Raw genomic sequence first — 56,236 nt, forward strand, 5'->3', positions numbered from 1 at the left:
AATGGGCCTACCTGCGGCCCTACACCAGCAACGACGAACGCACGGCCGCCCTGGACGACTTCCTCCACGGCTACAACTACCATCGCTGCCACACCACCCTCGGAGGCCAGCCACCCATCAGCCGTGTGAACAACGCTGCGGGTCAATACAGCTAGTACTGGATCCTCTTGATGGGTATACGTCCTGGTGGCGGGGTAGCTGATGGTGCTCGGGGGCGGGTGCTGGGCGATGGTTTTATGGGCACGACCGGCGCGTGATGAGGACGAGCGGGCCGTCGTTTGCCGGCTGTCGCGGACCCGGAGGGCTCCGCGGGAGTGGTGATGCGGGCCCGGATGATCGAGCTGAGCCGGTCGGGGCTGCGGTGCCTGCGATCGTGGTGGAACTGGGGTGCAGTCAGAAGACGGTCCGCTGCCGGCTGCACCGCTTCAACCGTCTGGGCCTGCACTGCAGGGCTTGGATGATCTGGGTGGGCGGGGCCGTAAGCAGCGGATCACCGAGCAGGAACGGTCTTGGGCCATTTCCCTGGTCAAGTCGGTGCCGCCGAGGCGACTCCGGTGGGAACCCGTCGGGAAACTGTGGGTCTTCGACGAGTTGGGACCGCCCGAGTGGACGCTGGATTCCCTGGCCGCGGCAGCACGGACCGAAGGAATCGAGGTGGGCCGCTCGCAGGTCAGACGCATCCTGCTCGCCGAGGGGGTCCGCTGGCGGCGCACCCGGTCCTGGATGCGGTCGAAGCACCCGGACTTCGCCCCAGAGCGGTGTGGACCCGGTTCTGTGTCTTCGCCCGTTTGCCCGAGCTGGAGGTTCCCGGGGCTCGCCGCCAGCTCTTGGCGTACGTGTCGGCGGTGTTCTCCGGGGTGATCTCCTTCCCGGGCGGCGTGGGCAACACGCGCAAGGACCCGGAGGCCTTCGCCCGTCTCCTCCACGACGTCGAGACGAGGATCTTCGACGTACTGCCGGACGAGACATGGGTCTACCCCAGCCACGGCGACGACACGACGCTGGGCACCGAGCGCCCGCATCTGCCGGAGTGGCGAGCACGGGGCTGGTGATCCGCCGACGGGGAGGCGGGGCCGTCCTCTTCAGGACGGCTCCGCTTCTGGGCGGCTCCGCTTCTGGGCGGCTCCTCTTCTGGGCGGCTCCTCTTCTGGGCGGCTCCTCTTCATGACGGCTCCGCCTCCCTGTCGGTGTGCTCTCAGCCAGTGGTCACGGCGTCCGCGCGAGGCGGCTGAACGGCAGGAGTTCACACGACTGCAACACCCGTTCCCACCATGCGGACAAATAGCGCTGTGACCTGGACAAACAGCTGCTTCGCTGCCACTCTCCCGCCATGTACCGACCTCAACGCGCCCTGCGCCCCGCCGTGTCCGCCTGCACCGTGGCCCTGCTCGCCCTCGCCGTGGGCTGTGCCCCGCAGCCGGAGAGCAAGGCGTCGGGCAAGGCTTCCGGGAGCACCGCCGAGACCTGCGCCAAGGGCTCGTTGAGCACCCGGACCTCCGGCAAGCTCACCGTCGCCACCGACGAACCCGCGTATGACCCGTGGTTCAAGGACGACAAGCCCGCCAACGGAAAGGGCTTCGAGTCGGCGGTGACGTACGCCGTGGCGCGACAGCTCGGCTACGCCGACGCCGATGTCGTCTGGCAGAGCGTGCCCTTCAACAAGGCCTTCGCCCCCGGCGCCAAGACCTTCGACTTCGACATCAACCAGGTGTCGATCAGCGCCGAACGCAAGAAGGCCGTGGACTTCTCGTCCGGCTACTACGACGTGCGCCAGGCCGTCATCGCGCTGAAGAACTCCAAGGCGGCGAAGGCGACGAGTCTCGCGGACCTCAAGAAACTGAAGCTCGGCGCGCAGGTCGGCACCACCAGCCTGGACTACATCGACGACGTGGTGAAGCCGACCGGGCAACCGGCCGCGTTCGCGAAGAACGACCAGGCCAAGTCCGCCCTGAAGAACGGCCAGGTCGACGCCATCGTCACCGATCTGCCGACCGCCTTCTACATCACGGCCGCCGAGGTGACCGAGGCGCGGATCGTCGGGCAGTTCGAGAACAGGGGCGGCACTCCGGAGCAGTTCGGGCTCGTCCTCGACAAGGGCAGCGCGCTGACCTCCTGCGTGACCAAGGCCGTGGACGCCCTGCGGGCGGACGGCACGCTCGCGAAGATCGAGAAGCAGTGGCTGTCCGAGGCGGTCGACGCCCCGGTGCTCAAGTGACCGCGATGAAGGGCCAGTCGGGAGAGGACGCCGCCGAGGGAGAGATGCCCTCGGAGGGCGCGCACGGCGGGGGCGTGCTCGAAGCGGAGGCGTCCGAAGGCGGCACGCCCGGACCGGACCTGCCCCGCAGCAGGGCGGCCGAACGGGACCTGCCCGGCACAGCGGCGCCCGGACGGAGCGAGACGTACGTCCCGTCGCGGCGGAGGATCGAGCGCGAGCGCCACCGGCGCGGCCGGGCCCGCCGTTCGGCCGCCGTGGCCGCGCTCTCCACGCTCGTCACGGCCGTCGTGCTCTACCTCGTGGTGGTGAACGCGCCGGGCTGGCCGCGCACGAAGGAGACGTTCTTCGACGCCTCGTTCGCGCGTGAGGCCCTCCCCAAGGTTCTCGACGGACTCTGGCTCAATCTCCGGCTGTTCGTGGTGTGCGGCCTCGTGGTGCTCGTGCTGGGCACCCTGACGGCCGTGGCCCGCACGCTGAAAGGACCGGTGTACTGGCCCGTCCGCGCCCTCGCCACCGCGTACACCGACTTCTTCCGCGGCCTGCCGCTGATCATCTGCCTCTCGATCGTCGTGTTCGGCGTACCCGCGCTCCAGTTGCAGGGCGTCACCACCGACCCCGTCGTTCTCGGCGGCGTGGGCCTGGTGCTCACGTACTCGGCGTACGTCGCCGAGGTCGTCCGCGCCGGCATCGAGTCCGTGCACCCCTCGCAACGGGCCGCGGCGCGCTCGCTGGGCCTCACCGCCAGGCAGACCCTTCGCCATGTGGTGCTGCCCCAGGCCGTCCGCCGTCAGGTCCCGCCGCTCCTGAACGACATGGTGTCCCTCCAGAAGGACACCAGCCTCGTCTCGATCGGCGGCGCTGTGGAGGCGATGCGGTCCGCGGACATCATCGTCGGCCGCAGCCTCAACTACACGGCCTACATCGTCGCGGCGCTGCTCTTCGTGGCCCTGACCATTCCGATGACCCGCTTCACGGACTGGGTCACCGCCCGCATGGACCGGCGTCGCGGCCAGGGAGGGATCGTATGAGCACGGCACCCGCACCCGGCGGTCCGCTGTTGCGGATGGAGTCCGTCCGCAAGACCTTCGGCGACGCGGTCGTCCTGCGGGACGTCGATCTGGAGGTCGCCCCGCACACGGTGACCACGCTGATCGGCGCGTCCGGCTCGGGGAAGTCCACACTGCTGCGCTGCGCCAACCTCCTGGAGGAGGTGGACGACGGAGCGATCTGGCTGGACGGCGAGGAGATCACCGACCCGCGGACCGACCAGGACGCGGTGCGCCGGCGCATCGGCGTCGTCTTCCAGGCCTACAACCTGTTCCCGCACATGACCGTCCTGGAGAACGTCACCCTCGCCCCGCGCCGTGTGCACGGGGTGAGCCGTGCCGACGCCGAGGCACACGCGCGTGAACTGCTCGAACGGCTCGGGCTCGGCGCCAAGGCGGGCGAGTACCCGGACCGGTTGAGCGGTGGCCAGCAGCAACGGGCCGCGATCGTCCGGGCCCTGGCGGTGCGTCCGAGGCTGCTCCTCCTCGACGAGATCACCGCCGCCCTGGACCCCGAGCTCGTGGGCGAGGTCCTGGACGTCGTGCGCGATCTGAAGGAGGACGGCTTGACGATGATGCTGGCCACCCATGAGATGGGCTTCGCGCGCGAGGTCTCGGACCAGGTCTGCTTCCTGGAGGACGGGGTGATCCTGGAGCGCGGCACGCCCGAGCAGGTCCTCGGCGACCCGCGAGAGGAGCGCACGCGGCGCTTCCTCAGGCGGATCGTGGAGGCGGGACGGCTGTGACGGCGGGCGGACGCGCGCGGCCGGATGTCCACGGCTTCCCGGCTCCGCCCGCTCCACCCCGGTCGAGTTCCTGGCCGGGTTCCTGGCCGGGCTCCAGACCGGGTTCCTGGCCGGGTTCCTGGCCGGGTTCCTGGCCGGGTTCCTGGCCGGAAGTCCGTGCTCAGGTGTCCGCACGCCCCGTTCCCGCGAGGGCCGCCACGCGCTCCACCGCGAACGCGTAACCCTGCACGCCGCAGCCGGCGATCACTCCGTCGGCCCGCAGCGAGACGTACGAGTGGTGCCGGAACTCCTCGCGCTGGTGGATGTTGGAGATGTGGACCTCCACCACAGGAAGCCCGTCGCAGGTGTTGAGCGCATCCAGGATGGCGACGGAGGTGTGTGAGTAGGCGGCCGGGTTGATGACGATCCCGGCGTGGTGCAGACGGGCCTCGTGGATCCAGTCCACCAACTCGCCCTCGTGGTTGGACTGCCGGAAGTCCACCGTGCCGCCGTGCGCGGCCGCCGCCTTGACGCACAGCGCCTCGACGTCCGCGAGCGTGTCGGAGCCGTAGATCTCCGGCTGCCGCTGCCCGAGGAGGTTCAGGTTGGGCCCGTTGAGAATCATGATCGGGGCGCTGGCGAGGGTGCGGGGCACGTTTCCTCCGGTCCGTCGGGTCTGCCGGCCCGTCAAGGACCGCTGCTCGGAACCGGTTTATCACGATGCACCGACAGGGCGACGGCTCGTAGTCTCCGGCCATGACGACGCCCGCGTACCCTCCCAAGCCCGTACCCGGCGACCGGATCGCCGTGATCTCGCCGTCCAGCGGTCTGCCCGGGCTCTTCCCGCTTCCGTACGAACTGGGCCTGGAGCGGCTGCGCGAGGAGTTGGGCCTGGAACCGGTCGAGTACCCGGCCACCCGGAGGATGGGGTCGACCCCCCGGGAACGGGCCGACGACATCCACGCGGCCTTCGCCGATCCGACGGTCAGGGCGATCATCGCGTCCATCGGGGGCGACGACCAGATCACCGTGCTGCCGCTGCTGGACCGGGCGTTGATCCGGGCGAACCCGAAGCCGTTCTTCGGATACAGCGACAACACCAATCTCCTCGTCCACCTGTGGAACGCCGGAATCGTCGGCTATCACGGCGGGACGGTGATGTGCGAGCTCGGCCGGCCCGGTGCCATGCACCCGCTGACCGCGGAGTCGCTGCGGGCCGCCCTGTTCACGTCCGGGCCCTACGCGTTGCGTCCCGCCGACCGGTTCCGCGAGGTCGACCTGCCCTGGGAGGCACCGGAGAGCTTCCTCCGCGAGCCGCCGACCGAGCCGGGCACGGGCTGGACCTGGATCCGCCCGGACCGGGTGGTCGAGGGCCGTTCCTGGGGAGGCAACCTCGAGATCCTGTCGTGGTTGCTGATGGCCGACCGCGAGATCGCCCGTGACCCGTCCGTGTACGACGGTCATGTGCTGTTCCTGGAGACCTCGGAGGAGATGCCCGCGGCCGACGACGTCTTCCGGATCCTGCGCGGCATGGGCGAGCGCGGGCTGCTGGGACGCTTTCCGGCGCTTCTCATGGGGCGCCCGAAGGCATGGTCGTTCGCCCGGCCCCTCGCCCCGGAGGCCCGGGCTCGCTACACCCACGACCAGCGCGAAGCGGTCCTGCGGGCCGTCGACGCCTACGCCCCGGACATGACGGTCGTCTTCGACGTGGATCTCGGCCACACCGATCCGCAGATCGTCATCCCCTACGGAGGAACGGTCCGGGTCGACGGCCCGGCCCGGCGCATCACCGTCACCTACTGACACACGGCGCGCTCCCGTGCGCCCCCGTAACCGCCGATCACTGTGGGTAGTTGATCCGGCATGCACGACGTACGCACCGTAAGGGCGCCCTCCATGCTGCGGCTCGCGGCCGCCTCCCTCGTCGGGACGGCCATCGAGTTCTACGACTTCTTCGTCTACGGGACCGCGGCGGCGCTCGTTCTGGGGCCGCTGTTCTTCCCGACGTTCTCGCCGCTGGCGGGGACACTGGCCGCCTTCGGGACGTTCGGCGTCGGGTTCGTCGCCCGTCCGCTGGGCTCGGTGCTGTTCGGGCACATCGGCGACCGGCGCGGGCGACGGCCGGTTCTGCTGGCGTCGCTGCTGCTGACCGGCGCGGCGACGGTCGCCGTCGGCTGTGTTCCGACCTACGACCGCATGGGCGCCGCGGCACCCGTACTGCTGCTGGTGCTGCGTTTCCTCCAGGGGCTCGGACTCGGCGGCGAGTGGGGCGGTGCGGTGCTGCTGACGGCCGAGCACGCGCCCGCGGGGCGGCGCGGGCTGTGGTCGAGCTTCCCTCAGATCGGTCCGTCCTTCGGGTTCGTGCTGGCCAACGGTGTGATGCTGGCGCTGTCGTCGGCACTGTCCGACGCGCAGTTCGCGCACTGGGGCTGGCGGGTGCCGTTCTGGGGCGCGGGGGTGCTCGCCGTGGCGGGGCTGTGGCTGCGCGGTTCGCTCGACGAGAGTCCGCGGTTCCTCGAACTGGGCGACCACGCGCGCATGCCGTTCGCCGAGGTGGTGCGCGACCACTGGCGGCTCGTCCTGCTGACGGCCGGCGGACTCGCCGTCGGATACGCGGTCTTCTACGCGGTGACGACCTGGGCGCTCGCCTACGGCGTCGAACGGCTCGGCGTGAGCCGCACCGTCATGCTGACCTGCATCATGGGCGCCGTTGTGGTGCAGGGAGCGCTGACTCCCCTGGTGGCCCTGCTGGGGGACCGCTACGGACGGCGGCCGCTGTGCATGGCGGGCTGCGCGGCCGCCGCACTGTGGATGTTCCCGATGATCGGCCTGCTGTCGACCGGCGAACCCCTACTGATGTTCATGGGCTTCCTGGTGGCGCTCATCGCGTTCATCACCATGTTCGCGGTGATCGCCGCCTATCTCCCGGAGCTGTACGAACCCCGGGTGCGCTGCACGGGCGCGGCCGTCGGATACAACCTGGGCGGAGTCCTCGGGGGCGCGCTCACCCCTGTCGTGGCGACGGCGGTGGCGAGCGGGGAACGCGTGCCCTGGGGTGTCGCCGCCTATCTGACGGTGATCGCGCTGCTGAGCCTCGGGTGCTTCGCGCTGCTGCCGGAGACCCGGCCCGTACCCAGGCTGTCGGTCGTAGCCGTCACGGAGTGAGTTCCTCCAGCCCCGCGCCCGCCGGCCGGATCAGGGGTTGATGGCGAGCTCCAGATAGGCGGCGAACACGACCAGATGGACGCCTCCCTGGAGCGGGGTGGCCCGCCCGGGCACGACCGTCAGGGAGCTCACGACCACGGTGAGCGCGAGCAGCACCATCTCCGTGGGGCCGAGGCCGAGCACGAGGGGTCCGGAGAGCCAGAGCGAGGCCAGGGCGACGGCGGGAATGGTCAGTCCGATGCTGGCCATCGCCGATCCGAGGGCGAGGTTGAGGCTGGTCTGCACCCGGTCCCGGCGGGCGGCGCGCAGTGCCGCGATGGTCTCGGGGAGCAGCACGAGCAGAGCGATGATCACACCGACCACGGAGTGCGGCATGCCGGCCGCCTCGACCCCGGACTCGATGGTGGGCGACACGCCTTTGGCGAGGCCGACCACCCCGACCAGAGCCAGACCGAGGAGCCCCAGGCTGACCTTGGCGTCCCGGGCGGAGGGCGCGTCGGCGTGGTCGTCCACGTCGATGACCTTGCCCTGCTGGGTGATCGGCAGGAAGTAGTCACGGTGCCGGACGGTCTGGGTCGTCACGAACAGCCCGTACAGCACGAGCGAGGCGACCGCGGCGAAGGTGAGTTGCGCGGACGAGAACTCCGGGCCCGGCTTGCTGGTGGTGAAGGTCGGGAAGACGAGACTGAGTGTCGCGAGCGTCGCGACGGTCGCGAGGGCGGCTCCTGTCCCTTCGGCGTTGAACACGGCGAGCCCGTGACGCAGCGAGGCGACCAGCAGACACACACCGACGATCCCGTTGCAGGTGATCATCACCGCCGCGAACACCGTGTCGCGGGCCAGTGTCGAACTCTTGGCACCGCCGTCCGCCATCAGGGTGACGATGAGGGCGACTTCGATGATCGTGACCGCGACGGCCAGGACCAGGGATCCGAAGGGTTCCCCCACCCGGTGCGCGACCACCTCGGCGTGGTGCACCGCGGCGAGCACGGAACCCGCGAGGACCAGCGTCACCAGAGCGACGACGGCGCCCGGCAGGTCGCGGCCCCAGGTGAAGGCCAGCAGCACCACCGCGATCACGGGCACCACGGCGGTCCACCGTGTCGCGAGTGACCTGAGCCGAGCGATCATGCCGCGATCGTCGCAGCCACGAACGTGCCCCGCACTCCGGCGGCACGGGCCCCGCCCCGGAATCGCGCCGGACGAACACCGCCGGACGCGGGAAGCGGTGACCCGGTGCCATCAGGAGCCGGAAGCGGCTGCCGGGCGCCGCAGGACGCCGGGAGCGGTGACCGAATGGCCTCCGACGCCGGGAGCGGTGGCCGAATGACGTCGGGTGCCGGGAGCGGTGACCGGTAACGCTCCGCCCACCGCTCCCGGGGGTGATCGTCGTCGCGTGCGACGCGGTCAGACGTCAACGCTCTCCTTCGAGGCGCTCTCGGTCCGCTCGCGCGCCGCCTGCTTCCTGGTGGCGGCGAGGCTGGTGATCGTGGTGACCACGAGGACCGCGCAGATCACGCCGAGCGAGACCGGGATGGATATCTCGGGAACATGGACGCCGGACTCGTGCAGCGCGTGCAGGACGAGCTTGATACCGATGAATCCGAGGATGACCGACAGGCCGTAGCTGAGGTGGACCAGCTTCTTGAGCAGGCCGCCGATGAGGAAGTACAGCTGCCGCAGACCCATCAGCGCGAAGGCGTTGGCCGTGAAGACGATGTACGGGTCCTGGGTCAGGCCGAAGATCGCGGGGATCGAGTCGAGCGCGAAGAGCACGTCGGTGGTGCCGATCGCCAGCATCACGACCAGCATCGGCGTCATGACGCGCTTGCCGTTCGCGCGGATCCACAGCTTGGTGCCGTGATAGCGGTCGGCCACGCCGAACCGTCGCTCGGCGGCCTTGAGGAGCTTGTTCTCCTCGAACTCCTCGTCGTCCTCGTCGGCCCGGGCCTCCTGGATCAGCTTCCAGGCGGTGTAGATGAGGAACGCCCCGAAGATGTAGAAGACCCACGCGAAGTTCGCGATGATCGCGGCGCCCGCGGCGATGAACACCGTGCGCAGGACGAGCGCTATGAGGACGCCCACGAGGAGCACGCGCTGCTGGTACTTGGAGGGCACCGCGAACTTCGCCATGATCAGGACGAAGACGAAGAGGTTGTCGACGCTCAGCGATTTCTCGGTGATGAAGCCGGCGAAGAACTCCCCGGCGGGCTGTCCGCCGGCGAAGAGGAGCAGTCCGAGTCCGAACAGCCCGGCGAGGGCTATCCAGACGACCGTCCAGATTCCGGCTTCCTTGATCGATACGTCGTGCGGCTTGCGGCCGATGAAGAAGTCGACCGCGATCAGTGCGGCCAGCCCCACGATGGTCAGGACCCACAGGGTCAGGGAAACATTCACTGCGCCTCCGGCAGTACGTAACGGCAGATTTTTCAGCGTCGTTCGCCACCGGAGGTCTCTTCCACCCGTGGCCGCCGGGCGCTGGATGCGCCTCGGGAGCCTGCGGGCCGACGCCCCGGGATCCGGGGGATCCGTATTGACGGGTGCGTCGCAGCAGGTAGGGAGTACTCCCCTCCGTATGGAAAAAGAGTACCCGAATCACCAAGGAAAGGCAAAGGGGAGAGTAAAAGAAGAACCAAGTTCGCTGGTCAGAGCACTTTACGGTTACTTGGTGAGCCGTGCGGGAGCTCAGGCCCGAAGGCCCGCGAGGGTCCGGAGGCGCCGGGGTCGGCTCAGCGGTTCCACGACCGGCGGGCCTCCGCCACCTGCGCGAGCACCTGCTGGAGCACCTGACTGTCCGCCGGTACGAGTGCGGGCTCATACGTCCACGCGTGTCCGACCCATGGATCGGCGAGATGGTCGTCGGGCACCGGCGTGATCCGCAGCAGCGACCGCCAGAGGGGGTCGAGCAGCGGTCCGTACGCCGCGGCGTCCTCCCGGTCGGCCACCATCATCAGATGGACGCCGACGGCCGGTCCCTCGTCCGCCAGATAGCGGAGCTGGGTGACGGCCCGGTCGTCGAAACCGTGCGGGAAGTCGTTGACGATCAGCAACTGCTCGGCGGTGTCGAGATCCGGAGGCAGCGAGTCCGCGGCTCCGCCGCGCAACGCCATCTGCACCAGGTCGACCCGCTGGGTGAGACGGTTCAGTACGTCCGCCACGCCCGCGGCGCTCGCGGCCGGAGGACCGCCGAGCACCCCGGACCGCGTCAGGGGCGCCAACGACGAGGCTCCGCCGCCGGCCGGGTCGATGACGTGCACGGTGAACTCGCCCGCGGGGTAGATCGCGAGCAGCCGGGCGGCGTGCGCCACGGCGGTGTCCATGGCGAGGCGGCGCACGTGATCGGAATCGGCGAGCGTGCCCTCCAGGGAGGTGCGACCACTGTCCACCCACAGGCCGCGCTCCAGCGGCAGACGCACGAGCATCGGGATGCTCAGATTCTCGGTCTCGGGCAGCCGGAGGTCGCCGAGCCGCAGCGCCATGGGTATCTCCATGGGGGCGCGATAGCCGTGCCAGACGGGGTTGTCCCAGCGCGCGTAGGCCATCGGCAGAGCGGGCTCCACGACGTCCGCCTCGGCGGTGAGCTGCGCGAGGTCGCGGTCGAGGACGGCTCGGGCCTGGTCGACCAGCTGCGCGTGTTTGGCGCGGGCGGCTTCGCGAGCGGCGTCGCCCTGCCCTCCGATCCGACTGCGTGGGTCGGAGAGGACCTGATCGAGCTCCTTCTCCATGCGGGAGTCGGCGAAGTCGACGGCACTGCGGTACGCGGCGACGGTCCGGGCCAGGTCTTCGAACATCCCCCAGACCTGGTTGTAGAGCCGCTCCTCCATGGACCAGCCGGTCGCGTCCCCCGCGACCGGCTGCGCGGGCTGTCCGGGCTGGGCCGGCGGAGCGGTCGGCGGGGGCGGCGGTGGAGCGGTGGTCTGCCGTCCGGGGTGGCTGTAGTCGACCGGGCCGCCTGCGGTGGGCGAGGAGGCAGCGGGAAGGTCGGGCTGCGCGGGGCCCCCCGGACGACCGGTCCCGCCGGCCGTGGCTCCCTGCGGTGCGGGGGTGTATGGCGTCTGCTGCGCCGGCACGGTCCCTGCGGTGCCCTGGGGTCCTGTTCCGGTGCTGGGCTGGTCCGGTCCCTGGGCCGGTGCGGCGGCCTGCCGCGACCGGTCCGCGTCCGGGGTGCGGGGCGGGGGCGCCGCCACCGACCGCGCCATGCCCCGGGCCACCGCGTCGTTGATGCCGGCCGCGAGCCGCCGGGCTTCCGGAAGCCCCTGGTCGGCGAGGAGGTCGGCGAGCCCGCCCGCGTAGCCCTGGCCGACCGCGCGCACCTTCCAGGCACCCTGCCTGCGGTAGAGCTCCAGGGCCACGACGGCGGACTCGCTGTCCAGTCCGGTGACGGTGTAGCTGGCGACTTCGAGACCGTCGAGGCCGGTGACCGCGACGAAGGGGGCGGCGACGGCGCCGAACCGGACCGGTCCGCCGACACCGGTGGGCAGCGCGAGCAGCACGCTGACCCGGTGCACGTCCTGCGGCAGGACACCCAGGTCGAAGGCCAGGCGGTGGTCGGCCGCCGCCTGCTTCGAGACTTCGAGCCCGGGGAGCGTGGGCGCGCCCGGGTGGGCCACCCACTCGACGCCCCGGACCCTGCCCTGCTCGTCGCTGAGCGTGGCCCCCGCCACGATCGGCTTTCCGGCCGAGATACGGACCTCGAGACGAACCTCGGAGAGCGGGTGGTTCTGTCCCCTGACCAGCTCGGCCGTCATCGCCTTGTCCCCCTGTGTCACTGTGTGCGTTTGCGCCGGCCGCTCAGAGGTGCGGCAGGATGGCGGGCATCAGGTCCTGGAACGTACGGCCGTTTGCCGGCGTGCCGAGGGCCGTCATCTGCCAGCCGCTGCCGGCGCGGTGCACCTTCGCCATGATCTGGGCCGTGTACTGGCCGCCGCCCGCCAGGGTGTAGCGGGCGAGTTCCTGGCCGTTGGTCTCGTCGACCAGACGGCAGAACGCGTTCTGCACTTCCTGGAAGGTCTGGCCCGTGAAGGAGTTCACGGTGAAGATGATCTGGTCGATGTGGACCGGGACGCGTTGCAGGTCGACGAGGATGGACTCGTCGTCACCGCCCTGGCCCGCGCCGCCGACGAGGTTGTCGCCGGTGTGCCGCACCGAGCCGTCGTCGCTGACGAGGTGACGGAAGAAGACCACGTCGACGGGCTGCTTGTCCGCGAACAGCACGGCGGACGCGTCGAGGTCGATCTCCCGGGTGCGCGAGCCGAACAGGCCGCGCCGGGGGGCCGCCTGCCAGCCGAGTCCCATACGGACCGCGGTCAGCGTGCCCCCGTCGTTCTTCTGCAGACTGATGGCCTGACCCTTGGTCATATTGACCGTCACGCGCTGTCCCCTCTCGAACTGTCCCCTGTTGCCGCGGAGGCCGCGGATGAACAGAACCCTACGCAGCGGCACTGGCAGCGCCGAACCCTGCGCCGGACTTTGTGTCGGTCTTGCAACACATCGCCTGCCGGCCGGGGCCCGGTGCCGTCGACGCGACGGTCAGGCGATTCCCGCCTCCTTCATCTGCCGCAGCTCCTTCTTCATCTCGGACACCTCGTCGCGCAGACGGGCCGCGATCTCGAACTGGAGGTCGGCCGCCGCGGCACGCATCCGCTGCGTCAGGTCCTCGATCTGCTGAGCGAGTTCGGCCGCGGGGCGGTCGGTCGGCACCGCGGCCTTGTCCTTGGCGGACTTGGCGGCACGGGCCTTGGCGCCCAGCGCGGGCACCGGGGCCTTGGCGCCCTTGCCGTCCTTCGTCTTGCGGTAGCCGGAGCCGAGGAGCTGCTCGGTGTCGACGTCCTCGCGGGCGATCTGCGCCACGATGTCGTTGATCTTCTTGCGGAGGGGCTGCGGGTCGATGCCCCTCTCCTTGTTGTACGCGATCTGCTTCTCCCGGCGGCGGTTGGTCTCGTCGATGGCCTTCTCCATCGCCGGGGTGATCCTGTCCGCGTACATATGGACCTGGCCCGAGACGTTGCGCGCCGCGCGGCCGATGGTCTGGATCAGGGACGTTCCCGAGCGCAGGAAGCCTTCCTTGTCGGCGTCGAGGATCGCCACCAGGGAGACCTCGGGAAGGTCGAGACCCTCGCGCAGCAGGTTGATGCCGACCAGGACGTCGAACTCACCGGCGCGCAGTTCGCGCAGCAGTTCGACGCGGCGCAGGGTGTCGACGTCGCTGTGCAGATAGCGCACCTGGATACCGAGTTCCAGGAAGTAGTCGGTGAGGTCCTCGGCCATCTTCTTGGTGAGCGTGGTGACCAGGACGCGCTCGTCCTTCTCGGTGCGCTGCCGGATCTCGTGCACGAGGTCGTCGATCTGGCCCTCGGTGGACTTGACGACCACCTGGGGGTCGATCAGGCCGGTCGGGCGGATGATCTGCTCGACGTACCCGTCGGAGCGGGAGAGCTCGTAGTTGCCGGGGGTCGCCGAGAGGTAGACGGTCTGGCCGATCCGCTGCTGGAACTCCTCCCACTTCAGGGGGCGGTTGTCCAGGGCGGAGGGCAGGCGGAAGCCGTGGTCGACGAGGGTGCGCTTGCGGGAGGCGTCGCCTTCGTACATCGCGCCGATCTGCGGGACGGTGACGTGCGACTCGTCGATGACGAGCAGGAAGTCGTCCGGGAAGTAGTCGATCAGTGTGTTCGGCGCGGAGCCAGGCTGACGGCCGTCGAAGTGCATCGAGTAGTTCTCGACACCGGAGCAGGAGCCGATCTGGCGGAGCATCTCGATGTCGTACGTCGTCCGCATACGCAGGCGCTGCGCCTCCAGGAGCTTGCTCTGCTTCTCCAGCTCGGCGAGGCGTCCCCCCAGCTCCTTCTCGATGTCGTTGACGGCGCGCTCCATGCGTTCGGGGCCCGCCACGTAGTGGGACGCGGGGAAGACGTAGATCTGGTCGTCGTCGCTGATGACCTCGCCGGTGAGCGGGTGCAGTGTGGACAGGGCCTCGATCTCGTCGCCGAACATCTCGATGCGGACCGCGAGCTCCTCGTAGACCGGGAAGATCTCGATGGTGTCGCCGCGGACCCGGAAGGTGCCGCGGGCGAAGGCGACGTCGTTGCGGGTGTACTGGATGTCGACGAAGCGGCGCAGCAGATCGTCGCGGTCGATCTCTTCGCCGACCTTGAGGCTGACCATGCGGTCCACGTACTCCTGGGGAGTACCGAGGCCGTAGATGCAGGACACCGAGGCGACCACGACGACGTCGCGGCGGGTCAGCAGGGAGTTGGTCGCGGAGTGGCGCAGGCGCTCCACCTCCTCGTTGATCGAGGAGTCCTTCTCGATGTAGGTGTCCGACTGCGGGACGTAGGCCTCGGGCTGGTAGTAGTCGTAGTACGAGACGAAGTATTCGACGGCGTTGTTCGGCAGCAGCTCGCGGAACTCGTTGGCCAGCTGGGCGGCGAGCGTCTTGTTCGGTGCCATGACGAGCGTGGGGCGCTGGAGCTTCTCGATCATCCACGCGGTGGTGGCGGACTTGCCGGTGCCGGTCGCGCCCAGCAGGACGACGTCCTTCTCACCCGCGCGGACGCGCTTCTCCAGGTCGGCGATGGCCGCGGGCTGGTCACCGCTCGGCTGGAAGTGGCTGACGACCTCGAAGGGCGCCACCGAACGTTCGATCTTGGATACGGGCCGCATGGATCCACCGTACGACCCCGCACTGACAACCGGGCCGGATCACCTGCTCTGCGGGGCCCGCGAGCGGCGGTAGGAGCGTTCCCGCACGGGGTGGATCGCCGCTCGGCGGCCCGTGTGCGCGGGGCCGGGATGGGCCGGGACGCCCGGAAGCCGGATCTCCGCGGGGCGCCGGTCGGGCTTGCCCACGACCATCTGCGGGTCGAACATCACGACGACGCCCGCCAGACACAGGAGGGCCAGGGGGCCGATCATCATGGGGGCGAGCAGTGCCGCGGCCGAGTCCCCGGCGGGGGTGCCGTCGGCCGGACCGTGCAGATGGACGCTGAGCGCCGCCATGCCCGTGTAGTGCATGCCGCTGACGGCCAGCCCCATGACGAGACTCGCGCCCACGCTCCAGAGGAAGCCGCGCACCTGCCCGGCGGCCCAGAGGGCGGCGATGGCCGCGACGACGGCGATGACGACCGAGGCGGCGACGGTGAGGGTGTTGTAGGCGAGCTTCCCGTTCAGCCGCATTCCGGCCATGCCCAGGTAGTGCATCGAGGCGATGCCCAGACCGGTGACGGTCCCACCGGTGAAGAGCGCCGTCCCGTTGGCGCCCTGGTAGCCGACGATGAAGATCCCGGCGCCGACCATCAGGACGGCGACGCCCAGGCTCGCGAACGTCGTCGGCCGGTCGTAGTGGACGGGGCTCTCCTGGACCGTGAATCCCATCATCGCGATGAAGTGCATCGTCCAGATGCCGGAGGCGATCGCGACGGAGCCGAGGGCGAGCCATCCGGCCCGCCATGAGCCGGCGACGCACATGGATCTGGTGGTGCAGCGAAGGCCCAGCGCCCCGCCCAGACAGGCCATGAAATACGCCACCAGCGGTGTGACGAGTCCATAGGTGAAGCCGTCGACCGTGCCTTGCATGCGCGGCTGCCTTTCCCGCCCTGTTGCTCCTGGAACCGACCGAAACGCCCCCGCGGCCCCGGCCGCCGGAGCGGACCGGGTTGAGGCAGACAGTACGACCCCACTGGAATGGTCGAACGATAATCCTGCAAACAATCACGACCTCTCCCCAGTTGTGCGCTGGCAGCGGCCCGACTTGGACAACTCCATTCAATCCACGGCCATCTCTCTCCCCCCCTCCATCGACCCTCTGCTGTCAGTCTTGTACTGTCCGTGATCGTCCGACGCGAGGAGAACGCATGCACGCGCGCGTTGCCGCCGCCACGACCGCCGCGCTTCTTGGGGGAGCCGTTCTGATACTGCCCAGCCCGCACGCCAAGGCCGGGGGCCGGATCACGGCACCGCTGGTCGTCGCCCACCGAGGCGCCTCGGCGTACGCTCCGGAGAACACTCTGGCCGCCATCGACCGCGCGGCCGAACTGGGCTTCGACTGGGTCGAGAACGACGTCCAGCGCACCCGTGACGGCCAGTTGGTCGTCCTCCACGACGCCTCACTGGCGCGCACGACGGACGTCAAGGAGGTCTATCCGGGCCGAAGCCCTTGGAACGTCAGAGACTTCACCGCGGCCGAGATCACCCGCCTGGATGCCGGGAGCTGGTTCGGCCCGCGGTTCGCGGGCGCGAAGGTTCCGACGCTGCGGGAGTACATGGAGCGCGTCTCGCGCAACCACCAGAAGCTCGTCCTGGAGATCAAGAACCCTGAGCTGTACCCGGGCATCGAGCGCCAGACGCTCCGCCTTCTGAGCAACGAGGGCTGGCTCGACCCGGTGCACCTTCGGGACAGACTGATCGTCCAGAGCTTCAGCGCGGACAGCGTGCGGACCGTGCACCGGCTGCGGCCCGGCATCACGACGGCCTTCCTGGGAACCCCTCCCGTCGCCCGGCTTCCCGTATACGCGCAGTTCACCGACCAGATCAACTCCGACCACCACGCCCTGTCGCCCGACTACGTCTCGGCCGTCCACGCGCTCCACGGCCCGCACGGTCGGATGAAGGTCTTCGCCTGGACCGTGGACGACGCGGCCACCGCGCGGCGCCTGGCGGGCTTCGGCGCGGACGGCGTCATCACGAACACGCCCGACGTCATCCGAGCGGCACTGCGTTAGCGGGCCGTCGCCCGGTGTGTGGACGGATTCCGGCCACGCACCGGGCGTTGTCAGTGGCGGGCCGTACGGTGGATCGCATGGACAGCCACGGGCGGTACGAGCAGCGGATCGTGTGGTCCGTCGTCGGCACGGACATCGGTCCGCTCCTCCTCGCCGCGACACCCCAAGGCCTGGTCAACGTCGTCTTCCACGCCTCGGACACCGTGCGCGACACCGCGCTCGACCGGCTCGCGTCCCGGCTGGGCGCCGAACCCGTCGAGGCGCCCGGATCGCCGCTGCTGGCCGAGGCGATACGCCAGATCGAGGCGTACTTCGCGGGCGAGCGGCACGCCTTCGACCTGCCGCTCGACTGGTCGCTGATCTCGGGCTTCAACCGCCAGGTGCTGCGAGAGCTGAACTCGGGCGTTCCGTTCGGTTCCGTCGTGGCCTACGGCGACCTGGCCGGGCGGGTCGGAGCGCCCGGGGCGGCCCAGGCCGTGGGGGTGGCCATGGGCTCGAACCCGCTGCCGGTCGTGGTGCCGTGCCACCGGGTGGTCGAGAGCGACGGCGGCATCGGCGGTTTCGGGGGCGGTCTGGAGACCAAGCGAAAGCTGCTCGCCCTCGAAGGGGTGCTCCCGGAGCCCTTGTTCTGAGGCCGATGGCATGGGCCGCGGGGGGGAGTGTCCGCTCCGCCTTCAGCGGCGGCGTGGTCCCGAAGACCGTCAGAGGCTGATGTGGTACGCCTTGCGCAGCGTCTCGTGGACGGTCCACGTCGTACGGTCGCCCTCGCGCAGGAACGCCGCGTCACCGGGACCCACCTCGATGACGTCCCCTCCCTCCACCTCGATGGTGGCGCGGCCGCTGACCACGACGAAGAGTTCGTTGGCCTCGGTGTCGGTCACCACGCCAGGCGTGATCTGCCAGATGCCGCGCAGCTGCTTGCCGTCGGCGGACTCCCACAGGACCTTGCCCGTGACGGCGGGGTCACCGGAGACGATCTGGGCCGGGTCCAGCGGCTCGGGTTCGAGCTCGGCGTCGGCGATGTGCACGGCGAACGACGGCGTGGCCTGGGAGTTCGTGTTCATGAGCGGACACCCTAAGGGCTTGCCCTCCGCCGGGGGCGCCGGGGGTCGCCCCCTTTGCCCGTGCCGAGGGCGCTTCGAGGCGGCGCGACGGCACGGCCGAGTCGTGACGGGTTGTCCCCCATGCCGACGGCCGCTGTCGTACGCCGCGGCCCTGAGGGGTTTGGCCGGGCGCGCCGCCCGCCAGAGATCCAGGGAGGGGAACGTCGACCGACGACAGGAGGCAGGCGCGTGATCGTGACGTCCGAAGAGGTGCGGGAGGCGCTCGACGCGCGGCGGCCGGTGGTGGCCCTGGAGTCCACGATCATCGCCCACGGGCTGCCCCGTCCCCGCAATCTGGAGGTCGCCCTCGAACTGGAGGAGATCGTCCGCGCGGAGGGCGCCGTACCCGCGACGATCGCCGTCCTCGACGGGCGGCCGCACGTCGGCCTGGACAAGAGCCGGCTGGAGCGGGTCGCGAACGAGGACGGCATCCGCAAGCTGGGCCACCGGGACCTGCCGCTCGCGGTGGCCGCGGGAGCGAGCGGGGCGACGACCGTGTCCGCGACGGCCCTGCTGGCGGCCCGCGCGGGGGTGCGGGTGTTCGCCACGGGAGGGCTCGGCGGTGTGCACCGCGAGTGGACGGCGACCCAGGACGAGTCCGCCGATCTGGGACTGTTGGCACGCACCCGGATCACCGTGGTGTGCGCCGGCGTCAAGTCGATCCTGGACGTCCCCGCGACCCTTCAGCGTCTGGAGACGCTGGGCGTGGCGGTGGCCGGGTACGGCACGGACCGCTTCCCCGGCTTCTATCTGTCCGACTCGGGGCACCCCGTGGACTGGACCCTTGACTCCCCCGAGCAGGTCGCGGAGGTGATGCACGCCCAGGACGCTCTGCACGCCCCGGACTCGTCGCTCGTCGTCGCGAACCCCGTCCCCGAGGAGGAGCAGCTCGATCCCGTGCTGCACGCGCGCGTGCTGGCCGAGGCACTGGACGCCTGCGCGTCGGAGGGGGTGACCGGACAGGCGGTGACGCCGTTCCTGCTCGCCTATCTGGTCCGGCACACGGACGGCGCCTCACTCGCCGCCAATCTGGCGGCGGTACGTGGGAACGTACGCCTCGCCGGGCGCATCGCGTCGGCCTGGGCGGGGGCGTGAGCGACACGGACCGGGGCGTCCAGGCCGGCCGCGCCGGGCCGGCGGACCGAAGCGGCCTCTCCGAAGGCGCTCTGCTCGTGGTCGGGGACGTGGTCACGGACGTGGTCGCCCGGCATCGCGGACCGCTGGCCCCCGGCACCGACACGGCCGCCGCGATCCGGACCGTACCGGGCGGCGCGGGCGCCAATGTCGCGTGCTGGGCCGTGCACGAGGGCTGCGCCGACGTACGGCTGCTCGGCCGGGTGGGCCGTGACTCCGCGGCGTGGCACGAACGCGAACTCAAGGCGGGCGGCGTACGGCCCCTCCTGGTGACCGATCCGACGACGCCGACCGGGACGGTGATCTGTCTCGTGGACGGCGGCGCCTCGGCGGAGCGTACGTTCCTCACGGACAGCGGGGCGTCGCTGCGGCTGGCACCGGACGACTGGTCGCCCGCCCTGCTCGACGGGGTCGCACGACTGCATCTGTCGGGCTATCTGTTCTTCTCCGCGCCGAGCCGGGCGCTGGTGTCGGTGGTGCTGGAGTCGACGCGCGCGCGGGCTGTCCCGGTGAGTCTCGACCCGGCGTCGGCGGGATTCCTCACCGACCTGGGCGTGGACCGCTTTCTCGAACTCTGCGCGGGCGTGGACGTCCTGCTGCCCAGCCGTGACGAGGCGTGCCTGCTGACCGGGCTGCCCGATCCGGCCGACGCGGCCGCCAAGCTGAGCCGCCAATTCCCTCTGGTCGTCGCCAAGCTGGGGAGCGGCGGTGCCCTGGTCGCCCGTTCCGGATCCGTCAGGGCTCATGTCCCGGCGTCTCAGGCGACGCCACGGGACACCACGGGCGCCGGGGACGCGTTCACCGGCGCGTTTCTCGCGGCCCTGCTCGCGGGCGCCGAGGCCGAGGAGGCGGCGGGGGCGGGGTGCGCGGCCGGGGCGAAGGCGGTGGAACGGGTCGGCGGACGACCGCCCACGGAAGACGCGGGGCGAGGCGTAGGAGGGACAGCGGTGCACTGAACACCTCGCCTGGGCTCGCCTCGCCTCGCCGCCCTTGGGCCGGGCCGGGCCGGGCGCGAACGCAGTGGGGCGTGTCCGCGAAGTCCCGCCCGCCAGGCGACACCTGGCACGCCCTCCGATCGGACGACGCGACTTTACGGACACACCCTGGCGGTACCGTCCTGGCGGTACCGTCCTGGCGGTACCGTCCTGGCGGTACCGTCCTGGCACCCCGTCATGGCGCCCGTCCCTCACCCCGCTCAGTTCTTGCGCCCCCAGGCCGAGATCATCGGCGCGGTCGCCAGGTCCATGGAGCCGGCGGCCACGTTCGCGAGGTGCTCGTCGATCTCCTCCTGAGTGGCCAGGCCGGCCGTGACGAGCTGGTCGCGGATCTGACGGACCGTGGCGGCTTCCAGCACCGCGCAGGCGGGTGAGGTGACGGGGAAGTACGCGTCGGCCTCCACGCCCGAGAGACCCGCCTCCCGCAACAGCCGCGGCAGCTTGCGTCCGTAGGCGAGGTCGGCGCCGCGTTCGGCGAGCAGTTTGCGGAAGCCTTGGCGCAGCCGGTTCGCGAGCCGCTGTTCGGGGCCGTACTCCTCGGGGCAGAGCAGCGGTTGCAGGGCGGGATCCGCGTCCTCGACGAGCAGCCGGCCGCCGGGCCGCAGGGCCTTGATCATCGACTGCAACGCGCGCTCCCGGTCCGGCACATGGACCAGTACGAGCCGGGCGTGCACGAGGTCGAAGCCCTCCCCCGGCGGTTCCTCGGCACCCACGTCGTGGACGCGGACCTCGACCGGCGGGCGGGCCACGGAGGCCGCCCACGAGGTGTCGATGTCGGTGGCGACGACCTTCCCCGTCGGACCCACCTTCTTGGCGAGCCAGGACACGACGGACGTGCCGCCCGCCCCGACCTCCCAGCAGCGCCAGCCGGACCCCACTCCGAAGCGCTCCATGTGCCGGAACGTCGTGGGATCGAAGAGCGTGGCGAGGGCCTCGAATCGCCGGCCCGCCTCCGTCTGCTGGTTGTCGAGGAGATACCCGTCGGCTCGCGTCATGGGGAGATCATCCCAGTCGACCCGCTCGTCACGGATCGGCGACGCTCCCGTTGTCGGTACGGACGTCACACGAGGTGACCGAGCCGATCAGACCGCCTTGGTGCCCACGACCGCTCCGGCTGCCCTGGACGACCACAGCCCGGCCCCGACCGTCCGAGCATACAAACCACGGAACGGAATACTCCGTTCCCACAGGCTTTTCCGGTCTTCGACAAGGCCTGGCAGACTGGCTCGCCAGGCGCAGAGTGCGGCCCGAGGAGATCCACGCGAGGAGATCCAGATGTCCATGGCAGGGAATTTGCGGAGGGTGACGGCTCTCGGCGCGGTCGACGGCCTCCGCAGAGTGGCACGGCTGACACGGCGGAGCCGCCGTGTCGACCTGAGTCACCCCGCCCGGTCGCCGCTGGGCTCCGCGGTGGTGAACTGCGTGGCCTACCGGGACGGCGTACGGATCCCCGAGGACCGCGATCTGGTCGACACGGTGCAACGGATCCGCAAACGCGACGAGGGCTTCGTCTGGCTCGGGCTGCACGAACCGACGGACGTGGAGTTCGCGGGCATCGCGGAACTCTTCGACCTGCACCCCTTGGCCGTCGAGGACGCGGTGGAGGCGCATCAGCGCCCGAAGCTGGAGCGGTACGGCGACACATTGTTCGCGGTGTTCAAAACCGTCTGCTACGTCGAGCACAAGGAACTGACGGCGACCAGCGAGGTGGTGAACACCGGCGAGATCATGGTGTTCGTCGGTCCTGACTTCGTCATCACCGTGCGGCACGGACGGCACGGTTCCCTGGGCCCGCTGCGCGAGGAACTGGAGTCCGACGCGCAGCAGTTGTCGAAGGGCCCGGCCGTGGTGCTGCACGCGATCGCGGACCATGTGGTCGACGACTTCGTCCATGTCACGGACGCGGTCCAGGCGGACATCGACCAGGTCGAGGCCGACGTGTTCGCGGAGAACGGCGCGCGCGCCGACGCCGGGCGCATCTACCAGCTCAAGCGTGAACTCCTCGAACTGAAGCGAGCCGTGGTTCCCCTTGCCCGGCCCGTCCAGGAGCTGGCGGCACGACCGGCCCGTGTGGTCGACCCGGAGATACAGGCGTACTTCCGTGACGTGTCCGACCATCTGATGCGGGTCACCGAACAGATAGCCGCCTTCGACGAGCTACTGAACTCGATCCTTCAGGCGCATCTCGCGCAGGTGACGGTGGCGCAGAACGAGGACATGCGCAAGATCACGGCATGGGCGGCGGTCATCGCCGTCCCGACCATGGTCTGCGGCGTCTACGGCATGAACTTCGACAACATGCCCGAACTGCACTGGAGATTCGGCTACCCCATCGTCATCGGCGCCATATCCATCGGCTGTCTCGTCCTGTACCGAGGGTTCCGGCGCAACGGCTGGCTCTGACACCTCTCGCGCCCGGAACGGCCGTCCGGTCGAGTCGGGTGGGGCGGGCCGGGGCGACCGGCGGGCGGGTCAGCCCGTCGCGCCTGCCGTGTCCCTCGCGTAGACGCTCTCGACCCAGGCGGCGAGCTGTTCGTCGCTGATGTGCTGGGCGAGGTCGGCCTCGCTGATCATGCCGACGAGCCGTTTGTCGTCGATCACGGGAAGCCGGCGGATCTGGTGCTCCTTCATCTCCTGGAGAACCTCGCCGACATCGGCGCCCGCGTCGATCCAACGCGGTGTGCCGTGGGCCATCTCACCCGCGGTGATGTGTGCGGGGTCATGTCCCATGGCCACACAGCCGACGACGATGTCGCGGTCCGTGAGAATGCCGCAGAGGCGTTCGTCCTGGTCGCTGATGGGCAGCGCGCCCACGTTGAGCTCGCGCATCAACTGGGCGGCGCGGTCCAGGGTCTCGTGCGCGGGGATCCACTGGGCACCACGGTGCATGATGTCTCCGGCAGTGGTCATGGAGTACCTCCCTGTGCCGGACGGCCGGCGCGGCGCGGAACACACCGCTAGTCCCGGCGCCCTTCATTCTCGCCGCGCACCAGGGGCCACGCACCTGGATCTACGACCACCACGGCCCGCCGCGCCGGGCCCGCGGTAGGCCGTTCCGGTTCGGTGACCCGCCGCTCCCCGGCCCGCGGTCAGCCGTTCCAGGCCGGGTGGCGGGGGTCGTCGGCCCGCACCAGGACGTCGGCCGCGGTGCCCGGGCCCACCTCGCTCTCGTAGCGGGCGAACGCGGGGAGGGTCCAGTGCTCCGGCTCGGGAGTACGGCGGCGGAGGGCACCCGGAGAGAGGAGTACGTGAACGCTGAGGTCGAACGGGAACCAGTGACGCAACAGGAGGGGGCCGTGGAGCAACAGGATTCCGCCGGGAGGGAGTTGGACGTAGGGACTGCGGGTGGCCCGGTCGGTTGCGGGGTCCCGGAGATCGGGCAGGACCCTGCCCTCGCCACCGGGCTCCAGCGGACCGAAGACCTCGCGCCACAGCGCACCGGTGTCGAACCAGCCGTCGTAATAGGCCTCGACGTCCTGGTGACCGTGTTCGAGCCGGAGCGAGGCGGGACGCAGGAAGCCCTCCGTGCCGACGACCAGCGAGGAACGGCCGCGTATCCGCAGCGCCTCGAAGACGAGCCGGGCGAGATCGCCGGGACGGGCGGCCGGTGCTCCGTCGAAGGCGACCCGTGGCCAGGGGCTGCCGTCCTGCGGCTTCAGGTCGAGCAGACGATCGGCGAGGTGGTCGCCGAGCCGTTCCCAGGTGATCGCTTCGAGTCGCACGGCACCCATGATGCCGCGTGCCCCGAGGGGACCCGGCGGGCCCCACGACGTAGTGGCGGCCCCGGTCCGGGGAAGGAACCGCGTATGGCACCGATCGCTGATCCCCCGCACCGGAACGGGCTTCTCGTCGTCCAGCCGCTCAGGAAGCGGCACTGCGTCGAGTGCCGGAGCGGACCGCTCCCGTTGCTGGTGCTGGAGGAGGGGGCGCCTCGCTGTCTGGACTGTGCGGATCTCGGGCACCTGGTGTTCCTGCCGCGTGGCGACACCGCGCTCACCCGCAGATCGCGCGAGGGCGGAGCGCTGTCGGCCGTGGTGGTGCGGTTCAACCGGCGCCGGGGGCGCTACGAACGGCAGGGGGTCATGGTCGAGGAGACGGCGCTCGCCCTCGCGGAGGCACGCTGCCTGGCGGACGCCGAGGCGCGGCGACGGCGCCGGGCACGGGACGCACGGCGCCGGGAGGCGGAGGACGTCCGCTTCACGGAGGCGTTCGCACGGGAGATATCCCGGCTGTTCCCGCAGTGTCCCGCCGACCGGGCACACGCGGTCGCCGCGCATGCCTCGGTGCGCGGCAGCAGGCGGGTCGGGCGGAGCTCGGCGGGCCGCGCGCTGTCCGAGGCGGCGGTGACCGCGGCGGTGCGGGCGTCGGTACGGCACACCGAGACGCCGTACGACCACCTGCTCATGAGCGGCGTGCCGCGGTACGAAGCGCGCCGCCGGATCGCGGCCACGGTGGACACGCGACTCCGGGAATGGCGGGACGACGGCACCGCGCGGGCGTGAGTGAGCAAGGGCGCACGTGCGGGGAACGCGGCGCCGGCGGGTGTCGGGAGACGGTCGCGCATGCGTGTGCGTCGCTCGGCCATGGCCGTCGCCGACGCGGGGGATTTCGCTTGAGAAGACGGCCGGCGCTGTGCAGGCTCTTGGGTCCGGCCGGTTCGACACGGGAGTGGACATGATCGAGGGACCGTATTTCGTGCTGACTCTGCTGGGGGTGCTCGGCTGCGGGCTGGTGGCCGGGGTGTTCTGCGGGTTCTCGACCTTCGTGATGAGAGCACTCGCCCAGCTTCCTCCGTCGCAGTCAGTGGCGGCGATGAACGCCATCAACGTCGCCGCCGTCCGCCCCCCGTTCATGCTGGTGTTCATCGGGTCGGCGGTGCTGTGCTCGGTGCTGGCGGTGGTGACCTTCGTCCTGCTGCCGGCCGGCGGGACGGTGGAGTTGCTGCTCGGCAGCGCGCTGTATCTGTTCGGGGCGTTCGGGGTGACCATCGCGGCGAACGTTCCCCGCAACGACGCACTGCTGAAGCTGGACCCCGGAACGCCGGAGGCCGCCGCCTACTGGCCCATATTCGTGCGCCAGTGGACGATGTGGAACCACGTCCGCGCCGCCGCCTCGGCCGCGGCGGCGGTGTCGTACGCGCTCGCCCTCACCTGAGACGGGCGTCCGCCGTTCCACCACCCCCGTCCGAGCCCTCGGACCGCTGTCCTCCGGGGCGGCGGCGGGTGCACGGGCGACGTATCGTGGCGGGAGAGGAGTGCTGCCCGGGATCCGTGGCCGACGAGGCCCGACGGCCGTGCGGCTCCGGCCCCCGTACGCGTCCATGAGGGAGACGGCCATGGCCGATCCCAAGGGTTTCATGACCACACCTCGCCGTGAGTATCCGCGCCGGTCCGTGCCGGAGCGGGTGCGGGACTGGGACGAGGTGTACGTTCCCGGAGGCCTGCTGCCGATCATCGAGAAACAGGCCGACCGCTGCATGGACTGCGGGATCCCGTTCTGCCATGAGGCGTGTCCCCTGGGCAATCTGATCCCCGAGTGGAACGACCTCGTCTCGCGTGACGACTGGCGGGCCGCGAGCGACCGGCTGCACGCCACGAACAACTTCCCCGAGTTCACCGGGCGGTTGTGCCCCGCCCCGTGCGAGGCGGGCTGTGTGCTGGCGATCAACCAGCCGGCGGTCACCATCAAGAACGTCGAGGTCGCCATCGCCGACCGTGCCTGGGAGGACGGTCTCACACCGCCGCGCCCACCGGACCGGCTGTCGGGACGGACGGTCGCGGTCGTCGGGTCGGGGCCCGCCGGACTCGCCGCGGCACAGCAGCTGACCCGGGCCGGTCACACGGTGGCCGTGTACGAGCGGGCCGACCGGATCGGGGGTCTGCTGCGGTACGGAATCCCCGCGTTCAAGATGGAGAAGCGGCATCTGGACCGCCGGCTGGCCCAGATGCGCGCCGAGGGGACCAAGTTCCGCACGTCGACGGCGATCGGGGCCGATATCGGGGCCACCGAGCTCAGAGCCCGCTACGACGCGGTGGTTCTGGCGCTCGGCGCGACCGCCTGGCGTGAACTGGATGTGCCGGGGCGCCAGTTGTCCGGAATCCATCAGGCGATGGAGTATCTCCCCCTCGCCGACCGGGTCTGCGAGGGGGATCTGGAGGTCTCCCCGTTGTCCGCGGCGGGCAGGCATGTGGTGATCGTCGGCGGGGGTGACACCGGCGCCGACTGTCTGGGCACCGCCGTGCGCGAGGGCGCGGCTTCCGTGACCCAGCTCGACATCTACGCCCAGCCGGACGCCGAGCGCGACGAGGACGCCGAGCCGTGGCCGACGTATCCGAAGATCTACCGGCTCTCCGCCGCGCACGAGGAGGCCGGCGTGCTCGGCACGGCGCCCGCCGCCGACGCGGATGCCCGGCTCTTCGCCGCGTCCACGCTCCGGTTCGACGGTGACGGGGACGGCCGGGTGCGCTCGCTGCGGCTCGTCGAGGTCGACGCGCAACGCCGCCCGGTCCCCGGTTCCGGGCGGATCCTGCCCGCCGACCTCGTGCTGCTCGCCCTCGGCTTTGTCGGCCCCGACCGGCACGACGGCCTGATCGACCAGTTGGGGCTGCACCTCGAACCGCGCGGGACGATCGCCCGGGGCGCCGACTTCGGCACGAACGTCCCGGGGGTGTACGCCGCCGGGGACGCGGCCCGCGGGCAGTCGCTCGTCGTGTGGGCGATCGCCGAGGGCCGGGCGGTCGCCGCGGCGGTGGACCGGGCACTCAGCGGAGCGGCCCGCTCGCGCCTGCCGGCGCCGATCGGACCGTACGACCGCCCCATGACCGCCTAGGGCGGCCTCCCGGTTCAAAGAGTACGAATCCGCTGGCCGCGGGCCTGCCCGGTCATGACGGTCTCCGTGGGCCCGCGGCGCGGTAAGTGATCAACTCGACATCAATTTAAGGAAAGTGTGGAAGTCAGCAAGCAAGTCGTTCAGGAGAGAAGGAAGTCCGCCTCCCCCGCTTTCGCACCCTCGATGAAAGCGGTCATCTCGCCGGGCGTGTAGATGAGAGCGGGACCGTCCGGGTCCGCCGACTGGCGCACGGCGATGCGGCCGTCGGCGAGTTTCATCGCCTCCAGGCAGTTGCCTCCGTTGCCGCCGCTCCATGGTTTGTGCCAGCCCTCGCTGCCGAGTTCCCGGGCGGGCATTCCGTTGTAGATGCGCACGTTGCCTATTCGCGGGTTGATGCGCTCCGGCGTGACGCGTTCCATTCACAGCTCCTTGCGGAGATCCCGGAGGATCTCCTTCGTGCGATGCGCCGTGGCGGCTTGGGCCGCCATGCGGTCCATGACCTCCAGGTGGGTCGCCACCTCGGAACGCGCGTCCAGGTAGACGGCGCCGGTCAGGTACTCGCTGTAGACCATGTCCGGGAGTTCCGGCATGGCGAATCGGAACAGCACGAAGGGCCCGTACGTGCCGGGGTGCGGACCCGAGGAGAACGGGATCACCTGCAACGTCACATGGGGCAGCCTCGTGGCCTGAAGCAACTTGTCGATCTGCGCACGCATCACCTCGGGGCCGCCGATGGTGCGGCGCAGCACCGTCTCGTCCATCACGGCCCAGATCCGGGGCGCGTCCTCGCGCGTGAGCAGGTCCTGACGCTGCATGCGCAGCGCAACATGACGCTCGATGTCCTCGGGCCGGGTCTGGCCGATGGCGCCCGCCCTCAGGACACCGCGGGCGTAGTCCTCGGTCTGCAACAGGCCCGGGATGAAGTGCGGTTCGTACGAGCGCAGCAGGGAGGCGGCGCCTTCCAGGCTGACGTGCATGGAGAACCAGTCGGGCAGGATGTCGTGGAACCGCTGCCACCAGCCGGGCTTGTTGGCGTCCTCCGCGAGCTGGACGAAGGCCTCGGCCTCCTGGTCGCCGACGCCGTAGGACTTCAACAGGAGCTGGAGGTAGGGGATTTTGAGGGAGACCTCGGCCATCTCCATCCGGCGGACCGTCGCGGGGGCGACGCGCAGGATCCGCGCGGCCTCCTCCCGCTTGAGACCCGCGCGTTCCCGCAGGTCCAGCAGTCGCCGTCCGAGAACGACCTGGCCGACCGTCGGCGCGGACCGCGGTTCGCTCACGTCCCACCTCCACTGAGTCCGGGCAGCCCGTTCGGCGCCGTCCGGGTTCTTCCTCGTCCGCCTCGACGATCCCAACTGGCGCCGCTCGGCTTGCTGTTGTCAGCAGTGTGCCACGCGCCCCCACAGCGTCACACGGCACTCTGCATTTTTCAGAGTGAGTCTTGCCAAGTGTTCGCGACGCCGCGATAGTGGCAAGCGTGATTCCGTCCGCGCCGTTAGGAACAGACGCCGCCGGAGACCGGTTCGGTCTCCGTGCCGCCATGGGGCAGCACCCCGGTGCCGCCGCCGAGCGCCGGTTCCGCTTCGAACTGGCCGCACACCCGGGCTCCGTGGCCCAGGCGAGACGCCTGACCCGGTCCCGCCTGTCCGGCTGGGCGGTGTGCGAGGACACGTGCGACACGGCGGCCCTCGTGGTCTCCGAACTGGTCACCAACGCGATCGTGCACGCCGCCGGGCAGCGTGTCGTGTGCGAACTGCACGACGCCGACGACCGGGTGCGCATAGCCGTGGGTGACGAGGGGTGTGCTCCGGGCGAGCCGCACCCCTCCCCGCAACGGCCCGACGAGGAGCACGGGAGGGGATTGCTTCTCGTCGCGGCAGTGTCCAGGGCCTGGGGGGCCCAGGACACCGGGCCCGGTCTGCTGGTGTGGGCGGAGATCCCGCGCTCGGCAGACCGGGCCGAAAACACGGCCGGCGCCACCGGGGAGACCTGGCCCGAACCGGGCGGCGCCCCCGAGGACCGGAGCGACCGGCACGAGCCGGACCACCGGCACGACTCGCACGGCCTGCATCAACTGGACGCGCCCGACGCCGGGTTCGGGGCCGGGCCGGTGCCGGCCGGCCGCCTCGCCGAGGCCCGGCGCGAACCGGGCTCGCCCGACGCGGACAACGGCCCGCGGGCGGACCTCGGCTGGAGCGCGAAGAAGCCCCCGAACGACGGTCGGGGCACGGGGGCGGAGGGATCCTGGGGGGCGGGAACCGTGGGGAACCCCCAGCCGCTCTCCGCCCCGGGCGGCGGTGCGGGCAGGGACCCCCGCCGCGGCGAACAGGACCCGCGCCACCGGGAGCAGGATCCGCACCGCTGGGAACCGGACGCGCACCGCCGGGAACAGAGCCGGGAACGTCATCGGGATCGGGAGAGGCTGTGAGTCGTACGTCCGCGGCCGGGCCTGCGGCCAGGGCCCTGAGCCTGGACACGCTGGTCCGCGTGAACCGCGGGCGGCGGCGGTCCGGGCCGCCGAGGCGTCTCCCCGTACCCGAGGGCATGAACGTACCGCTGGGCTGCGACGCGGTCTCGGTGCCCGCCCGGTTCGGACCGCAGCTGCTGTCGCGGCTGCCTCGCGTGGGCTGCGTGTACGCCGACCCGGCGCACTGGTGGTGGATCGTTCCCTCCGACTCCGATGTGGCCCTGGAGTGGCCCGCCCCCGCCCACTACGCCACGGGCGCCGTCGTGCCGGACTCACCTCGGATTCCCGGGCTCATCCACAAACCGGATGGCATGCTTCCGTACACCCCGCCGATCCCCCTGTATCTGGCCCTGTGCCAGGTCACGGGCACGACGCCCGCCTGGTCGCGTCCGATCAGCACCTGAGGGCGGGCGCGATCGAAGCGGCCGAGGCCCGTACGGAGGGCGGCGCCCCGTACGGAGAGGGCGGCCCGGCCCGTACGCCCTCACTCGACGCCGTCGACACCGCCCACGACGACGAGGAACGCGTCGGACGCCAGATCCATGACGACCTCGGCCGCCTGGCCCTCCTGACGGCGCGCCTGCGCGAACTCCTCCGCGGGCCACGACCCGCGTGGTCCGCCCGCGGGAAAACGCTCCAGCACCATTCGCCCGTTCACCCTTGACCTCCAAGTAGCACTGCTGTGGAGAGTTAAACGCCTGCAATGGGGTGAACGGCTCTGGCAGTGACGGTACTGAGACGAAGTCGACACCGGACAGCGGAACAGTGGGTCAGCGGAGGGGAGTCAGGATCTTTCGGCGTTCGGCCAGTTCACCGAGGAGTTCGGTGATCCGCTCGGTGTGGCGGGGCGTGAGCCGGCCGGTGTCGTCGAGCTGCACGGCGCACGCCGTGGTCGTGTCGACGAGCCGTTCCAGGGTGGCCGCGACCGCGGCCGTTCCCTCGGAGTGCCGTGCCAGGGCGGGAAGTTCGGCCGCGGCCAGGTCGATGGCCGCGCGCGCCTCGGCGAGCGCGCGGTAGGCCTCCCGGCGCAGGACCCAGCGGCCCGAACGGTCACGGGCGGTGCCGTCGCTCAGCACATGGGCGAGATAGAGGTCCGTCGCCTCGCCGGCCCGGGTGAGCCGCGCCCGTACGGTCCCGCCGCGCTGTCCGAGTGTCGGCAGATGTCCGACCAGCAGCACGATCGCGCAGGCCAGGAGTGTCTCCACGATCCGGTTCCAGGAGGCCTGCGGCTCGCCGCCCGCCATCACGAGGGCGAGGACGAGGACGGTGACGACGGCGGTCTGCGCGGCGAAGTGCCGGGTGGCGACGGGGATCAGGGCACCGCTGACCGCGACCAGCGCGACGAAGCCCTCCGGGCTCGGCAGCAGCAGGGCGAGCCCCGCGAAGGAGATCGCGCCGAGGACGGTTCCGGCCGCCCGGCACAGTACGCGCGAGGCGAGCGGTCCCAGATCGGGCTTGACGAGGAAGACGGCGGTCGCGGGGAGCCAGTACCAGTGCGGGTGGTTGCCGTACCAGCGCGCGTGGTGCAGGACCTGTGCCACGGCGACGCTCGCGCCGAAGCAGAGGGCGACCCGGATGCCGTACTCGCGCCCGGCGGAACCGAGCGCGGTGCGCACCAGCGAGGCAGTGGTACGACGCCGGTTGTGCAGGGCGTTCCCCGAGCCCCGGTCGAAGGTCTCGGCGGCGTGCAGCAGGGCGTCGTGGAGGGCACGCAGCGCGGGCACGACGGGTGTGCTCCCGAGCGGTCCTGATCGGCCGCCGGGGACGGCGGGCGCGGGCAGGGGTCCGGTGGGCGCGCCGGTGCGTACGGCGTCCGCGAGCCGCCGGGGCCCTTCCGCGGCCCGTTCGGGCACCGCTTCGCCGGCCCAGGCGAGCGCGGTCGCGGCCTCGGCGAGCGGCAGGGCGGCGGCGTACTGCGCGTGCAGCCGCCGTTCGGCGGCCGAGCTCGCGTAGCGCCGCAGCCGGGGCCCGTCGAGTGCGTCCTGCGCCTGGTCGAGGGCGGCGGTCAGGGCGACGCGCCGCCGGCTCGCGTCGGGTCCGCCCACCGCGAGCAGCAGCCGGGCGACGGCCTCGTACACACCGGCGACGGCGTCCCGCTCCCCGTCGAAGCGGTAGTCGCCGGTGTTCACCGCGGTCGTGGGCAGTGCCAGCCGCAGGACGAGCAGCCAGCCGGCCCCGCCGAGGAAGAACAGTGCGCGTACCCAACCCGGTGCGGGCAGCGGCATCCCGGCCCCGATGGCCGAGGTGACCAGCAGCTGGGTCCCGGCCCCGGAGGCCACGGGTCCCACGGCGCTGACGGCTCCGGCGAGCAGTCCGAGCCCGGTGAAGAGGAGGGTGAGGGCCACGGCGCCGATGTGCTGTCCGGCGTACGAGCCGATGAGCAGACCGGCGGCTCCGGCGAGGGCCGGTACCCCGAGCCGTTCGACGGCGACGCGCCGGCTGCCCGGCCGGTCGTTGATCCCCGTCAGCATGGCGCCGAGAGCGGCGATCACTCCGAGGGGGGTACGGCCGCTCAGCACGGCCACGAGCAGCAGCGGCCCGGCGGCCAGCGCACCTCGCAGGACGGCGTTCCAGGGGACCGGTCCGCGCTGGGCGCGCAGGGCGTGGGCGAGCCAGGGCGGTACGGCGAGGGGGGTGAGACGCACGGGGCTCCTGTCGGGCGAGGGCGGGTGCCTTCGGGCGACGTCGGCCGGGCTCGTGTCGTGACCAGGGTAGTGCTCGCGGCCCGTGGACGACGAACGCGGGGATTTCCGCGCTGTGACATTTCACGGGGACGGACGCTTCGGGAGGGAGGAGGGAGAGAGGAGGAGCGGGTCCGAGGGCGTAGCCGGCCCCCGGACCCTGAGATGCCACCATGTCGCACGCCGGCACGCTTGAGAACCCAGGTCAGTCGTTATGTCGCCGCGTCCTGCCTTTGGACCACCACGCATCGAGCTGCGCGGACTGGACTTGAACCAGCATCTCGGCGTACTGGGGCCTGGGCCCGGTCGATCCGGCGATCGGCGGCGAATGCTGAGTCTGGAGCAATAGTCTGAGATTGATCGCGGTCTGCCTCTGCCGAATTGGGCTACCGCAGCGCGTGGCACTCCCTCGGCGGGAGTGCTCTCTGGTGCCGCGGGGAGGGCTCGAACCTCCACTGGAACCGCGCATTCACGACAAGCCTCAGGTTCAGCTTGCGCTCCTCGCGCACCCCGGCCGCGGTACGTCGTGGCCGGGGAGTTCAGAGGCTACCCCTGTGCGAACAGGTAGCCGAAAACCGCGTCGCCGACGCGTTGGTCGACGACATCCACGCCATTGGCCTCCTCGCGGGCGAACTTGACCGCCTGCTGCAACTTCTCGACGCGGTCGAGGAGTTCGTTCACGCGCCGCGCGGGCAGGGCCCCGGAGAACTTGACGGTCGTCCAGTAGCCGACGGGGATGTCCTCGTAGTACACCTCGACCTGGGCCGGGTGCTTCTCGGTGGCCTCGGCCTTGACGTGGTTCCGCGGGACCTTCTTCGTGCGAAGGGTCCGCACCGGCTCGGTCTTCCAGGCGTCGGTGGACGGGTCCCGCACCCAGGACTCGGAGGCGTCGAGGACGGGCAGCTTCCTGACGAAGGTGTTGAGATCGGTGAGCTGCTTCTCGAGGAAGAGCAGATAGGACACCGGCACCTCGGCGACGATCACGCGGCCGTCCACCACCACATCGGCCCGCGCCGCGCAGTTGGCCCAGTCCTTGGTGGCGGTCACGTCGAACAGCCGGGTGAGGGTCGCGGCGGTGTCCCGCAGCACGTCCTCGGCCTGCACCTGGACCCGGGTCGACTCGGGCGGCAGCTGCTCGCCCTCCTCGTCCTTCGGCTGGTAGGTCCGCGAGATGCCCGCGAGCAACGCGGGCTTCTGGAGACCGTGATGAGCAGCCGTCAGGTCCTGATGGGACTTGGACTTGATGCCCTTCTCCACTGCGATGATCTGATTGAGTTTCGCCACGCCGGTGACCGTAGCAGCGGCGAGGGGGGTCGTTCGAGGGATTATTCTCCCGCCCGACTAAGGCCCCGGGTCCGTCCCTCGTGTTCGGGTGCCGGGGCGGGAATCGGGATGCGCGGGCCGCGGCCGAACCCGCATCATCGGCCAGGTTGTCCGTCACCTCACCGACGGTCTCCCCCTGGGGAGTCCTCGTCGGCGGCCCCACCCACAGGGAGTCCCCATGATCCGGCGCGTCACCGTTCCCGGCCTCTTCACGCCGCCCGTCTACGCGCACGCGTCCGTCGTCGAGGCGGGCACGAAGCTGGCCTTCCTCGCCGGGTCCGTACCCCTCGACGCCGACGGGAAGCTGGTCGGCGCGGGCGATCCCGTACGCCAGGCCGAGCAGGTGCTGGCCAACCTCGACGAGCAGTTGCGTGCGGTGGGGAGCGACATGGCCCATGTCGTGTCGACCGATGTGTACGTCGTCAGCGGCGAGACCGCCGCGCTGTCCGCGGTCTGGAACGTCGTCGAGGCGTCGGGGCTGAGCATCGGCCCGCACTCCTCGACCCTGCTCGGGGTGGCCTGTCTCGGGTACACCGGACAGCTCGTGGAGATCACGGCGACCGCCGTCGTCCCCGACGCGTAGCCCGACGCATGGCTGGCGCCCCGGCGGTACCTGGCGCCTACGGCGCCTACGGCGAGCGTGTCGTCAGTCCCGCGGACCCCGCCGCCTCGACCAGCACCTGCCGCAGCATCGCGGGCGTGAGCCGCCCGGTGAAGGTGTTCCGCCGGCTGACATGGAAACACCCGAAGAGCTCGAGCGAAGCGGGGCCGGTACCCGCCTCGTCCTGTTCCGGTCGTCGTACGAGCGTCACCCGAGCCCCGTGCGCGAACGCCGGGCGGGGCCTCGGCACCGCCCACCCCGCCTCCGCCAAGGCGGGCAGCGCGGCCTGCCAGCCGAAGCCCCCGAGGACGACCACCGCGCGCAGCGTCGGCCGCAGCAGCCCCAGTTCCCGGACGAGCCAGGGCCGGCAGGTGTCCCGCTCCTGGGGCGTCGGCCGGTTCGCGGGAGGCGCGCAGTGCACGGGAGAGGTGACGCGTACTCCGTACAGCTCCAGTCCGTCGTCCGCGCTCACCGAGGTGCCCTGCGAGGCGAGCCCGACGTCGTGCAGCGCCGCGTACAGCACGTCACCCGACCTGTCCCCGGTGAACATCCGCCCGGTCCGGTTGCCGCCGTGCGCGGCGGGGGCGAGCCCGAGGACGAGGAGGCGGGCGTCGGACGGCCCGAACCCGGGCACCGGGCGCCCCCAGTACGTCTGGTCGGCGAAGGCGGCACGCCGGACGGTGGCCACCTCTTCGCGCCAGGCGACAAGCCGCGGGCAGGCCCGGCAGCCGGCGATCCGCGTGTCGAGCAGCGCGAGGTCGGCGGAGCGGGCCGCGTCTTCCTCCGGAGCGCCGATGTCCACGGCACCACCGTACGACCGCTCGGCCGCGCCGGGCCCCTGCCGACCGCGGCTCCCCCCTCCCCCGGCCTCTATGTCATCTCCGCCCCAAGTGCCAGGAACCCGCAGATCAGCAGGAAGAGGATGGCGAGGAGGGGCCAGATGAAGCGGAGGTACTTGTCGTAGCCGACCTTGGCGAGGGCGACGCCGCCGATGGTGACGGCCGTGGTGGGGACCCAGAGGTTCATCCAGCCGCTGGCGGCCTGCCAGGCGGTGACGACGACCGCGCGGGAGACGCCCGCGAAGTCGGCGAGCGGGGCCAGGATCGGCATGGCGAGGGTCGCATGGCCCGAGGTGGAGGGGATGAGGAAGGCCAGCGGCAGGTTCACGACGAAGACGATGATCGCGAAGAGACTGGAGGAGGTCCCCTCCACGACGCCTTCGATGGAGTGCAGAACCGTATCGGTGATCTTCGAGTTGTTCATGATCACGGTGACTCCGCGGGCCAGCACGATCACCAGCGCGGGTGACATGAAGTCCGCGGCGCCCTGGACGATCGTCGCACTCAGTCTCTGCTCGCCCATCCGCGCCACCACCCCGACCAGCACCGCCGCGCACAGGAACAGGGCGGCCAGTTCCGGGAAGGACCAGCCGAGCTCGAACCCGTAGGGCCGCGCGTCGGCCTTGCCGCTGAGCGCGCTGGACCACGGCACGACGGAGAAGATCATGAAGGCGAAGACCAGCCCCGTGGTGACGAGGACCGCCTTGTGCAGACCGGTCAGCTCGGGAACCTCACCGGCGGCTTCCCGGGCGTGCTCGCGGTCCCCCGGCAGGAACCCGGTGAGCGAGCGCTCCGGGTCCTTCCGCACCCGGCGCGCGTACCGGATGACGTACGCGATCGTGACCGCCGTCAGCACCACCCACATCACGAAGCGCAGCACGATGCCGTCGCCGAGCGAGATGCCGGCGGCGGACGAGGCGACACCCGTGGCGAACGGGTTCACCGTCGAGCACAGCACTCCGATGCCCGCGCCGAGGATGATCGTGCCGACCGCCACCATCCGGTCGTAGCCGAGCGCCAGCATCAGCGGCACGATCAGCCCGTAGAACCCCAGCGTCTCCTCGGCGAAGCCCTCCACCGTGCCGAGCACCGAGAACACCAGCATGATGCCCGCGATGAGCAACGCGCCGCGTGTCCGCAGCCGGTGGGCCAGGAGACCGATCCCCCGGTCGAGCGCGCCGGTCGCGAACACCACCGTGATGAACGCCCCGATGGCGAGCACGAAGAGGAACACGCCCGCGCTGCCGTACAGTTCACCGGCGAAGTCCGGACCGACCTGCGCCGTCTTCTCGTCCAGGATTCCGTAGAGGCCGTTGACGGGCGCGAGGAAGAGGTCGTTGAGGCGGTCGACGAAGCTCTCGCCCGCATCGACCCGGTGATACGTGCCCTGGATCGGCCTGCCCTCGGGCGTACGGTCGTACTGTCCCGCCGGGATCAGGAACGCCAGCGCCCACACGGCGATCGTGACGATCGCGAGGACGGTCAGCGCACTCGGGAACGTGAACCCGCTCCGGTGCGGCGGCTCTTCGGGGGCAGGCGCCTCGGTACCGGTCGGGGTGGTCACCGGCCCGCCCCGCCCCGGCTCACGCGTCCGCCCGAGCGCGGAAGCCGTCCGCGTACTCCCGTACGAACGCGCACATCGCCACCACCGTGTTGCGCAGTTCCGAGAAGAGGACGCGTTCGTTCGGGGCGTGCAGGTTGCACATGCTGTCCTGCGCCCCGAAGAGCAGCACCTCGGCGTCGGGCGCGGCGCGTGCGAGCCCGTTGACCAGGGGGATCGACCCTCCGGTCGCGACGTACGACGCGTCCTCGCCCCAGGCCTCGCGCAGCGCGGTGAGCGCGGCGCGATAGGCGGGACCCCCGGTCGAGGCCTCGTAGCCGGGGCCCGTGTCGCCGGGGGTGACGGTGAGCGGGACGCCGAAGGGCCGCAGCGAACGGAGGTGGTCCACCAGCTCGGCCCGCGCCTCCTTCGCGTCCTGGCGCGGGTGGAAGCGGAGGTTGAGCTTGGCACGGGCGTACGGGACGACGGCGGAGGCCGCGTGTTCGACGCCCGGCGCGTCCAGGCCGATCACCGTGATCGCGGGCCCGCTCCACAGCCGCTCGCCGAGACTGCCGCTGCCGATCAGCGGGACTCCCTCACAGACCCCGGCGAGTTCGCGGAACTCGTCCTCGGTGTACGACGTTCCGCTCCAAGGCTCTCGCCTCAGCCCCGCCACGGCCACGTCGCCGTGCACGTCGTGCAGCGTGGACAGTGCGGTCAGGAGCACGATCAGCGCGTCCGGCGCGGCCCCTCCGAACTCACCGCTGTGCCGGGGTTCCTGGAGGGTGCGCACCTCGACCACGACCTCGGCCGCGCCCCGCAGCCCGGTCGTCAGGGTGGGGGTTCCGGGGCGCAGGTTGCCCAGATCGGCGATGACCATCGCGTCGCACGCGAACCGCTCCGGATCGCTGGGCGGATAGTCGTCGAAGGGACTGCCGTACTCCTCCTGCCCTTCGAAGACGATCTTCACCCCGACCGGAGGCCGCCCCTCGTAGGCCCGGAGCATGCCCAGGTGAGCGATCACATTGGACTTGTCGTCGGCGATCCCGCGGGCCCGGAGACCGCCCTCGACGGGTGTCGGCTCGAAAGGCGGCGACAGCCACAGCTTCTCGTCGCCGGGCGGCTGCACGTCGTAGTGCGAGTAGAGCAGGACGGTCGGCGCGGCGGGGTCAGGCGGCGGGATCTCCCCGAAGATCACGGGGGCGGTACCGGGGAGGTCGATGCTCTCGACGTGCTCCACCCCGGCGTCCCGCAGCAGCCCCGCGAGGAGATCGTGGGCCTCACGCACCGGCTCGGCCGGGAAGCCGGGAAAGGCGACGGAAGGGATGGCCGCGAGGCGCTCCAGGTCGGCGCGCAGACCGTCCATCAACGCGTCGACCTTCGCTGCTGTGTCCACCCTCGGTCCCCTCTCCTGTTCCCCGCACGGCTTCACCGACAGCCTCCGCCCGCCCGGAGGGCCACGCATCCGGTGTGGTCCGTGCGACGGAAAAGGCATGCGGTGCGCCGGGCCGCGGGCATTAGAGTCGGGTCATGGCTTCTCAGGGTGCTGACCGGGAGACGAAGGGCGCGGGCCCCGGAGGCGGGCGCGACGCGTACGGCGGGAAGGCCGCAGCGGCCGGCTCAGGCTCGGACGTCGCCAGGACCGCTTCCGGAAGCGATTCCGGCACCGGCTCCGGCGCCACGGCCGGAAGCGATTCCCGCACCGGTTCCAGGGCCACGTCCGGGACCGAAGCTGATGCGAGAAGCAGCGGCAGATCCGCCGCCGGCGCGGCTTCCGGGACGTCTGCCGCCGTCGAGGCCGCCGTCGCCGCCGCGCCCGCCGGTGGCGAGAGCGTGCGGGTCGACGCCTGGATCTGGTCCGTCCGGCTGGTCAAGACCCGCTCGATCGGCGCCACGGCCTGCAAGGGCGGTCATGTTCGGGTCAACGGGGAGCGCGTCAAGCCCGCGTACTCGGTCCGGGTGGGCGACGAGGTACGGGTCTGGCACGAGGGCCGTGAACGGGTCGTCATCGTGAAGCGTGTGATCCGCAAGCGGGTCGGCGCTCCCGTCGCCGCCGAATGCTACGTGGACAACAGTCCGCCGCCCCCGCCGCGCGAGGCCGTGGCTCCGGCGGGTGTCCGGGACCGGGGCGCGGGACGCCCCACCAAGCGGGACCGCCGCGACATGGAACGCCTGCGGGGCATGCAGACCGGCTCGTCAGGACCCGTCCGGACCTCGGGCCCTTCCACGGGGCCCGCCGGCTCGACCAGGTCCCCGGGCACGACCGGGTCCCCGGGCTCGTCCCGCCACTGAGGCCGAACCCGCCCGCCGCTCCGCCGTCACGCGCGGCGCCCCGTCCGCAGACGCACCAGCCGGAGCAGTTCGGTCGTGTGGCCACGCCTGGCCCAGGCGATCAGGCCGAGCGGAACCATCAGGACGAGCGGAGTCGCCGCGTAGGGGCCGTGGACGACCGTGACGTTGACGATGAAGGCGCCCACCATCAGCGCGCTGAGCGCCAGGGCGGCCACGGAGTCCAGCAGCGGGATCAACAGGGCGAGACCTCCCGCGAGTTCGAGCGCGCCGATGACGTACATGCCGGTGTGACCCCAGCCCAGCTTGTCGAACGCCTCCGTCGCCGAGGGGTGGGCGATCAGCTTGGGAAGGGCGCTCGCGAACGCGTAGAACAGGCCGAGGACGACCTGGAGGGCCGTCAGGGAGACACGGGCGGCCCGGGATCGGGGAGTGACGGCGGCCCGGGTCGTGGTGAGGGGGAGGCTGGTCTCGGACACGGTGGTCTCCTGTGGGAAGCGGCGGTTGCTTGCACAGGGACAGACCGGGAAACCACCGGGAACTCATCGGCGCCGAAAGGTGTTTGTGCCGCCGCCGAACGGGGCTGGTGCCGCCCGGCGACCGCCGCTCACCCCTTCACGGCCCTCACCCATGTCCCGTCCTCCGTCAGATACCGGTCGACCTTGAGCCCCGCCTCCCCCAGCGCTTCCTCGAAGGCGTCCTTCGTCAGGGCGCGGGACAGGAACGTCTGGGTCCAGGTGGCGTCCGGGAACGTGTACTGCGCGCGCACCGAGTCGACCCCGTCCCCGACCGGTTCGGCGGACAGGATGCGGACGACGAATCCGGACGGATCCTTGCGCTCGCGGGGCACGTCGGTGTGGTAGTCCTCGCCCTCGCGCTGGATCAACACGCAGCCGTCGTCGGCGACATGGCGGGCGCAGGTGTCCAGGAGCGCCTGTCTCACCCGGAGGTCCCCGGCGTGCACGAGGAACGAGGCCAGCAGAACGACGTCGAACGTCTCGCCGAGGTCGAGGTCCTCGATGCTGCTGCGTATCCGGTGCGCGCCTCGCACGTGTTCCAGCATGTCGGCGGACTCGTCCACCGCCGTGACCGCGAAACCGAGTTCCAGGAGCGGGTGGGTCATCCGGCCGACCCCGCTGCCCAGTTCCAGGATGTGCGCGGCGGCGGGCACGGCGGCGGTGATGATGTCCGGTTCGGTTCCGACGGGCAGGCGGGTGTAGAGCTCGACCGCGCAGCCGTCCGGTGTGATGGCACCGGGTCCGGTGCCCTCGTATCCCTCACGCATTTCGATCCTCATACCCGTCCAACGGACGGCCTCCGTCGGCCTGTTCCTCTCTCCCGTCATTCGTTCGAGTGACATGTTCGAGAGGTGTCCGCCGTTCGCACCGGTTCTGGCGGAAGGGCCGGAGCCTGTCCGACAGTTCACCTTGCCGGGCGGACGGGAGTCGGTGGACCTGTCCTAGAGCGCGAACCAGCCGCGTCCTCCGTACCAGTGGCCGCCCTCGCGCAGATGGTCGGCCACGGCGCGTTCGACGCTGTTGCGGCGCGGCAGTTCGCCGAGCGGGAGGTCCGGATCGCCGAAGACGAAGCCGATGGGCAGGGTGTCGTCCGCGGCCCGCTCCTCGTGCAGCAGGTGGAAGCGGTCCTGGAAGCGAACGATGTTGGAGTCGGCCGGCAGATAGCGCCTCAGCTGCGGGTCGAGCAGCCAGGAGTCGCAGACGGCCGTCTCGTGGCGCTCTTCGGGGTAGTGGCGGGCGAAGAACTCCCGGGCCAGGGCGAGCGAACGGTCGCACGCCGCGGGGGAGAGCGGGCCGCGGAAGTCGGTGATGTGCAGGCTCAGACAGAGGGTGCCGGGGTCCGGGGCGGGCCCCGCCGCCGCGAGGGCCGCGGCCGTGCGCCGCCCCAGCAGCACACGCTGGAACTGGAGCCGGCCCAGTTGGTACAGCTCGCCGTGGAAGTGCAGGGCGATCCACCAGGGAAACAGCAGTCCGGGGCCGCCGGCCCTTCTGTGGTGCACGGACACATGCCGGCCGAGATCGGCGAGCGTGCGCCGGGAGACGTCCTCGGGCACCCCGCGTTGCCGGTGATGGGCGCGGACGTACGGAAGCGCCACGATGAAGACGTACAGATGGAAGCAGCGTCCGAGAAGCCCCGTCGCCTCGGGGAAGGCGGGCGGCTCCCAGCCCTTCCCTATGCCCCCCATGTCCCGCACGAAGCGGGTGACGCAGCGCGCGAGGAGGGTCATGGCCTCGGGATCTTCGGCGAGCCGGGCGCGCAGGGCGACGAGGTCGTTGATGTGTTCATGGGGCACGGAGAGGTCGAGCAGGATGTCGGGCAGCGCGTCGGCGTCCGGGAGCACCGCCTCCCGGGGATCGCCGCCCTCGCTCTCCAGGTCTCTGAGCCACTCGGCGGTCCTCGCGTCCGCCCGCAGCACTTCCAGCAGCACCGTCGCCTCCCCCGGCGGCCGTCGGGCGACCGCTCTCCCTTGGTGAACGTGCACCACGAAGAGTACGTTTTCTCGTAGGAGTGGTGATCCTGATGCGTACGGGCAGTGAACCGGCCACAGCGCGCAGTGCTCTGCGGATGCGCTTCTGGCTGAGCGTCTGGGGCCTGATCTGGGCCATCTTCGGGACGGTCGCGTTCATCCTGGTGGGACGGCCCGGATGGGCGGCCGCGTGCGCCGTGCTGTGGATGATCGTCACGGTCGACATGACCATGATCCTTCGGCACATCAGGCAGGGCCCGCACTACCAGCCGGGCCGCGACGTCCCACCGTACGAGCCCGTGGACGAGCGGCGCGGATACCGGCCGCCGGAGCGGCGTCGGCCGTCGAGGCCGTCGCACCCCTGAACCGGCCCGGCGGACGCGTCGCGGGAACGGGCGCCGCCTCCCGCGGTCGCGCGCCGCCTGTGGCGCCCTGTGGGTCCGGCCGTGCGTTGAGCCCGGCGGCGCGCGGAGTCCGGCCGCGCGATGAGCCCGGTCGCGCGCGCCGACGCTAGGAGTCGAAGCGCGCGGCTTGCAGATACTGCGGTTTCGGGTCGAGCGCGGCCGCCAGTCTGAAGTGCCGCTTCGCCTGCTCGGGGCGCCGCTGGCGTTCATAGGTGCGGGCGAGCGCGAAATGCGCGAAGGCGTTGTCGGGCTCACGCTCCAGGACGATCGTGAACTCCAGCTCCGCGGGCCGCAGTTGAGCGGCGGCGAAGAAGGCACGCGCGCGCAGCAGCCGGGCCGCGGTGTTCTCCGGGTGGGCGGCGATGACGGAGTCGAGCAGCTTCACCGCACCCCGCGGGTCGCGCGCGGCGAGCAACTGCTCGGCGGCGCGGAAGTCGATGACGTGCGTCTCGGGAGTACGTCCGATCGATCCGCTGGTCTCGGGCACGGCAGAGTCCTTCCCTCGCTGCAAGGGTTCAACGCCCCTCCGGAGGGACGCTATTCCTGGGGCGAGCGGGCTCTGCGCACGAGATCGGCCCATACGTCCCGTACGCGCCGCTCCAAGTCCTTCAGCGCCACGTCGTTGTCGATGACGATGTCCGCGATCGCCAGACGCTTGTCACGCGAGGCCTGGGCGGCCATACGCGCATGGGCGTCCTCCTCGGTCATGCCGCGCAGCCGGACGAGGCGGTCGAGCTGCGTCTCGGGGCGGACGTCGACGACGATCACGAGGTCGTACAGAGCGGCCAGACCGTTCTCCGCGAGCAGCGGCACGTCGTGGACGACGACGGCCTCCTCGGGAGCGGCGTCCTCCAGGGCGCGCGAGCGCGTGCCGACGAGGGGGTGCACGATCGAGTTCAGGACGGCGAGCTTCTTCGGGTCGGCGAAGACGATCGAGCCGAGCTTCGGCCGGTCCAGACCGCCGTCCGGAGTCAGCACGTCCTCGCCGAAGGCCTCGACGACCGCCGCCAGCCCGGGAGTTCCGGGCGCGACGACCTCCCGCGCGATCCTGTCGGCGTCGATCAGCACCGCGCCGTGCTCGACGAGTAGTCGTGAGACTTCGCTCTTTCCGGCGCCGATACCGCCGGTCAGGCCCACCTTCAGCATGCCTGGCAGCTTAGGGCCTGCCACTGACAGTCCCTCCGTCCGGGGCCCGGACACCTCGGGAGCCCGGGAAGGAGGAGGTCAGGCCTCGCCTTCGCGTTCCGCCAGGAAACGCTCGAACTCCTGGCCGATCTCGTCGGCCGAGGGGATGTCCACCGGCTCCGCGAGCATGTTGCCGCGGCTCTCGGCGCCCGCGGCGGCGTCGTACTGGTGCTCAAGTCCCTGGACGAGCGCGACGAGTTCCTCGTCGCCCTCCTGGATCTGGCGGTCGATCTCGGTCTGCGTGCGGTGCGCCTCGGTCCGCAGGGCGTGCGCTATCCCGGGGAGCACCAGGCCGGTCGCGGCCGTGATGGACTCCAGGACGGTCAGTGCCGCGTCCGGGTACGGGGAGCGCGCGATGTAGTGGGGCACATGGGCGGCGACGCCCAGTACGTCGTGGCCCGCTTCCATGAGGCGGTACTCGATGAGCGACTCGGCGCTTCCGGGGACCTGCGCCTCGTCGAACGGGCTGCGATGTCCGGGCACCAGGTCGGTGCGGTTGCCGTGCGGGGTGAGGCCCACCGGGCGGGTGTGCGGAACACCCATGGGAATGCCGTGAAAATTGACCAGGAGGCGGACCTGGAGCCGCTCCACGATCCGCTGGACGGCGGCGGCGAAGCGCTCCCACTCGGTGTCGGGTTCGGGTCCCGACAGCAGCAGGAAGGGCGCGCCGGTGGCGTCCTGCACGAGCCGCACCTCCAGGGTCGGCTCCTCGTACTCCGTCCAGCGGTCGCGCTTGAAGGTCAGCAGCGGACGGCGCGCGCGGTAGTCCACGAGCCGGTCGTGGTCGAAGCGGGCCACGACCTGATGGGGCAGCGAGTCGAGCACCCGGTCGACGATCTGCTCACCGGTTTCGCCCGCGTCGATGTATCCGTCGAAGTGGTAGAGCATGACAAGACCGGCCGACTCCTGGGCCAGCGCCATGTCGACCACGGCCAGGCCCTTCGGCTCCCATGCGTACAAACCCTGCGGATCAAGCACTGTGACCGCTCCTCCTCGTGTTCGTACTGCACAACGTGGCATGGAGCGCCGACATTCCCGTCCCGTGCCGCGACCGGGGACCGAAGTGGGCCCGGCGACAGCGAAGCGGGCCCGCACCGGATCGGTGCGGGCCCGCTTCTTTCAGCTACTTGCTAGCGGTGAGCTTTCAGCTCTGGCCGCCGGCGAGCTTCTCGCGGAGGGCGGCGAGCGCCTCGTCCGACGCCAGGGCGCCGGAGTTGTCGTCCGACTCCGAGGAGTAGGAACCGCCACCGCCACCGGAGGCGGCCGGAGCCGCGCTGGAGGTGCTGGCACCCTCAGCCTCGGCCTGCGCGTCGGCCTCGCGGGACTTGATGACCTGAGCCTGGTGCTGCTCGAAGCGCTGCTGCGCCTCGGCGTACTGGTTCTCCCACACCTCACGCTGGGATTCGAAGCCCTCGAGCCAGTCGTTGGTCTCGGGGTCGAAGCCCTCGGGGTAGATGTAGTTGCCCTGGTCGTCGTACGACGCGGCCATGCCGTACAGGGTCGGGTCGAACTCGACCGAGGCCGGGTCGGCACCGAAGGACTCGTTGGCCTGCTTCAGCGAGAGGCTGATGCGACGACGCTCGAGGTCGATGTCGATGACCTTGACGAAGATCTCGTCGTTGACCTGGACGACCTGCTCCGGGATCTCCACGTGGCGCTCGGCCAGCTCGGAGATGTGGACCAGACCCTCGATGCCCTCGTCCACGCGGACGAACGCACCGAACGGAACGAGCTTCGTGACCTTACCCGGGACGACCTGACCGATCTGGTGCGTCCGGGCGAACTGCTGCCACGGGTCTTCCTGCGTCGCCTTGAGCGACAGGGAGACGCGCTCGCGGTCCATGTCGACGTCGAGGACCTCGACGGTGACTTCCTGGCCGACCTCGACAACCTCGGAGGGGTGGTCGATGTGCTTCCAGGAGAGCTCGGAGACGTGCACCAGACCGTCGACGCCACCCAGGTCCACGAAGGCACCGAAGTTGACGATCGAGGAGACGACGCCGGAGCGGACCTGACCCTTCTGGAGGGTGGTGAGGAACGTCTGGCGAACCTCGGACTGGGTCTGCTCCAGCCAGGCACGGCGGGACAGGACCACGTTGTTGCGGTTCTTGTCCAGCTCGATGATCTTCGCCTCGAGCTCCTTGCCCACGTAGGGCTGGAGGTCGCGGACACGGCGCATCTCGACGAGAGAAGCCGGCAGGAAGCCACGGAGGCCGATGTCGAGGATGAGACCACCCTTGACAACCTCGATGACGGTGCCGGTGACGATGCCGTCCTCTTCCTTGATCTTCTCGATGGTGCCCCAGGCGCGCTCGTACTGGGCACGCTTCTTCGAGAGGATCAGGCGGCCTTCCTTGTCCTCCTTCTGGAGAACAAGGGCTTCGATCTCGTCGCCGACCTTGACGACCTCGTTCGGGTCGACGTCGTGCTTGATCGAGAGCTCGCGGCTCGGGATGACACCTTCGGTCTTGTAACCGATGTCGAGCAGGACCTCGTCCCGGTCGACCTTCACGATGACGCCGTCGACGATGTCGCCGTCGTTGAAGTACTTGATCGTCTCGTCGATCGCGGCGAGGAATGCTTCCTCGTTACCGATGTCGTTGACCGCTACCTGCGGCGTGGTAGAGGTGGTCTCGGTGCTGCTCGTCATGTGGGAAAGGGCTCCGGTACGGACAGTGAGTCGTAGGTACTGCTTACGCCGGGAGCCCGTTTCGCCCTGTAGAAGCCGGACAGTGAAGGAAGCGCCCGACCCGGCACAGCCGGAGGCGCCTCGAAAACCGAGGGGACATACATACAGATGCGAGCACAGCCTGCTACGTCTGAGGAGCGCAGGCCCGCAGCGCAACTTGTAGCATACGGGGGCAGCCGGGCAGGGTCAATGCGCGAAGGCGCACACCCGGGGCGGATCGCCGCAATCCCGGCACAAGACCTGTCTCACAAGGCCACGCGGGGGCTAGGAAGCCCCTGTAGTGACACGCCCGAGACGGGTTGAACGGAAGAGTACGACGAGGGAGCCGATCATCCAAGAGCCCGAACCGTTCGAACCGGAAGCCACCCGACGTGACGCGGACCTCATCGAGAGTTCTCGGGCGAATCGGGGCTGGTGGGACCGGAACGCGGACGACTACCAGATCGAACACGGCACGTTCCTCGGCGACGACAGGTTCGTGTGGTGCCCCGAGGGTCTCGACGAGGTGGAGGCCGAGCTGCTGGGCCCCGCGGAGGACCTCAAGGACAAGGACGTCCTGGAGATCGGCGCCGGCGCGGCACAGTGCTCGCGCTGGCTGGCCGGACAGGGCGCGCGCCCGGTGGCCCTGGACCTCTCCCACCGCCAGCTCCAGCACGCGCTGCGCATCGGGGGCACTGTGCCCCTCGTGGAGGCGGACGCGAGCGCCCTGCCGTTCAAGGACGGTTCCTTCGACCTCGCGTGCTCGGCGTACGGGGCGCTGCCCTTCGTCGCCGACCCGGTACTGGTGCTGAGGGAGGTCCGCCGGGTGCTGCGTCCCGGAGGGCGTTTCGTCTTCTCCGTCACGCACCCGGTCCGCTGGGCGTTCCCGGACGAGCCGGGCCCCGAGGGCCTGTCGGTGTCGGCGTCCTACTTCGACCGCACCCCGTACGTGGAGCAGGACGAGGAGGGCCGCGCGGTCTACGTGGAGCACCACAGGACACTCGGCGACCGGGTGCGTGACGTGGTCGCCGGCGGCTTCCGCCTGCTCGACGTCGTCGAGCCCGAGTGGCCCGCCTGGAACACCCAGGAGTGGGGCGGCTGGTCCCCGCTGCGCGGCAACCTCGTCCCGGGCACGGCGATCTTCGTGTGCGAACGGGACTGACGTACACGGTCCCCGCGGAACAGGCGGTGAGAACAGCGACGAAGGGGAGCCGGACCGGCTCCCCTTCGTCGTACCGGGATGCGGCACGCGCGCGTGGACGCCGTCCCCCGGGTTCGTGCGCGGCCGGTCTGGCGCTCGTACGAGACTGAGGGCGTGATCCGTTACGAAGCCCTGGACGCGCTGCCCGTGCGCGGCACCCTGCCCGCCCTGGACGAGGCCCTGGAGGGGCACGGCGGCGCGGTGCTGGTGGCACCGCCCGGCACCGGCAAGACGACGCTGGTGCCGCTGGCCCTGGCGGGCCTCCTGGACGACGGGCGGCCGGCGCGACGGGTGGTGGTGGCCGAGCCCCGGCGGATCGCGGCGCGCGCCGCCGCCCGCCGGATGGCGTGGCTGCTGGGCGAGGCGGTCGGGGAGAGCGTGGGCTTCACGGTGCGTGGGGAGCGGGTGGTCGGCCCCCGCGCGCGCGTGGAGGTCGTCACGACCGGGGTCCTGCTCCAGCGGCTTCAGCGGGACCAGGAGCTCGCGGGCGTGGACGTGGTCGTGCTCGACGAGTGTCACGAGCGGCACCTCGACGCCGACACGGTGGCCGCGTTCCTGCTGGACGTGCGGGCCGCGCTCCGTCCCGAACTGCGGCTGGTGGCCGCGTCCGCGACGACGGACGCCGGGGGCTGGGCGCGCCTTCTGGGCGACGCGCCGGTCGTCGAGGCCGAGGGTGTCTCGTATCCGGTCGAGACGGTGTGGGCGCCGCCCGCGCGCCCGGTACGGCCGCCGCACGGGATGCGGGTGGACCCGGCGCTGCTGACGCATGTGGCGTCCACGGTGCGGCGGGCGCTGGCCGAGCGGCGGGGTGACGTCCTGTGCTTCCTGCCCGGGGTCGGGGAGATCGCGCGGGTCGCCGGGCAGCTGGGCGGTGTCGGGGACGTCGATGTCCTCCAGGTGCACGGGCGGGCTCCGGCGGCCGTGCAGGACGCGGTGCTGACGGCCGGTGCGCGGCGCCGGGTGGTCCTCTCCACCTCGGTGGCCGAGTCCTCGCTGACGGTCCCGGGGGTGCGCGTGGTCGTGGACTCGGGGCTGGCGCGCGAGCCGCGGGTGGACCACGCGCGCGGGCTGAGCGCCCTGGCGACCGTACGGGCCTCGCAGGCGGCCGGACGTCAACGTGCCGGGCGGGCCGGACGTGAGGCTCCCGGCACGGTCTACCGGTGCTGGGCGGAGGCGGAGGACGGCCGTCTGACACCGTTCCCGTCCCCCGAGATCAAGGTGGCCGACCTGACGGCGTTCGCGCTCCAGGCCGCCTGCTGGGGCGATGCCGGGGCGACGGGGCTCGCCCTGCTCGATCCGCCGCCGGGAGGGGCGATGGCGGCGGCCCGGGCGGTCCTGTCTGCCGTGGGCGCGGTCGACGCCGCGGGGCGGGCCACGGAACGCGGTGTGCGCATGTCCCGCCTGGGCTTGCACCCCCGGCTGGCGCGGGCCCTGCTGGACGCGACCCCGCTGGTGGGCGCGGCGCGGGCCGCCGACGTGGTCGCGCTGCTGAGCGAGGAACCCCCGCGCGAGTACGGCGACGACCTGGCGGCGGCCTGGCGCACCGCCCGGCGCGGCGGCGACGCCTACGCGGCCCGCTGGCGCGCCGAGTCCCGCCGCCTCCGCTCGGCGGCCACCGGCGCTTCCTCCGGCTCCTCCCCCAGCCGATCCGGCTCCCCTTCTTCTCCGGGCACCTCGCACGCTTCGCCGAGCCCACGGGCCGGGGAACCGAATCCCGCGGGGGACGGCGTGGCGGTCGGGGACGACCGGGTCGCCGGGCTCGTGGCCGCGCTGGCCTTCCCCGAACGCGTCGCGCACCTGCGGGGCGGCTCCCATCTGATGGTCGGCGGGACACGCGCCGACGCCGGTGAGGGGTCCGTGCTGCGCGGTGCTCCCTGGATCGCGGTGGCGGTCGCCGACCGACCCGTCGGCAGGGGGCACGCGCGCGTGCGGCTCGCGGCGGTGATCGACGAGCCGACGGCACGGCGGGCCGCCGCCGGTCTGTACGGCGAGGGCGAGGAGGTCCACTGGGCCGGCGGCGATGTCGTCGCCCGGCGGGTGGAGCGGCTGGGGGCGGTGGAGCTGGCCGTGCGACCGCTGCGCGACGCGGACCCCGGACTCGTACGGGAGGCGCTGCTCGAAGGACTGCGGGAGGAGGGCTTCGGTCTGCTGCGGTGGTCGCAGGACGCCGAGCAACTGCGCCGGCGGCTCGCGTTCCTTCACCTGCGGCTCGGTGATCCGTGGCCGGACGTCCGCGACGAAGCCCTCCACGCGCGCGTGGAGGAGTGGCTGGAGCCGGAGCTGAGCCGGGCCCGGCGCCGGGCCGACCTGGCGCGGATCGAGGCGGGGCAGGCGCTGAACCGGCTGCTGCCCTGGGCCACGGGGGAGGCCGCCCGGCTCGACGAGCTCGCGCCCGAACGGATCGAGGTGCCGAGCGGGTCGAGGATCCGCGTCGACTACACCGATCCGGCGCAGCCGGTGCTCGCCGTGAAGCTCCAGGAGATGTTCGGGCTCCAGGCGTCGCCCGCCCTGGCCGGGGTGCCCGTGCTCGTGCATCTCCTGTCTCCCGCGGGCCGGCCCGCCGCCGTGACCGCCGATCTGGCGTCCTTCTGGAAGGACGGCTACAAGGGCGTACGGGCGGAGCTGCGCGGCCGCTATCCCAAGCACCCGTGGCCCGAGGACCCGGCGACCGCCGAGCCGACGCGGTACACGAACGCGCGGCTCAGGCGCTGACGGGCTCGGGGTCGGCGGCGGGGGCGGGCGTGGGTTCGCCCGGCCTGCGTCCGCGGGCCTCCAGGTACAGCGCCAGGGACAGCAGGCCCACGCCGAGGATCAGGAAGCCCCAGGGGAGATAGGACGTCATCATCAGGACGAGGGTGCGGTTGGACTTGACGAGGTCGACGGTGTGCCGGATGTAGTCCTCGCGCATCTTCACGTCCCCGGAGAAGGCGGTCACCTTGTCCCGGCCGCCCAGGAGTGTGCCGCCGCGCAGCTCCTCCTTGTGGATCTCCTCGCCGTAGACGGGTGCCCCGGTCACCGGCTCGACCCAGAACTTGCGGACGGTGGTGTACCAGCGGGTGGTGCCGGTCTTGGCGAGGGACTCGGGGGTGACCCCCTGGACGGGCATGACCTTGGGGAACGCCACCTTGGTCCAGGGGATGGTCTGCTCGAAGTAGTAGACGTCGACGCCCCGGAAGGTCCGGGTGCCCTTGTAGTGGATGGGCGCCGAGGTGCGGGTCTGGGCGTCGAAGTACTCGTAGTCCCGTTTCTCGGTCCTGAAGGGCCATTTGAACTCGATGCCCTGGCGGGTGACGGGGTCGCCGTCCACCGACTCGCCGGTGGCGTGGACGGGTTCCTGGCTGTGCGCGTCGAAGATGTAGCGCTCGGGGAGCTTGGAGACCATCTTTCCGTCGGGGCCCTGGACGTAGGACAGGGAGTCCCAGACGACGACGTCACGGCCCGCGGTCCGCTCGATCTTCTCGGAGGCCTCGACGTTGCCCTTGAGGGTCTGGACGACGGTGACCTTGGAGACCTTCCTGGCCTGCATGGTGCCGTAGTCGAGAAGAGTCGCGTCCTTCGCCTCCAGCACCATGTCCTGGTACTGGCCGGCGGGGATCTTGGCCAGGCGCGGGAAGGCGTACCAGCGCAGCAGTGGGGACAGCGCCGCGAAGAACACGGCGAGCGCGAGCAGGATCAGGCTTGCCTTGCGGCGCATCTCGACGGCCCTCCCGGTGCGTGCGTCAGGGGTGCTGGGGGACGGTGGTGAGCAGCGGCTTCGGCGAGGTGTGTCCGGCCGGCGAGCCCATGGCCGTGATGGTCAGGACCAGCGCGAGCGCCGCGGCAAGACCGGTCGCGGCGGCGATGAGGGCACGCATGCGGGCCTCCCGGGGCCAGGAGCTGATACAGCGTCAGGTCCGGCACCGTAGCAATGGCGGGGCGAGATGAGAACACGTCGCACCGCAACGGATCAGGGCGCCCTCGCGGCGTGAGCCGGGAGGACGCCCTGGAGGCGACCTCGGGCCGCCCGGGTGACGGCGCGAAGTGTCGGACAGGCCCCTAGGAGGCGGTGGGAGAGGCCGTGGGAGTGGCGGTGTCAGTTGCGGCCGCCACGGTGAGTTCGACGGTCAGGGTGGCTCCGCCGGTGGTGGTGACGCGCAGGAGGTAGGTGCCGGTGGTGTCGTCGGCGTAGAGCTTGGGGAGCTGGAGCGCTCCGTCGGCGTCGGTGGTCAGGGCGGCCAGGGTGCGGACGGGCTTGCCGTCGGCGTCCTTGAAGTAGGGGCCCTTGTCGTTCTCGGTCGGATCGTCGGCGGACTTGACCAGGGTCGCGGTCGCGGCGACCTTGCCCGCGGCGGCGCCCTTGTAGGTGGCCTTCAGCGCGATCTGGTCGGCGAACTCGCCGCCCGGGACACAGGTCAGGGCGGTGTCGCCGGTGCGGGTGAGGGTGTCGGCCTGGCGGGCGGTGACACTCGCGGTGTAGTCGAGGCCGGCCATGATGCGGCCGACGACGGTCGCGCGGACGGTGAAGTCGCCGGTCTTCTCACCGGCCGTGAGCGCGGGCGCGGTGGCGGTGCCGAGTCTGTCGGTGACGATCGTGGCGACGCTCTCGCCGCCGGCGAAGGTGGCGTCGGTGTCGCCGACGATGGTGAACCGCACCCGGACCTTGGCCACGGGCTTGCCGGCCTTGTCGTCGGTGCGCACCGCGATCTTCTGCGCGAAGGTGGCCCCGGCCGTCGCCGTCAGCTTCCCGGCGCCCGCGTTCGTCAGGTGGTCCACCGTCTCGGTGGGCGTCGGCGTCGGCGTGGGAGTGCCCGCCGGGGGCGTCGTGGGAGTGCCCGCCGGGGGCGTCGTGGGCGGCGACGTCGGGGTGGCGGGCGGGGTCGGCTTCGAGGCGGGTGGCGTCGGCGTGCCGCCGGGGCGGGGGCTGCCCGGCGGGGACGGCTGCACCGGCGTGGGGCTCGGCGAGGCGGGCTCGTCGCTGTGGTGCGAGGGCAGCGTGCCGGTGCCGTTGGGGATCTCGTGCGTGCCCTTGCGGTAGTACTCCAGCCACGACAGGACGGTGTTCAGATAGGCCGTCGAGTTGTTGTAGCTGAGGATCGCCGCGTTCAGCTGTGCCTGGACCGCCATGTCGTGGTCGAAGCGGCACAGGTAGTGCCCGGCGGCCAGCGCGGCGTCGTAGACGTTGTTGGGGTCCTTCTTCCCGTCGCCGTTGCCGTCGCGGCCCGCCCACGCCCAGGTGGAGGGGATGAACTGCATGGGCCCGACAGCCCGGTCGAACGTGCTGTCACCGTCGAACGCGCCGTGGTCGGTGTCCTTGATATTGGCGAATCCGTAGCCGTCCAGGACCGGCCCCAGGATCGGCGACAGGGTGGTGCCGTTCGCGTCGACGCGGCCGCCGCGGGCCTGGGCCGACTCGACCTTGCCGATCGCGGCCAGCAGCTGCCAGGGCAGATTGCAGGTCGGCTTCGCCTCGCGCAGCGAGGCCTCGGCCCGCTTGTAGGCGGCCAGCACCGTCGCGGGGATACCCGCCTCCGCGGTCCCCGTGGCCGCCGGCGTGTCACCCCCCGCGCTCGCGCTCGGCGCGGGGTTCGGGCTCTGAAGCGGCGGAAGATCCGTGTAGTAACGCCCGTTGCCGGTCGCGGTGCCGTCACCGCCCGTGTCGCCCGTGCCCAGACCGAGGTCGGCCCCCGCCGACTGTCTGCCGTGGTCGTCGACGATCACTCCCGGGGCCTGGGAAGCGGACAGAGCCGCGACCGCGGCCGCGGCCACAGCGGTGGTTGCCGCGCCCTTGCGCAGCCTCCTGCCGAATTGCGCCGCCATTGAGTGAACCCCTCCCACCGACGACCGGCCCAGCCTGTCGTCCCTCAGACCTGTGCAATGCCGCTGCTTCCGGCCGTGCTCCCCCGCACGGCAACCCAGGTGACCCTACGACAACTTCCGTCGCCCAGGGACCTGTTCGCGCCCGATATTCACCAGTTGGCCATGTACCGCCGTCCCGCATACTGGCCCCTGGTGATCAACTGACCGAACACAGTCGGTCAACAGGTGACACAGGGGGACGATTTGCCCTTCACTCTCAGTCACGCGGCCGCCGTACTGCCCGCAATACGCGGTAACGGAAACGGCCGCGGCCGATTGATTCCCGCCGTTCTCGTGGCGGGTTCCTTCGCCCCCGACATGACCTACTACGCGGCCAGCGCGGTGCCCGGGGCGATGGAGTTCGGCACGTTCACCCATGCGTTCACCGGCGTGTTCACCGTCGATGTGCTCATCGCATGGATGCTCGTCGGCGCCTGGCTGGTCCTGCGCGAACCGCTGGTGGCCTTGATGCCCGCGGCACGACAGGGGCGCACGGCACAGCTCGTGCGCTGCGGAGCCGTGCGCGAGCCGGTGCGCGCGCCGACCGTTCTGTGGTGGTACGTCTCCGCGGCACTCGGTGCGCTGACCCATGTCGTGTGGGACGCGTTCACCCATCACGACCGGTGGGGAGTGCAGCTCTTCCCCGTCCTCGGACGGACCCTCGCCGGCTCGCCGCTCTACTGGTACGTCCAGTACGGCAGTTCGGCCCTCGCCGCCGTCGTGATCGTGACCTTCGTGGTGCGCGCGCTGCGGCGCGCGCCGGACGGCCCCGCCGTCGCGGTGCCCGTCCTGTCCACCGCCGACCGCAGGCTGGCCGCAGCGGTGATCGGCGGCCTCACGCTGGCCGCCGCCGTGCAGCGGGCGGTGCGGTGGTGGGCGTACTGGAAGTCCGTCGCCAAGCCGTGGGAGCTCATTCCGCCGCTCTGCTTCGGCGGGGGCGCCGGTCTGGTCATCGGTCTGTGCCTGTACGTCGCCGCGGTCAGGATCTGGCGTCCCGCTCCGGCTCGTCCCGGCCCCGCCGCGGCGCGTACGGAGCCGAGCCGTCCCGCCTCTCGCTGACCGGGGTACCGGCGGCGAGGGCGCGGAGCAGGCCACGGCCCTGACCGAGGCTCCGGTGGACGGCCCGGGCGACCCGCTCCATGACACGGGCGCCGTACGACCTCGTCGGATGGTCGTACGACAGGACGATGATCCGGTAACTGCGGGCCGGGCCGGAGAACGAGCCGATGCCATGGACACGGCCGCCGTTCGCGGTCCGGGGCAGCCGGCCGGTCGAGATGTGCGCCCCCAGTCCGCGCGGGAGCCCGAAGAACGCCCTGCGGCGCCGGCCGTCTCGCAGCCGCGCGAGCTCCCGGACGCGGTGGGCGCCCGCCGTCAGGATCGAGCGGAGGCCGGAGACCACCGCGGGCCACCGCGACAGCTCACCGGCCGTGGCGCGGGCCCCGGCGTCCTCCCGGTCGTCGCGCACCGACACCAGGACCGTCCCCGGGCTCGCGGACAGCGCCGCCTGAAGATCGCGGGACAACCGGGCCCCGAAATCCTCCTCGCGATCCTCCTCACGCGAGGAGGGGCCCCGCCCCGGCAACTGGGCGGTGCCCGCCCCCACGGCGACCGCGGGCACCGGGGCGAGCAGCACCGGGACGACGGCCGCGGCCACCGTCGCGGTCGCGACCACCACGGTCGTGGCCATGGCCGTACGGCGGTGCAGCGTGCGTATACCCATGCCCGCATCCTTACGGCACCCCCCGGGCCGGGGCGCCCCGTGCGAGCCACGCGGGTGATGCCCCGGGCCGTGCCTTCGCGAACGCGAGGACACCTCGCGCGGGGACGAAGATCCCCGGCGGGGGGCTGGAAATTCCGTGCAGGGCCGAAAGCCAGCGAGGCCGATGCAGGGCTGGACATGCCGGAGGGCCGGGACGGGCTGGACATGCCGGAGGGCCGGACATGCCGGAGGGCCGGGACGGGCCCGAAACGCCGGAGGGCCGGGGCCAGGCCGGAAACGCCGGAGGGCCGGGGCGGGCACCTCGCGGTGTCCGGTTCCCGGCCCTCCGGTGAAGGCGGCGCCCGATGTCTAGTGGGCCGCCGACTCCCAGTCGCGGCCCGCGCCGACGGAGACGTCCAGCGGGACGTCGAGCCGCACCGCGGACGCCATCTCGCGGCGCAGCAGCTCCTCGGTCCGCTCCCGCTCACCGGGCGCGATCTCCAGAACGATTTCGTCGTGGACCTGGAGCAGCATGCGGGAGTCGAGCTTCGCCTCGCGCAGCGCCCGGTCGACGTTCAGCATCGCGATCTTCACGATGTCGGCCGCCGTGCCCTGGATGGGCGCGTTCAGAGCCATCCGCTCGGCCGCCTCACGGCGCTGCCGGTTGTCGCTGTTGAGATCGGGCAGATAGCGGCGGCGCCCGAAGAGCGTCGCGGTGTAGCCCGTGGCCCGCGCCTCGTCGACCGCCCGGCGCAGATAGTCCCGTACGCCGCCGAAGCGCTCGAAGTACGTGTCCATCAGCGCACGGGCCTCGCCCGCCTCGATGTTCAGCTGCTGCGACAGACCGAACGCCGACAGCCCGTACGCGAGGCCGTACGACATCGCCTTGATCTTGCGCCGCATCTCGGCGTCGACCGCGGTGCGCTCCACCGAGAACACCTGGGAGGCGACGGTGGTGTGCAGGTCCTCGCCGGAGGTGAACGCCTCCAGCAGCCCCTCGTCCTCGGACAGATGGGCCATCACCCGCAGCTCGATCTGGCTGTAGTCCGCGGTCATGAGGCACTCGAAGCCCTCACCGACGACGAAGCCGCGGCGGATCGCGCGGCCCTCGTCCGTGCGCACCGGGATGTTCTGGAGGTTCGGGTCCGTCGACGACAGCCGGCCGGTCGCCGCGACCGTCTGGTTGAACGTCGTGTGGATCCGTCCGTCCGCCGTGATCGTCTTGATCAGGCCCTCGACCGTGGACCGCAGCTTGGCCTGCTCACGGTGGCGGAGCATGATCACGGGAAGTTCGTTCTCGGTCTGCGTCGCCAGCCAGGCCAACGCGTCCGCGTCCGTCGTGTAACCCGTCTTCGTCTTCTTCGTCTTCGGCAGGGCCAGTTCACCGAAGAGGACTTCCTGGAGCTGCTTGGGCGAGCCGAGGTTGAACTCGTGCCCAGCCGCCGCGTGCGCCTCCTTCACCGCCTGCTGCACCGCGCCGGCGAACATCTGCTCCATGGCCTCAAGATGCGCCCGGTCCGCCGCGATGCCGTGCCGCTCGAGGCGCGCCAGCAGACTGGACGTGGGCAGCTCCATGTCACGCAGCAGATCCGCCGCGCCGACCTCCTGGAGCTTCTCCCCGAACGCCTCCCCCAGATCGAGGACCGTGCGGGCCTGCGCCATCAGCGCGTCGGCCTCCGCCTGCTCGTCCGTACCGAAGGCGAGCTGTCCGTCGGCAGCGGCGGCCGGCCCGAGCTCCCGGCCCAGATACTCCAGGGACAGCGCGTCCAGCGCGAAAGAACGACGCCCCGGCTTGACCAGGTAGGCGGCGAGCGCCGTGTCCATCGTCACGCCCTCGATGGTCCAGCCGTGCTCGGCGAAGACCCTCATCGCAGCCTTGGCGTTGTGCATCACCTTGTGCCGGCCGGAGTCGGCGAGCCACGCGGCGAACGCGTTCTCGTCCGGCTCGTCCAGCCGGGAGGGGTCGAACCACACCGCAGGACCGGCGCCCGTCGCGATCGCCACCTCGGCGACCGACCCCGAACCCAGCGCCCACGAGTCGACCGTGGACACACCCAGCACCCCGGCGCCGTGCTCGGCGAGCCACGG

The 56,236-nt window shown here is 71.2% G+C and carries 52 protein-coding genes and 2 pseudogenes (1 of these 54 cut by a window edge); 23 read left to right on the forward strand and 31 right to left on the reverse strand.

Annotation, left to right across the window (positions count from 1 at the left end; all coding sequences use genetic code 11):
- The 5 genes and pseudogenes from ACZ4AA_RS29500 to ACZ4AA_RS29520 form a co-directional block, all read left to right on the forward strand.
- Window positions 1-155, forward strand: a pseudogene (locus ACZ4AA_RS29500) (IS481 family transposase); the annotation flags it as partial.
- A gap of 690 nt (window positions 156-845) precedes the next feature.
- Window positions 846-1,052 (forward strand): annotated as a pseudogene (locus ACZ4AA_RS29505) (MBL fold metallo-hydrolase); the annotation flags it as partial.
- A 278-nt stretch (window positions 1,053-1,330) separates the two neighbouring features.
- Complete coding sequence (locus ACZ4AA_RS29510) at window positions 1,331-2,215, forward strand: ABC transporter substrate-binding protein (protein WP_467609491.1); 885 nt, start codon at window positions 1,331-1,333, stop codon at window positions 2,213-2,215.
- Entirely contained in the window at window positions 2,212-3,243 is a 1,032-nt protein-coding gene (locus ACZ4AA_RS29515) for an amino acid ABC transporter permease (protein ID WP_467609493.1), read from the forward strand. Before ACZ4AA_RS29510 ends, ACZ4AA_RS29515 begins: the two co-directional genes overlap by 4 nt.
- The gene (locus ACZ4AA_RS29520) at window positions 3,240-4,007 is read left to right on the forward strand and encodes an amino acid ABC transporter ATP-binding protein (protein ID WP_467609495.1); all 768 of its coding nucleotides are present in this window, start codon (window positions 3,240-3,242) and stop codon (window positions 4,005-4,007) included. The genes ACZ4AA_RS29515 and ACZ4AA_RS29520 overlap by 4 nt, the downstream gene beginning before the upstream one ends.
- 160 nt (window positions 4,008-4,167) lie before the next feature.
- Here the strand turns inward: ACZ4AA_RS29520 and aroQ are convergent, their stop codons facing one another.
- The gene (gene aroQ, locus ACZ4AA_RS29525; RefSeq protein ID WP_467609497.1) at window positions 4,168-4,641 is read right to left on the reverse strand and encodes a type II 3-dehydroquinate dehydratase; all 474 of its coding nucleotides are present in this window, start codon (window positions 4,639-4,641) and stop codon (window positions 4,168-4,170) included.
- 101 nt (window positions 4,642-4,742) lie between these two features.
- Between aroQ and ACZ4AA_RS29530 the strand changes: the two genes are divergently transcribed.
- Window positions 4,743-5,789, forward strand: a complete 1,047-nt coding sequence (locus ACZ4AA_RS29530; protein WP_467609499.1) for a S66 family peptidase — start codon at window positions 4,743-4,745, stop codon at window positions 5,787-5,789.
- A gap of 60 nt (window positions 5,790-5,849) precedes the next feature.
- On the forward strand, window positions 5,850-7,151 hold the full coding sequence (locus ACZ4AA_RS29535) for an MFS transporter (RefSeq protein ID WP_467609501.1): 1,302 nt from the start codon (window positions 5,850-5,852) through the stop codon (window positions 7,149-7,151).
- Window positions 7,152-7,181: 30 nt separating this feature from the next.
- Here ACZ4AA_RS29535 and ACZ4AA_RS29540 read toward each other — a convergent pair whose 3' ends face one another.
- The 6 genes from ACZ4AA_RS29540 to ACZ4AA_RS29565 form a co-directional block, all read right to left on the reverse strand.
- A complete protein-coding gene (locus ACZ4AA_RS29540) occupies window positions 7,182-8,282 on the reverse strand; it encodes a calcium:cation antiporter (protein WP_467609503.1) in 1,101 nt (366 codons plus the stop codon).
- Between the two features lie 276 nt (window positions 8,283-8,558).
- Complete coding sequence (locus ACZ4AA_RS29545) at window positions 8,559-9,548, reverse strand: TerC/Alx family metal homeostasis membrane protein (protein WP_467609505.1); 990 nt, start codon at window positions 9,546-9,548, stop codon at window positions 8,559-8,561.
- Between the two features lie 332 nt (window positions 9,549-9,880).
- Window positions 9,881-11,899: a TerD family protein gene (locus ACZ4AA_RS29550; RefSeq protein WP_467609507.1), complete on the reverse strand. Its 2,019-nt coding sequence runs from the start codon at window positions 11,897-11,899 to the stop codon at window positions 9,881-9,883.
- A 43-nt stretch (window positions 11,900-11,942) separates the two neighbouring features.
- Entirely contained in the window at window positions 11,943-12,521 is a 579-nt protein-coding gene (locus tag ACZ4AA_RS29555; protein ID WP_361693460.1) for a TerD family protein, read from the reverse strand.
- A gap of 159 nt (window positions 12,522-12,680) precedes the next feature.
- Complete coding sequence (gene uvrB / locus ACZ4AA_RS29560; RefSeq protein ID WP_467609509.1) at window positions 12,681-14,810, reverse strand: excinuclease ABC subunit UvrB; 2,130 nt, start codon at window positions 14,808-14,810, stop codon at window positions 12,681-12,683.
- A gap of 39 nt (window positions 14,811-14,849) precedes the next feature.
- Complete coding sequence (locus tag ACZ4AA_RS29565; protein WP_467609511.1) at window positions 14,850-15,722, reverse strand: MHYT domain-containing protein; 873 nt, start codon at window positions 15,720-15,722, stop codon at window positions 14,850-14,852.
- 278 nt (window positions 15,723-16,000) lie between these two features.
- On the opposite strand from ACZ4AA_RS29565, the gene ACZ4AA_RS29570 reads away from it, so the two are divergent.
- On the forward strand, window positions 16,001-16,867 hold the full coding sequence (locus tag ACZ4AA_RS29570) for a glycerophosphodiester phosphodiesterase (RefSeq protein WP_467609513.1): 867 nt from the start codon (window positions 16,001-16,003) through the stop codon (window positions 16,865-16,867).
- Window positions 16,868-16,944: 77 nt separating this feature from the next.
- Window positions 16,945-17,499: a methylated-DNA--[protein]-cysteine S-methyltransferase gene (locus ACZ4AA_RS29575; protein ID WP_467609515.1), complete on the forward strand. Its 555-nt coding sequence runs from the start codon at window positions 16,945-16,947 to the stop codon at window positions 17,497-17,499.
- Between the two features lie 69 nt (window positions 17,500-17,568).
- On the opposite strand, the gene ACZ4AA_RS29580 is transcribed toward ACZ4AA_RS29575, so the two are convergent.
- Window positions 17,569-17,931, reverse strand: coding sequence for a cupin domain-containing protein (locus tag ACZ4AA_RS29580; RefSeq protein ID WP_467609517.1), 363 nt, complete (start codon window positions 17,929-17,931; stop codon window positions 17,569-17,571).
- 228 nt (window positions 17,932-18,159) lie between these two features.
- On the opposite strand from ACZ4AA_RS29580, the gene ACZ4AA_RS29585 reads away from it, so the two are divergent.
- Window positions 18,160-19,065: a pseudouridine-5'-phosphate glycosidase gene (locus tag ACZ4AA_RS29585; RefSeq protein ID WP_467609519.1), complete on the forward strand. Its 906-nt coding sequence runs from the start codon at window positions 18,160-18,162 to the stop codon at window positions 19,063-19,065.
- A 71-nt stretch (window positions 19,066-19,136) separates the two neighbouring features.
- Complete coding sequence (locus ACZ4AA_RS29590; protein ID WP_467609720.1) at window positions 19,137-20,060, forward strand: carbohydrate kinase family protein; 924 nt, start codon at window positions 19,137-19,139, stop codon at window positions 20,058-20,060.
- 239 nt (window positions 20,061-20,299) lie between these two features.
- Here ACZ4AA_RS29590 and ACZ4AA_RS29595 read toward each other — a convergent pair whose 3' ends face one another.
- The gene (locus tag ACZ4AA_RS29595) at window positions 20,300-21,094 is read right to left on the reverse strand and encodes a methyltransferase domain-containing protein (protein ID WP_467609521.1); all 795 of its coding nucleotides are present in this window, start codon (window positions 21,092-21,094) and stop codon (window positions 20,300-20,302) included.
- Window positions 21,095-21,374: 280 nt separating this feature from the next.
- On the opposite strand from ACZ4AA_RS29595, the gene ACZ4AA_RS29600 reads away from it, so the two are divergent.
- Window positions 21,375-22,502 (forward strand): magnesium and cobalt transport protein CorA, encoded by a 1,128-nt coding sequence (locus ACZ4AA_RS29600; protein WP_467609523.1) that lies wholly within the window; start codon window positions 21,375-21,377, stop codon window positions 22,500-22,502.
- Between the two features lie 69 nt (window positions 22,503-22,571).
- On the opposite strand, the gene ACZ4AA_RS29605 is transcribed toward ACZ4AA_RS29600, so the two are convergent.
- Complete coding sequence (locus ACZ4AA_RS29605) at window positions 22,572-23,009, reverse strand: CBS domain-containing protein (protein WP_467609525.1); 438 nt, start codon at window positions 23,007-23,009, stop codon at window positions 22,572-22,574.
- 179 nt (window positions 23,010-23,188) lie between these two features.
- Complete coding sequence (locus tag ACZ4AA_RS29610) at window positions 23,189-23,830, reverse strand: nucleoside/nucleotide kinase family protein (protein WP_467609527.1); 642 nt, start codon at window positions 23,828-23,830, stop codon at window positions 23,189-23,191.
- A 75-nt stretch (window positions 23,831-23,905) separates the two neighbouring features.
- On the opposite strand from ACZ4AA_RS29610, the gene ACZ4AA_RS29615 reads away from it, so the two are divergent.
- The 3 genes from ACZ4AA_RS29615 to ACZ4AA_RS29625 all read left to right on the forward strand — a co-directional run bounded on the left by ACZ4AA_RS29615 (window position 23,906) and on the right by ACZ4AA_RS29625 (window position 26,928).
- Window positions 23,906-24,601 (forward strand): DUF2293 domain-containing protein, encoded by a 696-nt coding sequence (locus ACZ4AA_RS29615; protein WP_467609529.1) that lies wholly within the window; start codon window positions 23,906-23,908, stop codon window positions 24,599-24,601.
- Window positions 24,602-24,773: 172 nt separating this feature from the next.
- On the forward strand, window positions 24,774-25,253 hold the full coding sequence (locus ACZ4AA_RS29620) for an anthrone oxygenase family protein (RefSeq protein ID WP_467609531.1): 480 nt from the start codon (window positions 24,774-24,776) through the stop codon (window positions 25,251-25,253).
- 181 nt (window positions 25,254-25,434) lie between these two features.
- Window positions 25,435-26,928, forward strand: a complete 1,494-nt coding sequence (locus ACZ4AA_RS29625) for a glutamate synthase subunit beta (protein WP_467609533.1) — start codon at window positions 25,435-25,437, stop codon at window positions 26,926-26,928.
- Between the two features lie 140 nt (window positions 26,929-27,068).
- Here ACZ4AA_RS29625 and ACZ4AA_RS29630 read toward each other — a convergent pair whose 3' ends face one another.
- Window positions 27,069-27,347 carry a DUF397 domain-containing protein gene (locus ACZ4AA_RS29630; protein ID WP_326788416.1) on the reverse strand — a complete coding sequence of 93 codons (279 nt, stop codon included), beginning with the start codon at window positions 27,345-27,347 and terminating at the stop codon, window positions 27,069-27,071.
- Complete coding sequence (locus ACZ4AA_RS29635; RefSeq protein ID WP_467609535.1) at window positions 27,348-28,208, reverse strand: helix-turn-helix domain-containing protein; 861 nt, start codon at window positions 28,206-28,208, stop codon at window positions 27,348-27,350. It abuts the gene before it with no gap.
- Window positions 28,209-28,468: 260 nt separating this feature from the next.
- Between ACZ4AA_RS29635 and ACZ4AA_RS29640 the strand changes: the two genes are divergently transcribed.
- Both ACZ4AA_RS29640 and ACZ4AA_RS29645 read left to right on the forward strand, forming a co-directional pair.
- Complete coding sequence (locus ACZ4AA_RS29640) at window positions 28,469-29,356, forward strand: ATP-binding protein (protein WP_467609537.1); 888 nt, start codon at window positions 28,469-28,471, stop codon at window positions 29,354-29,356.
- Window positions 29,353-29,799 carry a hypothetical protein gene (locus tag ACZ4AA_RS29645; protein ID WP_467609539.1) on the forward strand — a complete coding sequence of 149 codons (447 nt, stop codon included), beginning with the start codon at window positions 29,353-29,355 and terminating at the stop codon, window positions 29,797-29,799. Before ACZ4AA_RS29640 ends, ACZ4AA_RS29645 begins: the two co-directional genes overlap by 4 nt.
- Window positions 29,800-29,879: 80 nt before the next feature.
- Here ACZ4AA_RS29645 and ACZ4AA_RS29650 read toward each other — a convergent pair whose 3' ends face one another.
- From ACZ4AA_RS29650 to ACZ4AA_RS29660, 3 genes are all read right to left on the reverse strand, one after another.
- Window positions 29,880-30,053 carry a hypothetical protein gene (locus tag ACZ4AA_RS29650; RefSeq protein ID WP_339128732.1) on the reverse strand — a complete coding sequence of 58 codons (174 nt, stop codon included), beginning with the start codon at window positions 30,051-30,053 and terminating at the stop codon, window positions 29,880-29,882.
- 112 nt (window positions 30,054-30,165) lie between these two features.
- Window positions 30,166-32,040 (reverse strand): FUSC family protein, encoded by a 1,875-nt coding sequence (locus ACZ4AA_RS29655; protein WP_467609541.1) that lies wholly within the window; start codon window positions 32,038-32,040, stop codon window positions 30,166-30,168.
- A gap of 582 nt (window positions 32,041-32,622) precedes the next feature.
- Window positions 32,623-33,360, reverse strand: a complete 738-nt coding sequence (locus tag ACZ4AA_RS29660) for a DUF7873 family protein (RefSeq protein ID WP_467609543.1) — start codon at window positions 33,358-33,360, stop codon at window positions 32,623-32,625.
- 217 nt (window positions 33,361-33,577) lie between these two features.
- On the opposite strand from ACZ4AA_RS29660, the gene ACZ4AA_RS29665 reads away from it, so the two are divergent.
- Window positions 33,578-33,982 (forward strand): RidA family protein, encoded by a 405-nt coding sequence (locus ACZ4AA_RS29665; RefSeq protein WP_467609545.1) that lies wholly within the window; start codon window positions 33,578-33,580, stop codon window positions 33,980-33,982.
- A 46-nt stretch (window positions 33,983-34,028) separates the two neighbouring features.
- Here the strand turns inward: ACZ4AA_RS29665 and ACZ4AA_RS29670 are convergent, their stop codons facing one another.
- From ACZ4AA_RS29670 to ACZ4AA_RS29680, 3 genes are all read right to left on the reverse strand, one after another.
- Window positions 34,029-34,802 (reverse strand): uracil-DNA glycosylase, encoded by a 774-nt coding sequence (locus ACZ4AA_RS29670; RefSeq protein ID WP_467609547.1) that lies wholly within the window; start codon window positions 34,800-34,802, stop codon window positions 34,029-34,031.
- A gap of 68 nt (window positions 34,803-34,870) precedes the next feature.
- Window positions 34,871-36,403: a YfcC family protein gene (locus ACZ4AA_RS29675; protein WP_467609549.1), complete on the reverse strand. Its 1,533-nt coding sequence runs from the start codon at window positions 36,401-36,403 to the stop codon at window positions 34,871-34,873.
- 19 nt (window positions 36,404-36,422) lie between these two features.
- The gene (locus ACZ4AA_RS29680; protein ID WP_467609551.1) at window positions 36,423-37,775 is read right to left on the reverse strand and encodes a M20/M25/M40 family metallo-hydrolase; all 1,353 of its coding nucleotides are present in this window, start codon (window positions 37,773-37,775) and stop codon (window positions 36,423-36,425) included.
- Window positions 37,776-37,909: 134 nt separating this feature from the next.
- Here ACZ4AA_RS29680 and ACZ4AA_RS29685 point away from each other — a divergent pair, with 134 nt between their 5' ends.
- Window positions 37,910-38,671 (forward strand): RNA-binding S4 domain-containing protein, encoded by a 762-nt coding sequence (locus ACZ4AA_RS29685; RefSeq protein WP_467609553.1) that lies wholly within the window; start codon window positions 37,910-37,912, stop codon window positions 38,669-38,671.
- Between the two features lie 26 nt (window positions 38,672-38,697).
- Here ACZ4AA_RS29685 and ACZ4AA_RS29690 read toward each other — a convergent pair whose 3' ends face one another.
- From ACZ4AA_RS29690 to ACZ4AA_RS29700, 3 genes are all read right to left on the reverse strand, one after another.
- Window positions 38,698-39,147 (reverse strand): DoxX family protein, encoded by a 450-nt coding sequence (locus ACZ4AA_RS29690; protein WP_467609555.1) that lies wholly within the window; start codon window positions 39,145-39,147, stop codon window positions 38,698-38,700.
- Window positions 39,148-39,275: 128 nt separating this feature from the next.
- Window positions 39,276-39,953: a class I SAM-dependent methyltransferase gene (locus ACZ4AA_RS29695; protein WP_467609557.1), complete on the reverse strand. Its 678-nt coding sequence runs from the start codon at window positions 39,951-39,953 to the stop codon at window positions 39,276-39,278.
- Between the two features lie 174 nt (window positions 39,954-40,127).
- Complete coding sequence (locus ACZ4AA_RS29700; RefSeq protein WP_467609559.1) at window positions 40,128-41,114, reverse strand: acyltransferase domain-containing protein; 987 nt, start codon at window positions 41,112-41,114, stop codon at window positions 40,128-40,130.
- A gap of 92 nt (window positions 41,115-41,206) precedes the next feature.
- Here ACZ4AA_RS29700 and ACZ4AA_RS29705 point away from each other — a divergent pair, with 92 nt between their 5' ends.
- On the forward strand, window positions 41,207-41,518 hold the full coding sequence (locus ACZ4AA_RS29705) for a DUF6343 family protein (protein ID WP_467609561.1): 312 nt from the start codon (window positions 41,207-41,209) through the stop codon (window positions 41,516-41,518).
- A gap of 145 nt (window positions 41,519-41,663) precedes the next feature.
- Here the strand turns inward: ACZ4AA_RS29705 and ACZ4AA_RS29710 are convergent, their stop codons facing one another.
- The 4 genes from ACZ4AA_RS29710 to rpsA all read right to left on the reverse strand — a co-directional run bounded on the left by ACZ4AA_RS29710 (window position 41,664) and on the right by rpsA (window position 45,392).
- Window positions 41,664-42,044 carry a tetratricopeptide repeat protein gene (locus tag ACZ4AA_RS29710; protein WP_467609563.1) on the reverse strand — a complete coding sequence of 127 codons (381 nt, stop codon included), beginning with the start codon at window positions 42,042-42,044 and terminating at the stop codon, window positions 41,664-41,666.
- A gap of 50 nt (window positions 42,045-42,094) precedes the next feature.
- Window positions 42,095-42,703 carry a dephospho-CoA kinase gene (coaE, locus tag ACZ4AA_RS29715; protein WP_467609565.1) on the reverse strand — a complete coding sequence of 203 codons (609 nt, stop codon included), beginning with the start codon at window positions 42,701-42,703 and terminating at the stop codon, window positions 42,095-42,097.
- 78 nt (window positions 42,704-42,781) lie between these two features.
- On the reverse strand, window positions 42,782-43,720 hold the full coding sequence (locus ACZ4AA_RS29720) for a PAC2 family protein (RefSeq protein ID WP_467609567.1): 939 nt from the start codon (window positions 43,718-43,720) through the stop codon (window positions 42,782-42,784).
- Window positions 43,721-43,886: 166 nt separating this feature from the next.
- Complete coding sequence (gene rpsA / locus ACZ4AA_RS29725; protein WP_355767860.1) at window positions 43,887-45,392, reverse strand: 30S ribosomal protein S1; 1,506 nt, start codon at window positions 45,390-45,392, stop codon at window positions 43,887-43,889.
- A gap of 319 nt (window positions 45,393-45,711) precedes the next feature.
- On the opposite strand from rpsA, the gene ACZ4AA_RS29730 reads away from it, so the two are divergent.
- Window positions 45,712-46,572, forward strand: coding sequence for a class I SAM-dependent methyltransferase (locus ACZ4AA_RS29730; RefSeq protein ID WP_467609569.1), 861 nt, complete (start codon window positions 45,712-45,714; stop codon window positions 46,570-46,572).
- 153 nt (window positions 46,573-46,725) lie between these two features.
- Window positions 46,726-49,323, forward strand: coding sequence for an ATP-dependent helicase HrpB (gene hrpB, locus ACZ4AA_RS29735; protein WP_467609571.1), 2,598 nt, complete (start codon window positions 46,726-46,728; stop codon window positions 49,321-49,323).
- On the opposite strand, the gene pgfA is transcribed toward hrpB, so the two are convergent.
- From pgfA to ACZ4AA_RS29750, 3 genes are all read right to left on the reverse strand, one after another.
- Window positions 49,313-50,305 carry a cell envelope lipid trafficking protein PgfA gene (pgfA, locus tag ACZ4AA_RS29740; RefSeq protein ID WP_467609573.1) on the reverse strand — a complete coding sequence of 331 codons (993 nt, stop codon included), beginning with the start codon at window positions 50,303-50,305 and terminating at the stop codon, window positions 49,313-49,315. The genes hrpB and pgfA overlap by 11 nt on opposite strands.
- Window positions 50,306-50,330: 25 nt before the next feature.
- A complete protein-coding gene (locus ACZ4AA_RS29745) occupies window positions 50,331-50,465 on the reverse strand; it encodes an SPW_0924 family protein (RefSeq protein ID WP_398395208.1) in 135 nt (44 codons plus the stop codon).
- Between the two features lie 181 nt (window positions 50,466-50,646).
- Complete coding sequence (locus tag ACZ4AA_RS29750) at window positions 50,647-52,407, reverse strand: lytic transglycosylase domain-containing protein (protein ID WP_467609575.1); 1,761 nt, start codon at window positions 52,405-52,407, stop codon at window positions 50,647-50,649.
- Between the two features lie 243 nt (window positions 52,408-52,650).
- Between ACZ4AA_RS29750 and ACZ4AA_RS29755 the strand changes: the two genes are divergently transcribed.
- A complete protein-coding gene (locus ACZ4AA_RS29755; RefSeq protein ID WP_467609577.1) occupies window positions 52,651-53,505 on the forward strand; it encodes a DUF4184 family protein in 855 nt (284 codons plus the stop codon).
- On the opposite strand, the gene ACZ4AA_RS29760 is transcribed toward ACZ4AA_RS29755, so the two are convergent.
- Together ACZ4AA_RS29760 and polA are read right to left on the reverse strand one after the other, a co-directional pair.
- Window positions 53,426-54,169, reverse strand: coding sequence for a hypothetical protein (locus tag ACZ4AA_RS29760; protein ID WP_467609579.1), 744 nt, complete (start codon window positions 54,167-54,169; stop codon window positions 53,426-53,428). The two genes, ACZ4AA_RS29755 and ACZ4AA_RS29760, sit on opposite strands and share 80 nt — an antisense overlap.
- Window positions 54,170-54,517: 348 nt before the next feature.
- Window positions 54,518-56,236 carry the 3' portion of a DNA polymerase I gene (polA, locus tag ACZ4AA_RS29765; RefSeq protein ID WP_467609581.1) on the reverse strand. It continues 1,008 nt past the right edge of the window, so the window shows 1,719 of its 2,727 coding nt (coding positions 1,009-2,727); its start codon lies beyond the right edge, outside the window — the gene reads right to left on this strand; its stop codon occupies window positions 54,518-54,520.

The organism is Streptomyces sp. NPDC024698, assembly GCF_055559015.1.

Bases quoted from the DNA above. Each gene is read 5' to 3' on its own strand.
- ACZ4AA_RS29520 (WP_467609495.1), top strand. From the start codon at position 3,240: ATGAGCACGGCACCCGCACCCGGCGGTCCGCTGTTGCGGATGGAGTCC.
- uvrB (WP_467609509.1), bottom strand. From the start codon at position 14,810: ATGCGGCCCGTATCCAAGATCGAACGTTCGGTGGCGCCCTTCGAGGTC.
- ACZ4AA_RS29630 (WP_326788416.1), bottom strand. From the start codon at position 27,347: ATGGAACGCGTCACGCCGGAGCGCATCAACCCGCGAATAGGCAACGTG.
- ACZ4AA_RS29580 (WP_467609517.1), bottom strand. From the start codon at position 17,931: ATGAACACGAACTCCCAGGCCACGCCGTCGTTCGCCGTGCACATCGCC.
- ACZ4AA_RS29575 (WP_467609515.1), top strand. From the start codon at position 16,945: ATGGACAGCCACGGGCGGTACGAGCAGCGGATCGTGTGGTCCGTCGTC.
- ACZ4AA_RS29570 (WP_467609513.1), top strand. From the start codon at position 16,001: ATGCACGCGCGCGTTGCCGCCGCCACGACCGCCGCGCTTCTTGGGGGA.
- ACZ4AA_RS29540 (WP_467609503.1), bottom strand. From the start codon at position 8,282: ATGATCGCTCGGCTCAGGTCACTCGCGACACGGTGGACCGCCGTGGTG.
- ACZ4AA_RS29600 (WP_467609523.1), top strand. From the start codon at position 21,375: ATGTCCATGGCAGGGAATTTGCGGAGGGTGACGGCTCTCGGCGCGGTC.
- ACZ4AA_RS29605 (WP_467609525.1), bottom strand. From the start codon at position 23,009: ATGACCACTGCCGGAGACATCATGCACCGTGGTGCCCAGTGGATCCCC.
- rpsA (WP_355767860.1), bottom strand. From the start codon at position 45,392: ATGACGAGCAGCACCGAGACCACCTCTACCACGCCGCAGGTAGCGGTC.
- ACZ4AA_RS29665 (WP_467609545.1), top strand. From the start codon at position 33,578: ATGATCCGGCGCGTCACCGTTCCCGGCCTCTTCACGCCGCCCGTCTAC.
- ACZ4AA_RS29620 (WP_467609531.1), top strand. From the start codon at position 24,774: ATGATCGAGGGACCGTATTTCGTGCTGACTCTGCTGGGGGTGCTCGGC.
- ACZ4AA_RS29615 (WP_467609529.1), top strand. From the start codon at position 23,906: ATGGCACCGATCGCTGATCCCCCGCACCGGAACGGGCTTCTCGTCGTC.
- ACZ4AA_RS29745 (WP_398395208.1), bottom strand. From the start codon at position 50,465: ATGCGTGCCCTCATCGCCGCCGCGACCGGTCTTGCCGCGGCGCTCGCG.
- pgfA (WP_467609573.1), bottom strand. From the start codon at position 50,305: ATGCGCCGCAAGGCAAGCCTGATCCTGCTCGCGCTCGCCGTGTTCTTC.
- ACZ4AA_RS29595 (WP_467609521.1), bottom strand. From the start codon at position 21,094: ATGACGCGAGCCGACGGGTATCTCCTCGACAACCAGCAGACGGAGGCG.
- ACZ4AA_RS29705 (WP_467609561.1), top strand. From the start codon at position 41,207: ATGCGTACGGGCAGTGAACCGGCCACAGCGCGCAGTGCTCTGCGGATG.
- ACZ4AA_RS29610 (WP_467609527.1), bottom strand. From the start codon at position 23,830: ATGGGTGCCGTGCGACTCGAAGCGATCACCTGGGAACGGCTCGGCGAC.
- ACZ4AA_RS29760 (WP_467609579.1), bottom strand. From the start codon at position 54,169: ATGGGTATACGCACGCTGCACCGCCGTACGGCCATGGCCACGACCGTG.
- ACZ4AA_RS29640 (WP_467609537.1), top strand. From the start codon at position 28,469: ATGGGGCAGCACCCCGGTGCCGCCGCCGAGCGCCGGTTCCGCTTCGAA.
- ACZ4AA_RS29530 (WP_467609499.1), top strand. From the start codon at position 4,743: ATGACGACGCCCGCGTACCCTCCCAAGCCCGTACCCGGCGACCGGATC.
- ACZ4AA_RS29685 (WP_467609553.1), top strand. From the start codon at position 37,910: ATGGCTTCTCAGGGTGCTGACCGGGAGACGAAGGGCGCGGGCCCCGGA.
- ACZ4AA_RS29625 (WP_467609533.1), top strand. From the start codon at position 25,435: ATGGCCGATCCCAAGGGTTTCATGACCACACCTCGCCGTGAGTATCCG.
- ACZ4AA_RS29550 (WP_467609507.1), bottom strand. From the start codon at position 11,899: ATGACGGCCGAGCTGGTCAGGGGACAGAACCACCCGCTCTCCGAGGTT.
- ACZ4AA_RS29565 (WP_467609511.1), bottom strand. From the start codon at position 15,722: ATGCAAGGCACGGTCGACGGCTTCACCTATGGACTCGTCACACCGCTG.
- ACZ4AA_RS29510 (WP_467609491.1), top strand. From the start codon at position 1,331: ATGTACCGACCTCAACGCGCCCTGCGCCCCGCCGTGTCCGCCTGCACC.
- ACZ4AA_RS29535 (WP_467609501.1), top strand. From the start codon at position 5,850: ATGCACGACGTACGCACCGTAAGGGCGCCCTCCATGCTGCGGCTCGCG.
- coaE (WP_467609565.1), bottom strand. From the start codon at position 42,703: ATGCTGAAGGTGGGCCTGACCGGCGGTATCGGCGCCGGAAAGAGCGAA.
- ACZ4AA_RS29695 (WP_467609557.1), bottom strand. From the start codon at position 39,953: ATGCGTGAGGGATACGAGGGCACCGGACCCGGTGCCATCACACCGGAC.
- ACZ4AA_RS29750 (WP_467609575.1), bottom strand. From the start codon at position 52,407: ATGGCGGCGCAATTCGGCAGGAGGCTGCGCAAGGGCGCGGCAACCACC.